Source organism: Mycolicibacter longobardus (assembly GCF_002102265.1).
Taxonomy (GTDB): domain Bacteria; phylum Actinomycetota; class Actinomycetes; order Mycobacteriales; family Mycobacteriaceae; genus Mycobacterium; species Mycobacterium longobardum.
Genome location: NZ_LQPG01000053.1, coordinates 1 through 45,342, shown reverse-complemented (window position 1 = coordinate 45,342; position 45,342 = coordinate 1). Strand labels below are relative to the sequence as shown.

Here is a 45,342-nt window from a genome sequence, read left to right as displayed (position 1 = left end):
ACCCCGTCTCGTGACCCATGCAGCACCGACCCCTTCCTGGTCAGGTGTTGCAGCGATCACTTGAGTCTGAGGCGAGTAGCACGCCTGGTGGACGCAGAATCAACGGCTGGTTATCACCCAGCGGCGGCGGTGTCTGCGCCCTCGCGGCCGCCCGGCGCTTCCTTGAGGCCCCGCCAGAACAGGTCGATCATCAGCTCACCGGCCTCGTCGACGTCGGTGTCGCCGGTGCTGACCCGGCTGGCGATCGCCTCGCCGGCGCCCACCAGTGCGACCGCCATCATGTCGAAGTCGACGCCGGGTTCGGGGTTGCGGGTGCCGGCCCGCAGCAGCCGGCCCACCAACTCGATGATCCGCTCGCGGCCCTCACGCACGGTGTGAGCGAACGCCTGCGAACTGGTGGCCTGGGTGTACATCACGATCCACGACGCCCGGTTGGCATCGATGTAGTGCAGAAAAGAACGGATCGTGTTGCGCAGCAATTCTTTCGGAGGTTGCTGGAAGTCGATGCCGGTGCGCACCGCCTCGACGAAGCGGCGCAGCTCCCGGTCCAGGCACGCCCCGAACAGCTCCTCCTTGGAGCCGTAGTACAGATAGAGCATCGGCTTGGAGATCTCCGCAGCCGCCGCGATCGAATCCATCGAGGTTTCGTGGTAGCCGTTGATCGAGAACATCTGCACGGCGGCGTCGAGCATCTGCTGTTCACGCACGGCCCGCGGTAACCGCTTGCTGCCAGCTGCCATCGCCTCGACGTCCTTCCGCGCACTCTCCGGCACGATCTTACCGAAGAGTAACTTGCGTGACCCGCCATAGCGGCGGGATCACGCGTGGCAGTGCGTACCGGGCTTCTTGACCGCGGCCACCCGCGCCAGCGAGGCGTCGATCGCGTCGGGCTTCAGCTCGCCGGCGGCCACCGCGTGCTCCAGCCGATCCAGCACCGCAGGCACCTCGTCGGTGGTGACCCACAACGCGACGTCCACGCCTGCCTGCAGGCTGCGCAGCACCGCCTCGGCGACCCCGTAGTGGTCGCTGATCGCGGCCATGGACGACAGGTCGTCGCTGAAGACCAGCCCGTCGAACGCCGGCCCGTGGTAGTCGGTGCCGGTGCGCAGCAGCTTGACCGCCGCCGGGCTCAAGCTGGCGGGATCCTCGGTCAGGCCGGGCACCTCCAGGTGGCCCATCATCACCGCCACCGGTGCCTGGGTGACCAGCGTGCGGTAGGGCACCAGATCGTTGTCCTGCAGCTGCGCCAGCGGCGGGGTGATCACCGCGCCGGCGGTGTGCGAGTCACCGGAGCCGTGGCCATGGCCGGGGAAGTGCTTGAGCACCGGCAACAGCCCGGCATCCCGCAGCCCCTGCGCGTACGCCCCGGCGTACTCGGTGACCTTGGCCGGATCCGAACCGAACGAGCGGTCGCCGATCACGGTGTCGTCGTCGGTGCTGGTGTCCACCACGTCGACGACGGGCGCGAAGTCGACGGTGATGCCCAGGTCGGCCATCTTGCGGCCGCGCTCGGCGGCCAGCTCGCGCACCTGGGCGGCGCTGTGCGTCTGCGCCAGCTCCTTCGCCGACGGCGACGACCCGATCAGCGAAGACAGTCGGGCCACCCGGCCGCCTTCCTCGTCGACGCTGACCGCCAGCGGCAACGGTCCGGTGGGCGCTTGGTTTTCTTTGATCTCTTTGAGGGAACCATCGGTAAGCATGGAGAGCTCCGTCCAGCTGCCGATGAAGATTCCGCCCACATGGTGGTCGGTCACCACCGCGCGCGCGTCGGCGGCGTCACGGACCCCGACCATCACCAACTGCGCCAGTTTGTCGCGGATCGCCCACGCCGCCAACTGCTCGCAGACAGGGTCGACCGGTGGCGCGGTGACCGGCGGCGCCGAAGATGAGGCCTCCGGCGACGGGGCGGGTGTCTCGGTGCGGTGCGAGCACGCCGTGACCAGTGCCGGCAGCATCGCGGCCGCCAAGAGCAGACCGGGCAGTTGTCGAGTCAGCGATCGAGGCATCGCACCATGCTGTCACGGCCGGAGCAGACGGGTTCATGCGGCGGTCCCAGCTTCGCCTCTCCTTCGTCGAGCCTCGCTGAACCGCCGGGTACGCCAGCCCCGCATGCTACGTTGGCGGTCGGGGGTCAGCGGGGACGAGAGTGCCCCGAGAACACATCGCGGGATTGCGGAAGGAGCCTGACCATGCCTCGGTTCGTGGTGCCGGCAGCCATCAGCATCGTCGTCGGGGTGTTGCTCGGTGCGGCGGCTGTTTTCGGCGTCACGCTGATGGTGCAGCAAGACACCAAGCCGCAGATCGCCGGAGGCGATCCGCAGTCCTCCGTGCTGAACAGGGTGGAGTACGGCAACCGCGGCTGACCTGCGGACGCCGGCAACGTCCGACCCGCCGCCGGCTGCATCGCAGGCTGTCACACCGTTGTCGCGGCGCTGGCTGTGGTTGGTCGGCACAGTCGCGTTGGCCTGCAGCCTGCTGCAGTCTCCCGGCCGGATCTCCCCGGACACCAAACTCGATCTGACCGCTGATCCGCTGCGGTTCCTGGCCCGGGCGGCCAACCTGTGGAGCAGTGAGCTGCCGTTCGGGCAGGTGCAGAACCAGGCCTACGGCTACCTTTTCCCGCACGGCGCGTTCTTCCTGGCCGGCGACCTGCTCGGGCTGCCCGGCTGGATCATTCAGCGGCTGTGGTGGGCGCTGCTGCTCACGGTGGGGTTCTGGGGCCTGCTGCGGGTGGCCGAGACGCTGCGGATCGCGACGCCGACGGCACGGCTGATCGCTGCTGCGGCATTCGCCCTGTCGCCGCGGGTACTGACCACGCTGGGTTCGATCTCTTCGGAGACGCTGCCGATGATGCTGGCCCCCTGGGTGCTGCTGCCGGTGATCCGGGCGTTGGGCGCGCCCGGAGTCCAGGTCCCGGAACGCTCGGTGCGAATGCTGGCCGGTCAGGCCGGAGTCGCGGTCGCGCTGATGGGCGCTGTCAACGCCGTCGCGACGCTGGCGGGTTGCCTTCCGGCGATGATCTGGTGGCTGTGTCACTGCCCGAACCGGCGCTGGTGGCGGTTCACCGGCTGGTGGCTGCTGGCACTGGCACTGGCGGTGGCGTGGTGGCTGGTGGCGCTGGTGCTGTTGGGCCGGGTCAGTCCACCGTTCCTGGACTTCATCGAATCGGCCGGGGTGACCACCCGGTGGACGTCGCTGACCGAGATGCTGCGCGGCACTCACAGTTGGACGCCGTTCGTAGCGCCGAACGCCACCGCCGGGGCGCCGCTGGTCACCAGCCCGGTGATGATCCTGGGCACCTGCCTGGTGGCCGCCGCCGGGCTGGCCGGCCTGACCGGCATGCTGCGCCGGCGGGTGCCCGGGGCCGGCCGGCTGGTCACGATGCTGTTGATCGGGGTGACCCTGCTGGCGCTGGGCTATGCGGGCGGACTCGGCTCGCCGCTGGCCCACCAGGTGCAGTCCTTCCTGGACGGAGCCGGTGCGCCGCTGCGCAACGTGCACAAACTCGAGTCGGTGATCCGGATCCCGGTGGTGTTGGGGCTCGCCCACCTGCTGGGTCGCATCCCGCTGCCGGGCAGCGTGCCCAGACCGGTGTGGCGGCGCGCCTTCGTCCACCCCGAACACCACAAGCCGGCCGCGGTCGGCCTGGTGGTCCTGACCGCGTTGCTCGTCGCCACGTCGCTGGCCTGGACCGGCCGGCTCACCCCGCCCGGCACATTCAGCGCGCTGCCGCAGTATTGGCGCGACGCCGCCGCCTGGCTCGGCGAACACAACGGCGGCGGTCCCACCCCGGGACGGGTGCTGGTGGCGCCGGGTGCGCCGTTCGCCACTCAGACCTGGGGCACCAGCCACGACGAACCCCTGCAGGTTCTCGACGTCGGCCCCTGGGGGGTGCGCGACTCGATTCCGCTCACCCCGCCGCAGACCATCCGGGCACTCGACTCGGTGCAGCGCCTGTTCGCCGCCGGCCGGCCTTCCGCCGGTCTGGCCGACACCCTGGCCCGCCAAGGTATCTCCTATCTGGTCGTGCGCAATGATCTGGACCCCGACACCTCGCGGTCGGCCCGGCCGCTGCTGGTGCACCGCGCTGTCAACGGCTCGCCGGGGCTGCACCTAGTGGCACAGTTCGGCGAACCGGTCGGGTCGGGCACGGTCCCGGGGTTCGTCGCCGACAGCGGACTGCGGCCGGCCTATCCGGCGATCGAGATCTACCGGGTCGGCGACCCGGCGGCCGGCGGAAACGGAAATCCGGGGGCGCCGTATCTGGCCGACCTCAAAGCGATGCCGAGGGTCGACGGGGGCCCGGAGGTGCTGCTCCGGCTCGACGAGCACCGTCGGTTGCGCGGAGAACCGGTGCTGGGCCCGGTGCTGATGACCGCCGACGCCCGGCGCGCCGACCTCGACCCGCCCCGAAACGTCGGCATCACCGTCACCGACACGCCACTGGCCCGCGAGACGGACTACGGCCGGGTCGACAACCACTCATCGACGGTCCGGGCGGCCGGCGATGCCCGGCACACCCTCAGCCGGGTGCCGGACTATCCGACGCCCGGTGCCGCCACCGTCTTCGGCGGCTGGATCGGTGGCCGGCTCACCGTGTCGAGCTCATCCTCCGATGCCACCACGCTGCCCGATGTCGCGCCGTCGACCTCGCCGGCCGCCGCCATCGACGGTGACTCGGGTACCGCCTGGGTGTCCAATGCGCTGCAGTCGGCCGTGGGCCAATGGCTGCAGGTGGACTTCGACCACCCGCTGACCAATGGCACCATCACCGTGACGCCCAGCGCGACTGCCGTCGGCGCGCAGGTGCGGCGGATCCAGATCTCCACGGTCAACGGCACCACCACGCTGCGGTTCGACCGCGCCGGCGAGCCACTCACCGCCGCGTTGCCCTACGGCGAGACGCCCTGGGTGCGGATCACCGCGTCGGGCACCGACGACGGCTCGCCGGGCGTGCAGTTCGGTATCACCGATCTGGCGGTCACCCAGTACGACGCGTCGGGGTTCGCGCATCCGGTCGACCTGCGCCACACCGCAATGGTCCCGGTCCCGCCCGCGGGTACGCAGGTGGCGCAGTGGGATCTGGGTGCCGGTCTGCCGGGCCGGACCGGCTGCGCTCCTGCCGCCGACGCGGTCCGCTGCGCGGCGTCGATGATGCTGGAACCGGAGGAGCCCGCCACCTTCAGCCGCACCCTGAATGTGCCGCGGCCGATATCGGTGACCCCGACGGTGTGGGTGCGGCCACGCCAGGGCCCCAACCTGGTCGACCTGATCGCCGAGCCGGGCAGCCTGCGAGCCCACGGTGACGCCGACGTACTCGACGTGCTGGGGTCGGCTTATGCCGCCGCGGACGGCGATCCGGGCACGGCCTGGACGGCGTCGCAGCGGATGGTCGCCCACCGATCCCCGCCGACGCTGACCATCACCTTGCCGCAGCCCGTCCAGGTGTCCGGTCTGCGGTTCACCCCCAGCCGGTCCCCGCTGCCGGCGCAGCCCACGCTGGTGGCCATCGACCTCGGCTCGGGACCACAGATCCGCGAACTGTCCGACCCCGACGATCAGGACGATCAGGCCGGTCAGCAGGTGCGGCTGCTGCCGCGGATCACCGACACCGTGAAGATCAGCCTGCTGGACTGGGAGGACGTGATCGACCGCACGGCGATCGGCTTCGACCAGCTCAAACCGCCGGGGCTGGCCGAGGTCAGTGTGCTCGGCGCCGACGGCCGTCCGGTTGCTCCCGCCGATGCCGCACGCAACCGGTCGCGCCCGGTCAGCATCGGCTGCGACCGCGGGCCGGTCATCGCGATTGCCGGACGGTTCGTGCACACCTCGATCACGACCACCGTCGGTGCGCTGCTCGACGATGTGCCGGTGCCGGCGCAGCCGTGCGATGAGCGGCCGATCGAGTTACCCCCCGGCCAACAGGAATTGTTGATCAGCCCGGGTTCGGCGTTCGTCGTCCACGGCGCGACGCTGTCCGGGCCGTCGGCGCCTGCCGCGGCTTCGGCGACGACACCCGCTGTCGTCGACACGTGGGGCGCGGCCCGCCGCGAGATGACGGTTCCCGCCGCTGCGGACTCCCGGGTGCTGGTCGTGCCGGAGAGCATCAACGGCGGCTGGGTGGCGCGCGCGCCGGACGGCGCCCGACTGACTCCGGTCGCGGTCAACGGATGGCAGCAGGGCTGGGTGCTGCCCGCAGGCACCGAGGGCACGATCTCCCTGACATTCGGGCCCAACCAGATGTACCGCCTCGGGATGGCCGGCGGCCTGGCCCTGCTGCCGCTGCTGGCATTGCTGGCCTGGTGGCCGACGCGGCGGAGCCGCAGTTCCGATCCACCCGCCCAGCCCTGGCGGCCCAGCCGTCGACTGGCGGCGTTCGGCGCGCTGGCGGTCGGCGGCCTGATCGCCGGGACCGCCGGGGCGGGGGTGTTCGGGGCTGCGTTGATCCTGCTGTTCGCGCTGCGGCATCGGCAGCGCGCGTTCGACGTGGTCCGGCTCGGGTTGAGTGCCGGTGGCCTGATTCTGGCGGGTGCGGTGCTGTGCCGGTTCCCGTGGCGCTCAGCAGACGGCTATGCCGGCCATTCCGCGGGGGTGCAGCTGGCGGCTCTGGTCTCCGTCGCGGTCCTGGCTGCGACCGCGGTGGTTAGCCGCGGTGGTCGCAAGCCCGACGAAGTCGGGAACGGCGGGCCACCGCAATAGGCACAGCCGACGGAGTCGAGCGCAGCAGGCCACCACCCATAGTCACAGCAGGCCACCGTTAATAGGCCCCTCCCGGACGCCACATCCGCCCCACACATACCGCCAGCTTGGACTGGTGTGTTGTTGGAAATGGATATCGCCAGTGGTATCACCACACGTCAGTCCAGCGCGTGATAGCGCATGCGCTATCCATTTCGAACAGAACTATGCCCTACACCCGGGGCCAGCGGGGCTACTAGGACAGTTGGCTACTCCGCGGCCTCGAGCTTCTCGATCTGAGTGTTGAACAGTGTCACCAGGTCGTCGGCGTGGGTGGGGTCATCCGATCCGTCGCTGTCCATTCGCAGCCCGATGTCGTTGCTGGTGGCCACGACCAGCACACCGCGGTAGTAGCCGGAGATCGTGGAGGCGGTAATCGCAATCGGCATCCGGATGGCGGCCTTGCCGGAGCTCGTGATCACGGTTGCCACCGCCCATGGCGGCACTCCTTCGGCGTCCAGCGGGTTCATCTGGATGTCGGTGGTCACGGATCGCCCACCCGACTCGAAGGTCTGCTTGAACGTCTGGCACTTGTCCACGATCGCCTTGAGGTTCGGGCGATCCGGCGTAAGGGCCAGGCGTACCCGCATGGAGTGCAAGCCGCCGGGCTGCAACTTCGCCAGCGTCGCGGTGGCCGTCTGGGTGGCCGACGCCGGGCTTGAGTAGAAGTCGGCGCATTCGGGCGGGTCGACCGTCAGATTGGGCATCTCCGAGGGCGCGTCACCGGCGCTGTTCACCCCGCTGATCCACTTGCCGCCGGAGGGGTCCGGGAAGGAGGCCCGCTCCACCAGCATCTCCGAGGTCAGGTTCTTGATGTCGGGTTTGCGGGACGGTTTGTCCTCCGCCGTCAGCTTGCCGCCGAAGCTCAGAATCAGTCCGACCACCACCGCCACGGCCACCGCGGCCGCGGCCAGCGACAGCCACAACACCTTGCGTGACCTGGGCTCGGGCAACGGAGCCGGCCACGGTGCACCGTAGGGCGGGTAAACCCCCGGGGCGGCGCCGTCGGTGTCGTCCAGCCACAGCGGCCAACCGGGAGGAGGCGGCGGCCACGACGGATCGGGGGCCCAGTTGGCGTCCGGCGCCCAGCCAGGTGGCGCAGGCGGCCAGTTGGGCGGGGGGTTGAAACGCATCCGGCGGCTCCCGTGTCGATGTGCTGACGCTGGTTCGACGCGAGCCTACGCGGTTCGATGATGGCAGGCTGGACACGAACCACCACACCACCGCGCCCGTAGGAGGTCCAGCGTGCCCGCAATTGCCACCACCAACCCGGCCACCGGCGAGACGGTCAAGACGTTCACCGCAGCCACCGACGCGGAAGTCGATGCCGCGATCACCCGTGCTGCGGATCGTTTCGCCGAATACCGTCGCACCGATTTCGCTCAGCGTGCCAGGTGGATGCACGCGGCGGCCGATCTGCTGGAGACCGAAGCCGACGAGGTCGCCGCCATGATGACTCTCGAGATGGGCAAGACGCTGGTCTCCGCCAAGGCCGAAGCGCTCAAGTGCGTCAAGGGCTTCCGGTACTACGCCGACCACAGTGCGGAGTTGCTGGCCGACGAGCCCGCCGACGCGGCCAAGGTCAACGCTTCCAGGGCGTTCGCCCGGTACCAGCCGCTCGGGGTGGTACTGGCGGTGATGCCGTGGAACTTCCCGCTCTGGCAGGCCGTGCGGTTCGCCGCGCCGGCCCTGATGGCCGGCAACGTCGGCCTGCTCAAGCACGCCTCCAACGTGCCGCAGACCGCGCTGTACCTCGCCGATCTGTTGACCCGTGCCGGCTTTCCCGACGGTTGTTTCCAGACCCTGCTGATCCCCTCGGGCGCCGTGGAACGGGTACTGCGCGACCCGCGGGTAGCCGCGGCAACGCTGACGGGCAGCGAACCGGCGGGGCGTTCGGTCGCGGCCATCGCCGGCGACGAGGTCAAGCACACCGTGCTGGAACTGGGCGGCAGTGACCCGTTCATTGTGATGCCCTCGGCCGACCTGGAGTCCGCGGTGCGCACCGCGGTCACCGCCCGCGTGCAGAACAACGGTCAATCATGCATCGCGGCAAAACGGTTCATCGTCCACACGGACGTCTACGACGACTTCGCCACCAAGTTCGTCGCACAGATGTCGGCGCTTCGGGTCGGCGACCCGACCGATCCGGACACCGACGTCGGACCGCTGGCCACCGAAGCGGGCCGCGACGAGGTGGCACAGCAGGTGGACGCCGCCGTCGCCGCCGGTGCGGTGGTCCGTTGCGGCGGCACGCGCCTGGAGCGCCCGGGCTGGTTCTATCCGCCCACGGTGATCACCGACATCACCCGCGACATGGCGATCTTCACCGAGGAGGTGTTCGGGCCGGTCGCATCCGTCTACCGCGTCGCCGACATCGACGAGGCGATCGCGATCGCCAACGACAGCCCGTTCGGGTTGGGATCGAATGCCTGGACCCGCGACGAGGCCGAGATCAGCCGTTTCGCCGACGAGGTCGAGGCCGGTCAGGTCTTCATCAACGGGATGACGGTGTCCTACCCGGAGCTGCCGTTCGGGGGGATCAAGCGGTCCGGGTACGGCCGGGAGCTGTCCGGCCACGGCATCCGCGAGTTCTGCAACCTCAAGACGGTGTGGGTGGCCTGACATCGGGTTTGTGCGCCGGATAGCGAGCCGTCTCACCGCCGAATGCCGCTGCCAGCACGGCGACCAGCCGGCGCACCGCCAGGGCGGGCTGCTCCGGGGTGCGTTCGTCGAGCCCGAGGACGGGGTCGATGCCGCGCAGGTAGGGCGCCAGCGCCAGATGCGGGATGATCAGCAGCAGCAGCGACAGCAGCGCACCGGTGTCGGCGTCGGCACGCAGGTCACCCCGCGCTCGCGCGTCATCCACCAGGGGCCGCAGCACCTCCAGGTAGTGGCGGTGGACGACGGTTCGCACACTGATCCGGGCGTCGGTGTCGACTTCCAGGCTGACCGCGGCATGCAGGGCCCGCTCTCGCGGGTGGTTGGCGAAGTAGGCGACCCACACGTCGAGCATGTCGGTGAGGAACTCGAAGAACGGCCGGTTGGAGTCCAGTTCGACGATCTTGCGCTCGATGTGGGAGCGCACCCGCTGACCGGCGGTGTCGGCGACGAAGGCGTACAGGTCGGCCTTGTCGACGAAGTACTGGAACAGGCTGCCCTTGGCGACCTTGGCCCGCCGTGCGATGACGTTCAGGCTCCCGTGCGAGAAGCCGCGTGCGCTGAACTCAGCCTCGGCGGCCTCCAGCACCGCGGCCCGGCGCACCGGGTCGACCCGCCCCCACGTCACCGTCGGCATCGGACCACCTCACTGAAATGATCACTGGCCAACCTAGTGTGAGGTGCATCACGTTTCAAGGTCGCGGCGCGGCCCGCCCGTCGTCACCCGGCGAGCTTGGCGGCGACGCCCACCACCCGGGTGGCCAGGTGATCGAGCGCGGCGAGGGTCGCCTCGCCCAGCTCGTTCTGGTTGTCCGGCCCGGTGATGTGCCCGACGCCGTAGGGGTTTCCGTCGGCGAACTTGATCGGGTCGGTGTAGCCCGGCGGGACCAGGATCCCGCCGAAGTGCATCAGCGAGACGTAGAGGTTCAACAGCGTGGCTTCCTGCCCCCCGTGGGCGGTCTGACTCGAGGTGAAACCGGCATAGACCTTGTCGGCGAGCTCCCCCTTGGCCCACAGCCCACCCAGCCCGTCCAGGAAGTTGCGGAATTGCGCTGAGGGAGAACCGAACCGGGTGGGTGAGCCGAAGATGATGGCGTCCGCCCAGACGATGTCCTCTCCGGTGGCGGCCGGCAGGTCCTTGGTCGCGGTGTAGTTGGCCGTCCACGCCGGATTGTGGGCGAAGGTCTCCGGATCGCGGGTCTCCTCGATGTGCCGCACGCGCACCTCGGCGCCCGCCGCCTCGCCCGCCTGGGCCAGCCGCTTGGCCATCGCGGTGCCGTGTCCGGTGGCCGAGTAGTAGATAACCGCCAGTTTCGTCATGTGTCGATCACTCCTTTTCTCAGGCGCCCGCAAGCAGGCGTTGCATCTCATCGAGTTCTGCGCTGACCGTATCGCCGCGGCGGGGCCCGCACAGTCTTAACAGCCGGGTGAAGTCGTTGGCTGCCTTGGTAATCCGCTCCGACAGACCCTGCGCACCGAAGTCGGACGTCGCTGCGTACACCCCGATGGGCGAGACGACGGCGTGCAGGTAGGAGAACATCGGGCGCAGGGCGTGATCGAGCACCAGCGAGTGGCGCTCGGTTCCGCCGGTGGCCGCGATCAGCACCGGTGTCCCGTTCAGGGACTGTTCGGGAAGAACGTCGAAGAACGACTTGAACAACCCGCTGAACGTCGCGTTGAACGTCGGCGTCACCGCGATCAGTCCGTCACAGCCGGTGACTGTGTCGAAAGCCGCCTCCAGCTCCGGCGCGGCGAACCCGGTCAACATGGCGTCGGTGATCGCGCGGGCCAGGTGGCGCAGCTCGATCACCTCGATGTCGGCTTCGATGTCGGCCAACCCGAGTTCAGCGCGTACGGCGGCGCCGAGCCGATCGGCCAGCAGCCGGGTGGACGACGGTTCGCGCAGTCCCCCGCTGATCACCACAAGCCTCATGACGCCTCCTGGATCTCGGGTTGGCGCGCGGCCTCGACCAGGTACCGGTGCGTCGGGGCACCGGGAACGTGCGCGGGCCTGCCGACGGCGAATTCCTTGCGCAGCACCGGAATAACGTGCTCGCCCAGCAGGTCGAGCTGCTCCAGGACGGTCTTCAACGGCAGACCCGCGTGGTCGACCAGGAACAGCTGGCGTTGGTAGTCGCCGACGTAGTCCCGGAAGCCCAGCGTACGGTCGATCACCTGCTGCGGCGATCCGACCGTGAGCGGGGTCTGAGCACTGAACTCCTCCAGGCTCGGGCCGTGCCCGTAAACGGGGGCGTTGTCGAAGTACGGCCGGAACTCGTTCACCGCGTCCTGGCTGTTGGGCCGCAGGAACACCTGGCCGCCGAGGCCCACGATCGCCTGGTCGGCGCTGCCGTGGCCGTAGTGCTCGAAACGCTGCCGGTACAGCTGCACCATCCGCTTGGTGTGCGACGGCGGCCAGAAGATGTGGTTGGCGAAGAAACCGTCGCCGTAATGCGCTGCCAATTCCGCGATCTCGGGACTACGGATCGAACCGTGCCAGACGAACGGGGGCACCCCGTCCAGCGGACGCGGCGCCAGCGTGAACCCGTGCAACGGGGTGCGGTACTCACCGCTGAAGTCGACGACTTCCTCCCGCCACAGCCGGCGCAGCAGTTGGTAGTTCTCCACCGTCAACGGCAGGGCGGCTCGGATGTCCTTACCGAACCAGGGATATACCGGGCCGGTGTTGCCGCGCCCCAGCATCAGGTCGACCCGGCCGTCGGCCAGGTGCTGCAGCACGCTGTAGTCCTCGGCGATCTTCACCGGGTCGTTGGTGGTGATCAGCGTGGTGGCGGTGGTCAGCTGAATCCGCTCGGTCTGCGCCGCGATGTAGCCCAGCAAGGTCGTGGGCGAGGACGGCACGAACGGCGGGTTGTGGTGCTCGCCGGTGGCGAAGACGTCCAGGCCGACCTCTTCGGCCTTCTTGGCTATCGCCACGGTCGCCTTGATCCGCTCGGCTTCGGTCGGCGCGCGGCCCGTGGTCGGGTCGGCGGTGACATCGCCGACGGTGAAGATGCCGAACTGCATACCGGTACTCGACACGGTAGGCCCTCCTTGCTTGTCGTTCGCTACTCTAGCTGATAGTTGTCAACGCAACTAGTTCTGGATGCATTCCCTGGCGGAAATGCCATATATTGGCACCTCTCACCTGGAATATCGTGATCTTGTCAACTATATTTGGGGACATGAAGACGCGATGGCTGAGCGACGAGGAGCAGCGGATGTGGCGGGGCTACCTCGACAGCACCCGGTTGCTGCTGCGCAGCCTGGACCGGCAATTGGCCGCCGACGCCGGCCTGCACCTGGCCGATTTCGAACTCCTGGCACTGTTGTCCGATGCCCCGCGGCACCGGATGCGGATGAACGAGTTGGCCGAGGGCACCGTGACCACCCGCAGCGGGGTCACCCGGGCGGTCAAACGGCTCACGGACGCCGGTTGGGTCCGCCAGGTCAAATGCGAGGAGGACAAGCGCGGGCAGTACGCCGAGCTCACCGAGTCGGGCCTGGACAAGCTTCGCCAGGCGGCGCCCGGTCACGTCGAAGCGGTGCGCGCCGGCCTTTTCGACTCGCTCAGTCCGCGAGAGGTGGAACTGTTCGCCCACTCCTACGCGCGAATCCGCGACAACCTCCTGGAGCGCCCCTAGGCATTCTCGGCGAAGGCGACCGGCGCCCGCATCAATCTCCATACGATCGAGCCATGTCGCCATGCCACACCGCACGCGGGCCCATCGACACCGCCGACCTCGGCGTGACCCTGATGCACGAACACGTGTTCATCATGACCACCGAGATCGCCCAGAACTACCCGGAAGCCTGGGGAGACGAGGACGCCCGGGTGGCCGACGCGATCACCCGACTCAACGAGTTGAAGGCCGCCGGAGTCGACACCATCGTCGACCTGACGGTGATCGGGCTGGGCCGCTACATCCCGCGTATCGCCCGGGTCGCGGCCGGCACCGAGTTGAACATCGTGGTGGCCACCGGCGTCTACACCTACAACGACGTCCCGTTCTTCTTCCACTATCTGGGGCCCGGCACCATGCTGGACGGCCCGGAGATCATGGCCGACATGTTCGTCCGCGACATCGAGACCGGCATCGCCGACACCGGGATCCGGGCCGCGATCCTCAAGTGCGCCACCGACGAGCCCGGCGTCACCCCCGGCGTCGAGCGAGTGCTGCGCGCGGTCGCTCAGGCCCACCGGCGCACCGGCGCACCGATCTCCACCCACACCCACGCGGGCACCCGCCGCGGCCTGGAGCAGCAGCGCATCTTCGAAGAAGAGGGCGTCGATCTGTCCCGCGTGGTGATCGGACACTCCGGGGACAGCACCGATCTGGGCTACCTGGAGGAGTTGATCGCGGCCGGCTCCTACCTGGGCATGGACCGCTTCGGCATCGACCTGATCCTGCCGTTCGAGGACCGGGTCAACACGGTGGCGCAGCTGTGTGAGCGCGGCCACGCCGACAAGATGGTGCTCTCCCACGACGCCAACTGCTATTTCGATGCGCTGCCCGGCGAGCTGAGCTCGGTCGCCGCACCGAACTGGCACTACCTGCACATCCACAATGACGTGATCCCCGCGCTGCGGCAGCGCGGCGTCACCGACGACCAACTGCGCACCATGCTGGTCGACAACCCGCGCATGATCTTCGAACACTCCGGCGGCTACTGAGCCCTCAGATTGACCTCACCTGACCGGTGAACCGGCACGTACGGCCAACAACCGGATCAGTGCGTGCAGCCGCTCGTGGGTGGCGGAATCGGGATCGCTCAGGCGCAACTGCAGGAGTTCGCGAGCGGCCGCCTGCAGCATGCGGGCGGTGTAGTCGGGGTCGGGCAACTCCGGGTAGATACGCAGTAATTCGCCGACCAGATAGCCACGCACCACCGCTTGTGCCCGGGCCAGACGCTCGTGCAGTTCCGGTGGCGCTCCCTGCGGCGGGAACAGGAACAGTCGCCAGGTGGCGGGATGGGCGTCGACCGCTCTGAGCACGCTGTCGAATCTGCTCACCAGAACGCCGTCCCCACCGGGCTCCGTGGCTTCCGAGATCACCTCGGCGAACTGGGCACCCGCCCGTGCGGCTTCCCGGTCGATCAACGCTACGAAAAGTCCTGCGGGATCACCGAATTGCTGATAGATCAGCGATCGGTTGATCCCGGCTTTATGGGCTATCCGGTTCGGCGTGGCGGCGTGGAACCCCTCCGCATCCACGATCGCGTGGGTGACATCAAGGATCTGGCCGCGCCGGGCCTCAGCTGTCATTCGTCGCCGTGACTGTCCCGAAGTCATGGTTGACAGCATAACTAACGACCTGTTATTAGTGTACTAACAACTTGTTAGTTATTCGGAAGGTTGGCGATGACCACGCATTACCCCGAGCTTGCCCAACGTGTTCGCAGTCAGCGCGAGCTGCAGCCCAGTCTCTACGGCGACATCGATTTCGACACCCAGCCCTACCGCACCACCACCGATCCGGCAGTCCGCACCACGCTGCCGGAGTGGGTAGCCGACCGCGCTCCCTACCTGGCTGACGACCGGGCCGTCGAACTGATCCGCACCGCGACCCTGCTCGGAGACGTGGTGGCAGACCCCTACGCCGCACTGATGGCCGAATACAGCGTCCCAGCCCTGATCGACATGCTCCGGTTGGCCTGCCGCGAGGGCATCGACGCGGTTGCGGACGCACCGCCGGAGCTGGTGGCGTTCATCGCCGATATGGAGGCCACCCCGGCGTGGCTGGACATGGACCTGGTGCGTGAGGGTGCTCGGCATGCCCGCGTCCCGGCGGCATTGGTGGCGCCGTTCGTCACCCGAGGTGCGTTCATCGCGACCTTCGTCAACACCTATGCCGCGCTGCCCATGGCGCTGACCGGTGCGCTGTCCGGCCGTCGCGCCGCGCGCCGGGTCAACGAGACCACGAGCTTCTTCGCCGTTACCACGCTGCCCGGGGCGCTGGACCGCCACGGCCCGGGCTTCGAGGCGGCCGCGATGGTGCGGCTGATGCACTCGATGGTTCGCTACAACGCGCTCAAGCGCTCCGAGAAGTGGGACGTCGGCGTCTACGGGATTCCGATTCCCCAAGTCGACCAGATGCCGGCCGGGATGATCAACCTCTACCTGCTGGCGGTGGCCGCCCGCCGGCGGGGGCGCACCGAGTTCACCGCGAGCGAGCGCGCCGTCGTCGAATTCACCCGTTACCGGGCGTTTCTGCTCGGTCTGCCCGAGGAACTCCTACCGACCACGCCCACCGGGATCATCGACCTCATCCACACTCGCGGGGCGCTGCTGCGCGAGGATTTCGACGACGCCACCTGCGGGGAAATGGTGCGCTCGACCATGGCAGCCTACCTGCGGCCCGTCGATACCCGGTGGGAACGCATCGCCGACGCGGTCGAAAAGAGCTACAGCAAAGCCGCTTTCACGAAGGCGTTCTGTAACGGCGACCGCGCCATCGCCAAGGAGAGGGGCGTGTCGATCGGCCTGGCCGACTATCTGCGGATCGGTGTGACGGCACCGTTCATCGTCGGGCGCCTACTGGTGGTGCGGCGCGCCGGCCGGATCCCGGCGCTGCGCCGGATCACCGACGACTACCTCATCCGGCTGGTCAAACGCCGACTGGAGACTTACGGCAGGCCCGAATTCACCAGCGACGCGAGCCACTACACGCCAGCCGGACATCTGGCGTAATGGGCCGCGTTGGCGCCAACCCGCGCCTCTACGACGCCGATTCCGATGTACCGGTGCTCCACGGAGTGCGGTGCTCGCGCTGTGAGCGGGTGTACTTTCCGCCGATCAGCATCGGCTGCGAGAGCTGCGGCGCCCAGGATCTGGTCCCAGCCAACCTGACCCCCTCCGGCACGGTATTCGCCGCGGCTACGGTGCACCTGCATCCCGGCGATACGCCGGTGCCGTTCACCATCGTCGAAGTGCTGCTGGACTCCGGGCCCCTGATCCGAGCCCTGGTCCATCCGGAGGCCGGTGATCCCGAGATCGGTTCGCGGGTGGTCGGGACCTGGCTGATCACCGCAACCGACGGTGAAAACCAGACCATCGAACCGGCATTCATCCCCGCACCGTCTGAAGAGGCGCGGTGAACGGGCTGCGCGATGTCTGGGTGATCGGCGTCGGACTACATCCCTACCAGAAGCCGAGCAGCGTGCCCTACACCGAGCTCGGAGTGACCGCCGTGCGCGCTGCGCTGGCTGACGCGGGGGTGCGGTGGCCGGACGTCCAGACCGCCTACACCGGTACGGCTACCACGTCAATGGCGTTGTCGCGGTTGATGTATCGCCATCTGGGCGCGACCGGCATCCCGATGATGCAGGTGGAGAACGCGTCCGCGTCCGGATCGAGTGCGTTTCGTCAGGCGTGTCTGGACGTAGCCGGCGGGGCGCACGACGTGGCGATCGCCGTCGGGGTGGACAAGCCGCTGAACCCGACCTCACCACAGCGCGCCGCGGGGCTGGAGGATCTGGTAGGCAACCGGGTGCTGCCGGTGACCCACTTCGCACTGCTCGCGTCGCGTTATCTGCACGACAGCGGGGCCGGGATCGAAGACCTCGCTGCGGTGGCGGTCAAGAACAGCCGCAACGCATCACTGAACCCATACGCTCAAAGACCCGAACCACGCACGCTCGACGAGGTATTGGCGCCACCGTTCATCAGCGGGGTGTTGACCCGCCTGCAGTGCTGCCCGATCGGCGAGGGTGCAGCGGCGGCGATCGTCGCATCCGAGCGCGCGATCGAGACGCTCGGCGTGGACCGCGACCGAGCGGTACGGGTGGCTTCATCGGCCCTGCTCTCCGAAACATGTCACGGCAACCGCAATTTCGATGCAGCGCTGACCGAGGAGGCTACCGCGGCGGCCCTGACGCAGGCGGGTATCCGGATCGGCGACGTGGACCTGGTGGAGCTACACGATGCCTTCACGGTGGAGGAGCTCGTCTACGTGGAGGCCATGGGACTGTGCGCACCCGGACAGGCCGCGGCCGCGCTGCGGGCGGGCGTCTTCGATATCGGCGGCGGAGTCGCGGTCAACGCCTCCGGCGGCCTGCTGTCGATGGGTCACCCCATCGGGCCCACCGGCGTGGGCCAGATCGCCGAATTGACAACGCAGTTACGGGGCGAGGCCGGAGCGCGGCAGCACCGCGGAGCGCGCATCGGACTGGCCCACATGGTCGGCGTCGGAGCGGTCTGCGCGGTCCACGTCTTGATCAAGGACTGAAACCCCGAACGCGGGAGACACCAAGAGGAACAGTGATGACCCAACCGTATCCGGGCACGCCGGAATTCTGGTCGCAGTCGCGCCCCGATCACCCGGCCGTCATTCAGGGCGACCGGCGACTCACCTATCGACAGTGGAACGACCTGGCCGACCGCGCCGCCGAGGGTCTGGCCGCGCTCGGCTTGGCGGCCGAAGACCGCATCGGCATGCGGTTTCGGCTCAGCCTCGAATGGTTCGTCCTGCAGCGCGCCCTGCAGAAGCTCGACGTCGCCCAGGTCGCGGTGAACCATCGCCTCACCCCCGACGAGGCGGTCTACATCCTGCGCGACAGCGACGCCAAAGGATTGTTCTGCAACGATCCCGACCCCACCGGATGGGCCCGCCACCAGGTCGGCATCCTGGTCACCGTCGGGCAGGCCGTCGACGGACCGGGCATTCGCTACGAAGACCTGATCTCCACCGAGGGCGCCACGCCACGTCACGGTGCGGCGCGCCCGTCGCTGGTGCTCTACACCTCGGGAACAACCGGAAAGCCCCGCGGTGTACCGCCGTTGGATCCCGCCAAGGTGCGCGACCCGGAGCGGCTGCTGCGCTACCTTGCCTCGGTCGGCAACGTGCCGGAGTATCCGGACGACGTCGTCACCTTGCTTACCATGCCGGTGCATCACGGTGCCGGACCCGGGATCGCCGCCGCGACCTGTGCACGTGGTGGGACCATCGTCCTGCTCGACCCCTACGACGCCGAGTCGGCCCTGCGGCTCATCGACGAACACCGGGTGCAGGCGTGGACGGCGGTGCCGACCATGCTGTTACGCATCCGGGCGTTGCCATCCGCCACCCTCGACCAGTACGACCTGTCCTCACTACGGGTGATCAACACCGGCGCCGCACCGGTGCCGCAGTCTCTGAAAGAATGGCTCACCAACAGATTCGGCGCCGAGGTGCTGTGGGAGGTCTACGGGGCCAGCGAATCGGGCATGATCAGCTACACCGCGCCGGCACACCAGCTCAGCAAGCCGGGGACGTCCGGGCTGCCCTACGACGGTGTTCAGATCGCCATCGTCGACGAACAGTGGAATCCGTTGCCTCCCGGTCAGACCGGTGAGATCGCGGTCAATACTCCGGTGATCATCGACCACTATCTCGGCCATGGACCGTTGGCTGCCGACACTGTCAAAGACGGGTTCTACCGAACCGGTGATGTCGGGCACCTCGATGACGACGGATTCCTGTTCATCACCGACCGCGTCAAGGACATGATCGTCGCCGGCGGCGTCAACATCTATCCCGCGGAGATCGAGAAGGCGCTCGTCGAACACCCCGCCGTCATCGACGCCGCCGTCATCGGGATCCCACACGAGGACTTCGGCGAACAGCCGCTGGCCTTCATCGTGACCGCCGACGCGCAGCTCACCGACGACGACCTGCTGGCATTTCTCGACGGGCGACTGGCCTCCTACAAGCGACCACGGCGCTTCGTCTACGTCGATGAACTCCCGCTCAATCCGTCCGGAAAGGTTCTCAAAACAACCCTGCGCCAACCTTATTGGGAAGGAAGACAACGAAGTGTCTGATTCACCGATCCGCGCGGAGCGCGCCGGCCAACACATCCTGGTGATCCGGATAGACCGTCCGCAGCGACGTAACGCCTTCGACGGCGCCACCGCCAAGGCGATGGAAGCCGTTGTCGATGCCTACGACGCAGATGACGAACTGCGCTGCGCGGTGGTGACCGGATCGGACGTCGTGTTCTCGGCGGGCCAGGATCTGGTCGCGGCCGCAGCCGGGGACATGGCGGTCACCGAACGGCGCGGCGGATTCGGGATCATGGCGCAGCCGCCACTCAAGCCGTTGATCGCCGCCGTCGAGGGACACGCACTGGCCGGCGGACTCGAACTCTGCCTGGCCTGCGATCTGATCGTGGCATCCCGCACCGCCGGCATGGGCCTGCCGGAGGCCGCAAGATCCCTGGTGGCGATAGGCGGGGGCTGCTTCCGGCTGCCCAAACGCATTCCGTATCACATCGCCATGGAATTGGCCCTGACCGGAAAGTCATGGCCTGCCACCCGGTTCGCCGAACTCGGTCTGGTCAACAAGATCACCGAGCCGGGACAGGCGCTGGCCGGTGCGCTGGAGTTGGCCGCCGAGGTAGCCGCCGCCGGTCCACTCGCAGTCCGGGCCAGCAAGCAGATCGTGGCGCGCAGCTACGACTGGAGTGACTCGGAATCCTGGAGCAAGCAGTCAACGTTCGTGGCGGCCGTGACGAAGTCCCGAGACCTGCAAGAAGGCCTGCGTGCCTTCGCTGAGAAACGCGACCCCGTGTGGGAGGGACGATGAACCTGCCGATCGAACCGACCCTGCGTTCGGAGATGCTGGCCGATCGGGTGGCCGTCGTCACCGGCGGTTCCCGCGGCATCGGCGGCGCGACCGCAACCATGTTGGCCGCCAACGGTGCCCGGGTGGTGATCGCCGATGTCGATGAAGTCAAAGCCGCCGACACCGCGGCAGAGCTCAACGCCGCATTCGGTGCCGGTGTCGCCGAGTTCTTCGTCGGCGATCTCGTTGCGCCGGGGGTCTGCGACGATCTTGTCTCCTACACCCTCGACACCTGCGGCGCCCTCGACATCGTCGTCAACAATGCCGGCTACGCATGGGACGGTCGGGTGCACGCCATGACCGACGACCAGTTCCAGGCGATGCTCGACATCCACCTGGTGGTCCCGTTCAGGCTCGCCCGGGCGTGTGCGCCGGTGTTCCGGTCGGCCGCGAATGCCGACGCACACACCGACCCGCCACGGCACCGCAAGACGGTGATGGTGTCATCGATGGCGGGCGAATGGGGACTCGACGGCGCCGCCAACTACGCCGCCGCCAAAGCCGGCCTACTCGGCCTGATGCGTTCCCTTGCCCTGGAATGGGGCGCGATGCGGGTCAACGTCAACGCGGTGGCATTCGGGGTGATCCAGACGCGGTTTGCGCTGCCGCAGTCCGACCGTGAGGTCATTCGCACCGGCGGCCGAGAGATCAAAGTCGGCATGCCCGCCAAGCAGGCCCAGCGCCTCGGGGTGACGATCGACCCCGACAGCCCGCCCAGCGACGCCGAGATGTACTCGGCCAAACCGCTGCCGGGCATCACCCTGGGCAGAACCGGGACTATCCGGGAAGCCGCCGATGCGATCCTGTGGCTGTGCTCGCCGCTGTCGGACTACGTCACCGGCCAGACGATCGCGGTCAATGGGGGCGCACGGGGCGGCATGAGCTGATCGCCGGTTGATCACCAACCCAGTCGGGCGAGATAGGTTTCCGCGCACTTCCGAACGGCGACGGCGTCGTTGACATCGAGGACGCTTGGCACAATTACATGAATTTGTGCCATTGTGCGCTTGACATTGCAACCGGCGATCGGTTGGCTACAACTCACGGCCTGTTAGTTATCGGAGGTCCTCGATGCCCACGCACTACCCGGAGTTGCACCAGCGCGTCCGCCGCCAGGCGCAGCTGCTGCCTGCGCTCTACGGCGACCTCGACTTCGACATGCAGCCGTACCGCACGACCACCGACCCCGATGCCGTGTCTTCCCTGCGCGGCCGGCCCTCCACCCGAGCCAGGCTGCTGGCCGACGACGCCGCCGTCGAACTGATCTCGACGGCGACCTGGCTGGGCGATGTGGTGGCGGACTCCTACGCCGCGCTGATGAGCGAATACAGCGTCAGCAGCTTGATCGGCATGCTCAAGCTGGCCTGCCGGAAAGGTATCGACGCGGTGCCCGACGCGCCGCCGGAGCTGGCAGCGTTCATCTCCGACCTGGAACACATTCCGGACTGGCTGGACATGGACCTGGTTCGACAGGGCGCCGAGCGCTCCCAGATCCCGATGGCGCTGTTGGCGCCGTTCGTGGTCCGCGGCGCGTTCATCGCGACCTTCCTCAACACCTACGCCGCACTGCCGATGGCGTTGACCGGTGCCCTGTCGGGCAGCCGCTCCGCCCGGCGAGTCAACGAGACCACCAGCTTCTTCACCGTCACCACGCTGCCCGACGCCCTGGACCGATACGGGGCGGGCTTCGAGGCGGCCGCCATGGTGCGGCTGATGCATTCGATGGTCCGCTTCAACGCCCTCAAGCGCTCCCCGAAATGGGACGTCGGGATCTACGGGCTGCCGATTCCGCAGGTCGACCAGATGCCCGCCGGCATGATCAACCTCTACGTGCTGGCGATGAGCGCCCACCGGCAGAAGCGCCAGGAGTTCACGCCCAGCGAGCGCGCCGTCGTCGAGTTCACCCGCTACCGCTGCGTTCTGCTCGGTCTGCCCGAGGAGTTGCTGCCCACCACCCCGGGCGAGATCATCCGGGTGTTCAGCGCGCGTCTGGCACTGCTGCGCGACGACTTCGACGACGCCACCTGCGGGGAGATGGTCCGCTCGACCATGGCCGCCTACCTGCGGCAGGAGAACACCCTGAGCGAGCGGATCGCCGACGCGGTCGAGAAGAGCTACAGCAAGGTCTTTTTCGTCCGGATGTTCAGCGGTGGCAAACGCGACGTAGCCGCGAAGATGGGCGTCACGATCAGCGCGGGCGACTACGCGCGGATCGCGTGTACGGCTCCGTTCGTACTCGGCCGACTGCTGATCGTGGAACGCGCCAGCCGCACCCCCGGCCTGCGCCGGATCACGAACGCCTACGTGCTCCGGATGCTCCGGCGGCGGCTGGCGGCCTACGGCGCGGCCGAATTCACCAGTGACGTCGCCGAATACACGCCGTCGGGCAAGGCCGCCTGAGGGACATCGGCGCGCTTGGCGGTATGCCGGGTCTCCCAGCCGCGTAGCTTCTCTCGGCAGGGCTGCTCCACCAGGGCGTAGCTGACCGCGGCGATCGCGATGGTGAACACCATCGTCAACGCCAGCACCACCGCCATGTCCCCGGTGAACGCGAATCGGCCGATCACCGGGAACACCATGTCCAGGGCGGCCAGGTGCCAGATGAAGATCCCGTAGGACCAGCGGCCCAGCGTCACCATCGGGGCACTGGCCAAGAACCGGTGCGGTGTGTCGGGGCGGTCCAGCACCAGCGGCGCCAGCAGCGCCCACGCCAGCACACCGCCCATCGCGGTGCGCACCATGAACTGGCCGACGGTGGCCGAGGTCAGCCCCTCCGGTCCGGCCAGCGGTGAGGCGGCCACCAGGAACGCGACCAGGGTCAGCAGCGCCATCGGCAGCCGCCGACGGGCCAGCCGGTGCACCCGGGTGACCGGACTGTAGGCCCACTCGGCCAGCAGCATTCCGGCCCCGAACCAGCAACCGTAGGCCGGCATCCAGTTCAGCGGATTGATCCCGTAGGGGGTGGGGATACGCAGGAAGCCCCAGCACAGGCTGAGCAGCGACACCGCGATGATCACCGGCACCCGCGCGCGCACCGGTAGCCGCCGCGCCGACAGCGCCAACACCGGCAGGACGATATAGAAGCTGACCTCCACCGCCAGGCTCCACATCTGGGTCAGCCCCGGCGTCAACGTCAGCGGTACATAGATCTGCGTCAGCGTCAGGTTGGCCAACCACACGGTGAGGCTGGCGCCGCTGGCGTCGGGCAGCAGGGCCAGGATCACCACCACCGACACCAGGTAGGCCGGCATGATCCGCACCACACGCGACCGCAGGTAATGCCCGGTGGCAGGCGCCGGTCGCAGGCCGCGGGCGGCGGCCGCATGACCCCGCCACAGCAGGAACCCGCTCAGCGCGAAGAACACCGCCACGGCCATGTCGAAACGGCTCCACAACCGGCCGCTGATCCCCGAGGAGTGTCCGGTCTGAAACGCCACGTGCGTGATGACCACGCCGATGGCCGCGCAGGCGCGCAGACCCTCGACGGCGGGCAGGAAGCTGCGCACGCCGCCCACCTGCTGGTTCATCTGATTCGGGTCCGAGGCATCGATGGACACACAGTAGCTGTTTCAACTTCTGCTGTTAGGGTCGAACAGATTTCCGTGCGGGTTGAATAAGGAGGATACGGCGACGTGAACCGAGCAGTCATGATGCGTATCGCGGCATGCGCAGTCATGGGCCTCGGCGCCGCCCTGATGATCGCGGCACTGTTGCTGTCCACCTACACGGTGGGAAAGATCGCCAAGATCCCGCTCGACGTCGACGTCACGCTGATCGGCAACGGCAGCGGCGCCGCACTGGACCCGGAGTCGCTGGGGGGCGAGCACGCCATCGTCGACCAGGACGTGCCCCTGGTGTCGCAGGAGCAGATCGGTGTCGAGTCCCCCGCCAACGCCGACGTCGTGACCTTGCAGGCCGGCTCGTCGCTGCGGCGCGCGGACCGGCAGAAGGACACCGGCCTGCTGCTGGCCATCGTCGACACGGTGACCGTGAACCGTCGCACCGCCCAGGCGATTTCGGATGACACCCACCCGGGTGGTTCGGTGCAGCGGCCACGCAACTTCGATGACGACAGCCCGCCCACCAACATCGCCCTGCCGCATGAGGGACTGTCCTACCGGTTCCCCTTCGACACCCAGAAGCAGTCCTACCAGTACTTCGACCCGATCGCGCAGAAGGCCTACGAGGCCAACTATGAGGGCGAGGACGACGTCAACGGGTTGACCACCTACCGGTTCCTCCAGAATGTCGGCTACGACGCCGACGGCACCCTGGACGAGCCGGTGCGCTACCCGTCGCTGTACGGCCACGACGAGGACGGTGAGATCACCGCGCCCGCCCGGATGTGGAACATCGAGGGCACCGACCCCGACGAGGACATCACGATGACGCGGTACTACGCCGCGCAACGGACGATGTGGGTGGACCCGGTCTCGGGCACCATCGTCAAGTCGAAGGTGCACGCCAACCACTACTACGCACGCGACCCGCTCAAGCCGGAGGTGGCACTGGCCGACTACACGGTCACCAGCTCCGAAGAGACCATCGAGGAGCAGGTCAACGCGGCCCGCAACGAGCGGGACCGGGTTGCCCTGTGGTCTCGGATTCTGCCGATCACCTTCACCGCCGCGGGGCTGATCTGCCTGATCGGCGGCGTCCTGGTCGGCTGGTTCAGCCTTCCCGCCGAGGCCGCGCTGGGACGGCCCGGCCGCGGCGACGGCGGCTTCTTCGGCGGATTCGCGCCGAAGGCGCCGACGGCCGAACGCCCCTCGGGCGCCGAGGCCGAGACGGAGAAGCTGCCCACCCAGCGTCCCCAGCTGGACCGTCCGGCGGCGCCACCGGAGTCGAGCCCGCCGGAACGCGGAACGCCGGATTCGGCTTCCGACAAGCCTCCCAACCAGCCTTAGCCCCGCGGTGGTGCGAGCCAGGCGCTGGATCGCGCCGTGCTATGCACTCGGACTGACGCTGCTCATCCTCGCGCCGCTGCTGCGCCCGGGCTATCTGCTGCTGCGTGACGCGGTGTCGACGCCGCGGTCGTATCTGAGCGGGCCTGCCCTCGGGCTGGGTGAGGCGGCGCCGCGGGCGGTGCCGCAGGATTTCGCGGTGGCGGTGGCCTCGCACCTGCTCGACGGCGGCATCGTGGTCAAGACCCTGCTGATCGCCGGTTTGTGGCTGGCCGGGTTGGGAGCGGCGCGACTGGTCGCCACTGCGCTGCCCGACACCGGGCTGCCCGGGCAATTGGTGGCGATCACCGTGGCGATCTGGAACCCCTATGTGGCCGAAAGGTTGTTGCAGGGGCATTGGAGCCTGCTGGTCGGATACGGCTGTCTGCCGTGGGTGGCGATGGCCATGCTGGGGTTGCGCGCCGGCACCGCCGGGCTGTTCGGGTTGGTGTTCTTTCTGGCGTTGGCCGGCTTGACCCCCACCGGGCTGCTGCTGGCCGCGGTGGTGGCGCTGGTGTGCGTCGCGGCACCCGGGTCGGGGCCGCCACGCTGGTGGTGCTCGGTGAGCGCGGTGGCGATCGCGGCGACCGCCGCGCTGCCCTGGCTGATGGCCGTGGTGGTGGGCTCAGGGTCCGCACGCGGCGAGTCCGCCGGGGTGACGGCGTTCGCGGCCCGCGCCGAGCCCGGCCTGGGCACCCTGGGCAGCCTGGCCGGGCTCGGCGGGATCTGGAACGCCGACGCGGTACCGGGTTCGCGCACAACGCTCTTCGCACTGCTGGCCACGGCGGCGCTCGTGGGCGTGGTGGGCTTGGGATGGTCGACGGTGCGGGAACTGTCCGCCGCGCGGCCATTGCTGATACTGGCCGGCACGACGGTGTTGGTGCTCACCGTGTTGGCCACCGGGCCGGGGTTGGCGATCCTGCGCTGGATGACGGACCTGGTTCCCGGGGTGGGGATGTTGCGCGACGGCCAGAAGTGGGTGGCGCTGGCGATGCCCGGCTACGCGCTGGCCGGGGCCGGCGCGGTGGCGGCCCTGCGGGACCGGCTTCCGCCGGCGCGGGCGGCGCTGGCGTGCTGTGTCGCGCTGATCGTCGTGCTGCCCGACCTGGCCTGGGGTGTGGCCGGGCGGGTCACACCGGTGCACTACCCGCCGGGCTGGGCGGCGGTGGCGGCCAAGATCAACGCCGATCCGCGCCCGGTGGCGGTGCTGCCGGCCGACACCATGCGCCACTTCTCCTGGGCCGGGCCCGCGCCGGTGCTCGATCCGCTGCCCCGGTGGGTACGAGCGGAGGTGCTCACCACCGGCGACCTCATTGTCGGCGGACAGACGGTGCCCGGCGAGGGCACCCGCGCCCGGGCGGTGCAGCAGGCTTTGCTGTCCGGCGCCGAACCGGCCGCGCTCGGCGTGAACGGGGTGGGCTGGGTGGTCAAGGAGTCCGACGCCGGCGGTGAGATGGGTTCTGCCGCAAAAACTCTGATACGACTGCCGATCGCCTACCGGGATTCCGACTTCACCGTGTATCGAGTAGGCGGCCGGGCGCCCAAGGTGTCGGCCGGGGCGCGGCGGACGGCGATAGCCGCCCACCTGGTCTGGCTGGCGATGCTGGTGGTGGGCGCGGGTGGTCTGGCCGTGCCGTCGGTTCGACGTTGGAACGCAGCGCGTTAGGCGTCCAAGAAACGGGTACGCACGTCGGCGGCCGGCACCGGACAGGTGTCGTATGGCCTGACCAGCCGGTAGCGGACGGCGGCGAAGCGGTCGTAGAGCCGGTCGCGCAGTCCGGCAGGAAGGACACGGGCCGCGAGCAACAACCGGAACGGCCCGCCCAGATAGCGCAGCACCTGCAGGACGGCCGCGGATCGAATGCTGATCCGCTCATCGGGCCGGCCGGGGTTCTCCACGAAGACCACCGAGTCGACGGCCTCCAATTCTGGATGACGCTCAATGACCGCGCGGGCGTAGTCGCTGTCCAGCGCCGCGAAACGCAGAGTGCCACGCCGGTCGTGCCGAAGGATGGTCTGGACCGATCGATTGCAGATTCCGCAGACACCGTCGTAGAGCAGCACGGGAGCTGGGTGGTCCTCGGTCACCGATGCACCTCCACGTGGCTACACAACCTCTTCGGGCCAGTATGGAGCAGTTAGGGCGCCGGCAGCCACGGTGGTGGCGGTGGTGGCGGTGGTGGCGGCGCTTGGGGAGCCGGGATCCCGGCCGGGGGGCCCGAATTCGGCGGCTGGATCGGCAGATTCGGCAATTGTGATCCCGAGCGGGGGTCGACCACGGGTGGTTCGGGGAGTTCGAAGGGTGGATGGGGATTGGCCATCAGCGGGTCGGGCATAACGTGCGGCAGCGCTGAGGGTGGTGGAGGCGGTGGGGGAAGCGCGATGGGCGGTTGAGGATGGACCATCGGCGGGTCGGGTATGACGTGCGGTGGCGCTGGCGCGGGCGATATCGCCCGAGGCAGCACCACCCTGGCAGGTCCGGTCGACGGGGAAGTCCCCGAGATGTAGAACCCTTGAATTTGCGTTCCAGGCGGCCGCCCCCGCATCAGCTCACTGTAAAGCCAGGGGGATACCGGGATCGGCCGAGTGAAAAACGGATCGGTGAAAAACCTCTCGAACCCCGGCGGGACAACCCGTCCAGCGGGCGACGGCGCGGCAACCGGTGGCGCCGGCACGTCGGGAGCCTGTGGACGATCCAACGGAGGCACCGGCGGTGAATTCACCGGCGCCGGCAGGCTCGGAATCTGCGGTCGGTTCAACGGGGGCGGCGGCAGTGGGTCCACCGGCGCCTGACTCCCTACCGGTGGCTGTCCCGAGAAGGGAACCTTGAGGTTGGGGATCGGAATGGGCAGGGCCGGAATGGGAATGGTCAGTGTCCGAACGATATCCGGCCGCAGCGCAACCAAGTTGGGGGTGACGTCCAATGTCATGGAGATCATCAGGGCCGTCGCTGCCGCGAACGCAGTGGAGGCCAGCGCCGCGCCGGTGACCAGCAGCGGGCGGCGCTCCGGTTGGGGCGCGGTGTCGAAGATCTCGGTGTCGGCATCCGCCTGTTCGTCGGGAACGGCGCTGTAGGCCAGATCGTCGGCCGCGAGACCGGAGAGGCAATCGGGGGTGTCGTAGTACCCGCCGGAGATCGGGCCGAACTCGGCTTCCTGCGTGTAGGCCAGGGCAGCGGTGGACACCACGGCGGCTTCGGCCAACCCGGTGCGGACGGTGGTGGGCGCGGATGGTCCGAGGGCCACACCGAGAACGACGTCCATCACTCCTCCAATTCAGCCGTCGGTAACCATTGCGTCACCTGTTGTTCACTAATGCAAACAACTACCGCTGATACATGGAAATATGCGCGTGTGTGCGTAAGCGCCGTCTGATGGCTTCTGAAGAATGTTCAGCTATTGGGATGTGCATCGGCCTCGGATCGGGTGCAGCCAGAGCCCCAACCGCAAGCACCACCGCCGACCTGTTAGGTCGGCTTTCCGCTCACACCACGCCGCTGACATAGCGGCGCTCACGGACCGCCTCCAGCACCTCGCGCAGCCCGTCGGCGCTTTGCCGCCAAGAGAATTCGGCGCTGCGGTCCTGCGCTTTGACACCGAGCTGCTCGCGTAGCACCGGGTCGGTCAACAGTCGATGGAGTTGGTCGATCAGGTCGTCACGGTCGTCGACCAGCAACCCGGTGACTCCGTCGACGATCGAGTCCGACAACCCGCCGGAAGCCCGGTAGCCGATGGTTGGTACCCCGTGCTGGCCGGCCTCGACGACGGCCAGACCCCATCCCTCTTTCCGGGAGGGCAATACATGTACCCAAGCCTGTTGCACCAGCTGATGTTTGGCGACCTCGTCGACATGGCCGTGGAACGTCACCGCGTCGGTGATTCCCAGCGCCGCGGCGTGCTCCACCAACCGGTCGTCCCACCAGCCCCCGCCGATGACATCGAGGTGGAGACCCGGTACCCGAGCCCTGAGCACCGCGACCGCATCCAGGGCGTCCTCGATCTGCTTGTGCGGCACCAGCCGGGACAGCACCACCACCCGCGGCGTCTCCGAACGCGCGCCGGACAGCGTCGCCGGCGGCGCCTCATCGAGGCCGTTGCGCACCACCGCGATGCGTGCGGCGTCCACCCCGAGCTCGATCAGGTCGCGCACCGACGGCAGCGACACGGTCAGGTACTGGTTGCGCCGGTTCAGCCACGGCGACAGCCGAGACTCCACCAGCCAGCCGATCCGGCTCAGCACCGGCCCGGCCACCGGCCACTGCTCGCGGTGGCAGTGGTGCACCAGCATCGCGACCCGCCGGCCGTAGATCAGCCGCGCCAGGAACGGCAGCCCGTTCTGGGTGTCGATCACCGCGTCGGGCCGCACCCCGCGCAGCGGGCCGAGGCCGACGCGCGCTGCGGCCATCACGGCCAGCGCCCACAGGTACACGGTGTAGCGGCCGCCGCGGCGGCTGATCCGCACCCCGTCGACGACTTCTTCCTTGGGTGCGCCCGGATATCGAGCGGTGCGCAGCGTGACCGCGACGCCGGCGGCAGCCAACTCGGCGCCGATGCGCTGCAGGTAGGTTTCGCTGCCGCCGCCCTGCGGATGTCCGGTGTCACGCCAGCACAGCAGCAGGACGGAGCGCACGGCGGACACGCAACCAGGGTAGTCCGCCGACTCCGCACCCCGCCGACCGTGAAGCCGCGGCGGGCCCGCACGCTGCGTTTAGGCTTGGCCCGGTGGCCGCCACCGACCTGTTTGCACGACGCGCGACGCTGGCCCGTTCGGTGCGCCTGCTGACCCAGTTCCGCTACGAGCAGACGGCTCCGGACCGGTTCTACGGCGCGCTGGCCGACGACACCACCGCCCTGGTCACCGACCTGTGGCGGGGGGTGCACGGCGACGATCCGGCGGGCCGGACGCTGCTCGACGTCGGCGGCGGACCGGGATACTTCGCCACCGCATTCAGCGCCGCCGGGCTGCGCTATATCGGCGTCGAACCCGACCCCGGCGAAATCCATGCAATGCACGCGGCAGGTCCCCGCCCCACCGACGCGATGGGCAGCTTCGTGCGGGCCTCGGGGATGGCGCTGCCGTTCGCCGACGCCAGCGTGGACATCTGCCTGTCGTCCAATGTCGCCGAGCACGTGCCGCGGCCCTGGCAGCTCGGTAACGAGATGCTGCGGGTCACCCGGCCGGGCGGACTGGCGGTGCTGTCCTACACGGTGTGGCTGGGTCCGTTCGGCGGCCACGAGATGGGCCTGACCCACTATCTGGGCGGGCGGCGCGCCGCCCGGCGCTACACCCGCCGACACGGCCATCCACCGAAGAACAACTACGGCTCGTCACTGTTCGCGGTGTCGGCGGCCGACGGGCTGGACTGGGCCCGCCACACCGGTGCGTTGGTGGCGGCATTCCCCCGTTATCACCCACGATGGGCGTGGTCGATGACCGCGGTTCCGGGCATTCGCGAGTTCGGCGTGAGCAATCTCGTGCTGGTGCTGCAGGCCGGCTGACCGATTGACTGCAACGTGTTCTAATCCGCCCGCGAGCTAGGTAGGGTGGCGCCCATGACCGACTCCAGCATCACCGAATACGACACCCTGTTCATCGGCGGCAAGTGGACCGCCCCGTCCACCGACCAGGTGATCGAGGTTCGCAGCCCCGCCACCGGCGAGTACGTCGGGAAGGTGCCGCTGGCGGCCAAGGCCGACGTCGACAGCGCAGTTGCGGCGGCCCGACAGGCGTTCGACTCCGGGCCGTGGCCGTCGACCCCGCCGGCTGAGCGGGCCGCGATCATCGCCGCCGCGGTCAAGCTGATGGAGGAGCGCAAGGAACAGTTCACCGCGCTGTTGTCCGCCGAGACCGGCCAGCCCCCGATGGGCGTCGAAACCATGCACTGGTTGAGCTCGATCGGGGCCCTGAACTTCTTCGCCGGCCCCGCGGTCGACGAGGTCAGCTGGGAAGAGGTCCGCACCGGCGCCTACGGCCAGACGATCGTGCGGCGCGAGCCGCTGGGCGTGGTCGGGGCGATCGTGGCGTGGAACGTGCCGCTGTTCCTCGCGGTCAACAAGCTGGGCCCGGCGCTGCTGGCCGGCTGCACGGTGGTGCTCAAGCCCGCCGCCGAGACGCCTTTGACCGCCAACGCGCTGGCGCAGGCGTTCGCCGACGCCGGCCTGCCCGAAGGCGTGCTGTCGGTGGTGCCGGGCGGCGCGGAGACCGGCCAGGCCCTGACCTCCAACCCGGGCGTGGACATCTTCTCCTTCACCGGCAGCTCGGCGGTCGGCAAGGAGATCGGCAAGCGCGCCGCCGAACTGCTCAAACCGTGCACCTTGGAGCTCGGCGGCAAATCCGCGGCCATCATCCTCGAGGACGTCGACCTGGCGTCGGCGATCCCGATGCTGGTGTTCTCCGGGATCATGAACACCGGGCAGGCGTGCGTGGCCCAGACCCGCATCCTGGCGCCGCGCTCGCGCTATGAGGAGATCGTGGAAGCGATCAAGAACTTCGTCACCGTGCTGCCGGTCGGCCTGCCGGATGACCCGGCCGCTCAGGTCGGCGCGCTGATCAGCGAGAAGCAGCGCGAGCGGGTCGAGGGCTACATCGCCAAGGGCATCGAGGAGGGCGCCCGGCTGGTCTGCGGCGGCGGTCGCCCCGACGGACTGGATTCCGGTTTCTTCGTACAGCCGACCGTGTTCGCCGACGTGGACAACTCCATGACCATCGCCCAGGAGGAGATCTTCGGGCCGGTGCTGTCGATCATCGCCTACGACACCGAGGACGACGCGGTCGCGATCGCCAACGACTCGGTGTACGGGCTGGCCGGCAGCGTGTGGACCTCCGATGTCCCGCACGGCATCGAGATCGCGAGCAAGATCCGCACCGGGACCTACGGGATCAACTGGTACGCCTTCGACCCGTGCTGCCCGTTCGGCGGCTACAAGAACTCCGGCATCGGCCGGGAGAACGGTAAAGAGGGCGTCGAGCACTTCACCCAGCAGAAGAGCGTCCTGATGCCGATGGGCTACACACTGAACAGCTGATCCCCGGAGCTGCGGGTCGGCCACCGGGCTTGGGTGGCGTTGCCGTTGACGCAACGGTAAGCCCCTATAAACTGCGGGCCGTGGGCGTTCTGCTGGGATTTGTCCCCTGGGCGGTGTACTGGGTGCTGGCCGGAAATGCGCCGCCGCTGGTCGCCGCGGCGGTGGCGCTGGCCGTTGCGGCCACTGTCCTGGCCACCTGCCGCGACGCACCGACACGGCTCCTGGGGGTCGGGGCCGTCGCGACGTTCACGGTGTTGGCCGTGCTGCCGCCGGTGTTCAGCTGGGCACAGCCGTGGGTGCTGCCGTTGAGTTTCGCCGGCCTGTTCGCGACGTTGCTGACCAGCATGGCGCTGGGCAGATCGGTGGTGGAGGCCGTCGCCAAGGCTGATCTGCCCGCCGCAGTAGTGCAGACCGAACTGTTCTCGCCCATCGTCAACCGGCTGACCTGGATCTGGCTGGGTGCGCTCGCGGCGATGTCCGTCTCGGCGGTGGTGCCCGCGATCGCACTGTCCGACGCCACCCTGGGTGGCGCACGCTGTCCGGCGACCTATCTCTGCCACTGGGTGATCCCGTTCGGAATCCTGGCCGGGGCGGTGATCGCATCGCACATCCTGGCCGACCGGATGACCGCCGGCTTCGACGACGCGGTACGTAAGACCAGCTTCGTCGCATTCATCGACCTGGAGATCGATCAGCTGTACTACCTGGCTCAAGAACACGCCAACCGCGAAGTCGGCCCCGGCGAGGAGGCCTATAACGTCACCGTCGGCACGAAACCGACGCCGTTGCTGGGCGACGAGACCCGGGTGTCGTGGCCGTCCACCTACAAGGTTCGGCAACGAAGCAACAGTCGCCGTCAGTAGCAATCGATGGTCACACGGTCTTTGCCGTTGATAGCATCACCGCATGTTGAAATACTCGATCGCCTTTGCGGCGGGGGCCGTTGCGCTCCTCATCTCGGCGCCGGGTGCCTTCGCCGACGATCCACCGCTCTGCTCGGATCCAACGCAATGCGCTCAGCAGCCCGACCAGAATCCAAGTGGCGGAGCCGCCAACGGCGTGCAGCGCGGTGTGGATATCGCGCAGAAGGTATACAGCCATGGCGACACCTCGTCACCGGGCTGGCAGAACCTTCTGGACGGTATCCCGTACTGCATGCATCCGGGAGCCCAGATCAGGGCCGGCGTTGTTATCACGAATCCAGATCCCAGGGGCTTTGCCATACCCTGCTGATGGCCCGGGGAGGGCAGAGCGGTAGCCCCAGCCGTCCCCGTCAGAACGCGCCCTCGGCCAGGTCCATCACTGCCAGGTCTTCGCTTTCGACGACGTACCGATCGGAACTGAGCCTGGGCAGCACGGTGACAGCGAAAAATGTTGCCGCACCGACTTTTCCGCGGTAGAACTCCTCATCTCCGCCGGGCTCTCCCTGATCCAGCGCGACCAGCGCGATCTCGGCCTGCTTCAGCAGCAACCAGCCGATCACCAGATCACCCACGGCCATCAGGAATCGCACCGATGCCAAACCCACCCGGTAGAGCTGGCGGGGTTCCTGCTGCGAACCGAGCAGGTATCCGGTCATCACGGTGGCCATCGCCCGGACGTCGTCAAGCGCGGCGGACAGCAGCTTGCGGGAATCCGCCAACTCCGGGCGGGCCTCACCGCTGTCGAGGAACCCCTCGATCTGGGCGACCAGGTGCCCCAATGCCACACCGCGGTCGCGGGCGATCTTGCGGAAGAAGAAGTCCTGCGCCTGAATGGCTGTGGTGCCCTCGTAGAGACTGTCGATCTTGGCGTCACGGATGTACTGCTCGATCGGATAGTCCTGCAGGAAGCCGGATCCGCCGAACGTCTGCAGCGAATCCGTCAGGCACTGATATGCCCGCTCCGAGCCCACCCCCTTGACGATCGGCAGCAGCAGGTCGTTGACTCGCTCCGCCATCTCGGCGTCGGCACCCGACACCAGCATCGCCACGTGCGGATTCTGGTGGGCCGCGGTGTAGAGGTACAGCGCCCGCATCCCCTCGGCATAGGACTTCTGCATCATCAGGGCGCGCCGCACGTCCGGATGGTGGAGGATGGTGACCCGCGGCGCGGTCTTGTCGGTCATCTGGGTCAGATCGGCGCCCTGGATCCGGGTCTTGGCGTATTCCAGCGCATTGAGGTAGCCGGTGGACAGTGTGGCGATCGCCTTGGTGCCCACCATCATTCGCGCGTACTCGATGACGTGGAACATCTGAGCGATACCGTTGCGGGTGTCCCCGACCAGCCAGCCCTTCGCCGGAACACCGTGCTGGCCGAAGGTGAGTTCGCAGGTGGTCGAAACCTTCAGTCCCATCTTGTGTTCCAGCCCGGTGACAAACACCCCGTTGCGCTCACCCGGCTCCCCGGTCTCGGGATCCGGAAGATACTTGGGCACCAGAAACAGGCTGAGCCCCTTGGTCCCCGGCCCGGCGCCCTCGGGACGGGCCAGGGTCATGTGCATGATGTTCTCGAACAGGTCGTCGCTGTCACCGTTGGTGATGAACCGCTTGACGCCGTCGATGTGCCAGCTGCCGTCGGACTGCTCCACGGCCTTGGTCCGTCCCGCCCCCACGTCGGAGCCGGCATCCGGCTCCGTTAACACCATGGTGGCGCCCCAGTTCCGGTCGATCGCCATGGCGGCCCAGTGCCGCTGCTGTTCGTTGCCCAGGTCGTAGAGGATGTTGGCGAAGATCGGGCCGGCCATGAACATGAACACCGCGGGGTTGGCGCCCAGCACCAGTTCGTTGATCGCCCAGGACACCATCGCCGGCGCCGGCACGCCCCCGACGTCCTCGGTCAGGCCGATCCGGAACCACTCGCCCTCCTGCCAGGCCCGCAGCGACGCCTTGAAGGGCTCCGGCAGTGTCACGTTGTGGGTGGCCGGGTCGAACTCCGGCGGGTGGCGGTCGCTGGCGGCGAAGGATTCCGCCACCGGGCCCTCGGCAAGCCGGGCGGCTTCGGCCAGCATCTGGCGCACCGTGTCGCCGTCCAGATCGCCGAACGCCCCGTCTGCCAGACACTCGTCGAGCCCCAGCAGCTCGAACAGATTGAACTCCAGGTCGCGAACATTGCTCTTGTAGTGACCCATGAATCCAGCATGCACCCTGAAGACAGGTAGGTTCGCCGGAATCGCACACGTTCTAACGCACCCCCCTAATGCACCAGGCGCAGGCCCCACTGCCGCAGGATCGGGTCCACCAAGACGAAGTCGGTGTTGGAGTCGTCGTCCTCGGGTCCGCCCGTGAGAATGCCGACCGCGCTGGCGCTGCCGTCCGGGTTGACCACGAACCCCGGACTGCCGCTGTCACCGACGGTGCTGAACACTTGGGTCTCAACGACGTTGCCGATGACGGCGGTGACGGGACCGCAGGTCTCGCCGGTCTGGGCGCCCACCTTGCAGATCGTCATGCCGACGTGAATCTGGTCGGCGGTCAGCGCATTGGCCACCGGGTAGCGGCCGGCGATTCTGCCGTTGGGCCGGCCTGCCTCGGGGTCGAGCCGGATGATCGCGGCATCCCGGCCCTCGCCGTCGTACTCGCTGGCGGTGATTCTGCCCAGCGGCGTCTCGAAGAGGTCGGTCCACTGCGATCCGTCGTGTGAGTCGCAGTGCCCGCTGGTCAGCAGGTAGTAGCCGCCGTCATCGCCCTGGGCGACGAAACCCGCTGTGCAACTGCTGTTGTCGTCCAGCAGCTCGATGCCCGGCATCGGCGCGGCAGACGCAGTACCGGCGAACGACAGCACCGCGGCTGCGATCAGGCTTACCAACCTTGTTCGCATCATCAGTTGTCCAACACCGACGCCACCTTGGCCTCCACATCACCCAAGCCGGTCAGATCGATGCCGAATCGATCGACCAGTGCCGCGCACACCTGCGCGGCGTCGTCGAACCGTACCCGTTCGGTGCCGCCCCGTGCGTGGATGGCGAGGTTGCGCCCCCGCAGGTTCCAGCGAGCATCATCGGTCACCAGAGCCGCACTCAAGCCGACCACGAAGTTCGACTCGGGGTAGGTCGACACGTACCAACTGCCCACCTGCATGTCGATCAGCGGGCGCGGCTGCATACCGACGATGTAGAGCGGGCGCCAGCGCTGCCCGATCTGAGTTTCCAACACGTACCCATCTGCGTGCTGGCACAGCCGGAACGGCTCGTGGGAGGTCTGCTCGACTTCATCGGCGACCAAGGGGATGGGTGCCGTCGGTGTCTGGCCGCCGAATCCGACGTCGACGAGGTACCGCTCGCCCGAACCCGGGATCTGTACCGCCAGCGCCTGATGGGTCTGCGGGGGCGGCGGGCCGTCCAGCCCGTCGGGGCTCATCCACACCACCCGCGCGGACAGCCGCTGGGCGTCGAATCCGAGTTCGCACAGGACATCGCGCATCAGGTTGTTGTGCTCATAGCAGTAGCCGCCGCGGCGGCGCGCCACCAGCTTGGCGGTCAGCGACGCCGTACCCAGGTCGATCACCGGCACACCCATCAGGGGGTCGAGATTCTCGAACGGGATGCGGCGCACATGTGCGGCTATCAGCCCGGCCAGCGTCGCGTGCGTCGGTTCGGTGCTGCCGCGGTAGTCGACACGCTCGAAGTACGCCTGCAGATCGATGCGGAACTCCTCCGGCTGCCGGTCCATTGCGCTGATTATCCACGACCGGCTTGAGCGGGTAACATAGGCAAAACTAGAACACGTTCCAATCCGAGGGGGCTGCGGTGGACACGCCAGACAATGACTGGTCGGACGACCTGCCCCGGCCCATCACGAAGTGGGACCCGGGCCTGACCGAACGGGTGATGGGTCTGCTGCGTCCGCTGATCAAGGGGTACCACCGGTCTGAGGTGCGGGGCCTGGACTCGTTCCCGAACGGCGGCGCCCTGGTGGTGTCGAACCACTCCGGCGGCCTGTTCGCGATGGACGTACCGGTGTTCGCCACCGGCTTCTACGACAAGTTCGGTTATGAGCGGCCGGTCTACACCCTGAGCCACGATCTGATCTTCACCGGCGTCACCGCCGACTTCTTCCGCAAGACCGGGTTCATCCCGGCCAACCACACCAACGCCGACGAGGCACTGCGCTCCGGTGGCGTGGTGGTGGTCTTCCCCGGCGGCGACTACGACGTCTACCGACCCACGCTGGAGGAGAACAAGATCGACTTCGGCGGGCGCAAGGGCTACATCCGCGCGGCGATCAACGCCGGGGTGCCGCTGGTGCCGACGGTCGGGATCGGCGGTCAGGAAAGCCAGTTCTACCTGTCCCGCGGCACCGGGCTGGCCAAGGCGCTGCGCCTGGACAAGCTGATGCGGGTCAAGATTCTGCCGATCTCGTTCGGCTTCCCGTTCGGTCTGTCGGCGGTGCTGCCGATCAACCTGCCGCTGCCCACCAAGATCGTCATGCAGGTGTGCGAGCCGATCGACATCATCGCCGAGTTCGGTGAGGACCCCGACATCGACGTCGTCGACGCGCACGTGCGCGCCGTCATGCAGGACGCCCTGGACAAGCTCGCCCGCGAGCGTCGCCTGCCGATCCTGGGCTGAGCGGATGGCTCCCGGACTGTTCGACCCGCTTGCCCGGGTCGGTTCGATGCTGGCGACCTTCACCCGAGTCGGGCTGTTGGCGCCGCTGCGCCCCGACAAGTACGTCCGGATCGCCGCCGCCGCGGCCCGCGAGGGCGGCACCACCACCACCGGGATCGCCATGGCGGCCCAGCGGTGCGGAGACCGCCCGGCGATCATCGACGAGCGCGGCAGCCTGACCTATGCGGCACTCGACCGGCGCTGCGACGCGCTGGCCGCCGCCCTGCAGCGGCTTCCCGGCCGGACACCACGGGCGATCGCCCTGATGTGCCGCAACCATCGCGGATTCATCGAGGCCCTGGCCGCCGCCAACCGGATCGGCGCCGACGTGCTGTTGCTCAACACCAGCTTCGCCGGCCCGGCGCTGGCCGAAGTCGTGGCCCGCGAAGACGTCGACCTGATCTTCTACGACGAAGAGTTCACCGCGGCAGTGGATCTGGCCGTGCCCGTCGACTCCGGGTGCACCCGAGTGGTGAGCTGGACCGACGGCGAGATCCCCGGCCTGACGGTGGACGACCTGATCGACACCCACCCCGGAGCGCGCCCGACCAAGCCAACCCGGGCCGGAAAGCTGGTCATGCTCACCTCCGGAACCACCGGCACGCCCAAGGGTGCGCGTCGCTCCGGGCGCGGCGGCGGCGGTATCGCCGACCTGCAAGCCATCTTCGACCGCATCCCCTGGCACACCGAGGAGACCGTGGTCATCGCGGCACCGATGTTTCACGCCTGGGGGTTCTCGCAGCTGGCACTGGCGTTGACCATGGCCTGCACGATCGCCACCCGGCGGAAGTTCGACCCCGAGGCCACCCTGGCGCTGGTCGAGACCAACCAGGCGGCCGGACTGTGCGTCGTGCCTGTGATGTTCGACCGGATCATGGCACTGCCCGATGAGATCCGCGCCCAATACCCCTGCAAGTCATTGCGGTTCGCGACGGCGTCGGGTTCGCGGATGCGCCCGGATGTGGTGACGGCCTTCATGAACGCGTTCGGCGACGTGGTCTACAACAACTACAACGCTACCGAGGCCGGGATGATCGCCCTGGCCACACCCGAAGACCTGCGTTACTCGCCCGACACCGCCGGGCGCCCAGCCCCGGGAACCACGATCCTGATCCTGGACGCCGATTTTGCCGAACTGCCGGCGGGGGAGACCGGGCAGATCTTCGTCCGCAACTCATCGCAGTTCGACGGCTACACTGGCGGCGACTCGAAGCTGTTCCACGACGGGTTCATGGCGTCCGGGGATCTGGGCTACTTCGACGACACCGGAAGGCTTTTCGTGGTCGGCCGTGACGACGAGATGATCGTCTCCGGCGGCGAGAACGTCTACCCGATCGAGACGGAGAAAGCCCTGACCGCCCATCCCGCCGTCGCCGAGGCCGCCGTGATCGGTGTCGACGACGCCGACTACGGCCAGCGACTGGTGGCCTTCGTGGTGTTGGAGCCCGACGCGTCGGCCACGCCTGACGAGCTGAAGCGGCATGTCCGGGACAACCTGGCGGGCTACAAGGCGCCCCGCGACATCACCGTCCTGGACGCGTTGCCGCGCAACAACACCGGCAAGGTACTGCGGCGAGAATTGCAGGCGCTGGCGACGACCGGCTAGCCCTACGCCGGCGCCATCGCCGTCTCGACGGGCGTCAGCTTTTCGGAAAGGCCGGCGGCGCGGCGTATCTCGATGAACTCCTCCACCATGGCGGTGGTGACCTCATGCGGATCATCGAGGGTGGCGCCATCGGTCAACACCGAGATGTTGAGCTGGTCCACGTAGCTCCACACGGTGATGTTCAATCCGCTGCCGGCGGTCAACGGCCCCACCGAGTAGATCTCGGTGACCAGGGCGCCGCCGACCCGGCCGCGCTCCCGCGGGCCCGGGACGTTGGAGATGTTGAGGTTGAGCACCTTGTTCTGCCCGTCGCGGCTGGACAACCACCGGAACAATGACTCGGCCGGTGCCGGCGGGAAGTACGCCGACCATCGGCTGACCAGCTCCGGCCCGACCAGATGATGGGCTTCCTTGGCCAGATTGGCTGCTTCCCGGGCCTTTTCGACCCGATCCAGCACGTCGGGGACATCTACCGGCAGCGCCACCAGCACCCCGGAGAACCGGTTCCCGGAGATCCGGTCCGGGGAGAAGTCGAAGCTCATCGGCACCGAAGCCAGCAGTGGATGATCCGCCTTGCCGTCGTAACGCAGCAACAGCGTGCGCAACGCCCCCGCCGAGACCGACAGCACCAGGTCGTTGATCGTGACGCCCAACTGCTTGCTGGTCGCCTTGATGTCGGCCAATGCCAGGGTCGCGGTGGCGAACCGGCGTTCGGGGGTGAGCATGTGGTTGATGAAACTCGGTGGTGGGGTGAACGGCCGGGTCAGTTCGGCGGACAGCTTGCGGGTGCTGCGCCGGACCCGACCGATGCCGGCCGCGGTGTAGCCGATGGTGCCCGGAATCCTGCCTATGTGGCGGAGATGGTCGCGGAACGCCGCACTCACCAGCTGCCCACGGGTCGGGGCGGGATCGGTTTCGTAGGAGTCCTTTTCGATCTGCGGGCCGGCCACCAGATCCATGCCGCGGGCCATCAGATTCGCCGAGGCGATCCCGTCGGCGAGGGCGTGGTGGACCTTGCCGACCACCGCGATCCGGTTGTTCGCCAGGCCCTCGATGAAGTACATCTCCCACAGCGGGCGGCGGCGGTCCAGTGCCGTGCTGGCGATCTCTCCGATGGCCTCGTCGAGTTCGCGGCGGCCACCCGGAGCGGGCAGCGACCACGGCCGGATGTGATAGGTCAGGTCGACCTCGCAGTTCTCCCGCCACATCGGGTGGTGGAACTTGCCCGGGATGTCCACCAGCTGGTAGCGGAACGGATCCAGCTTGTAGAGCCGGCTGTGGATCACCCGGCGGAAGGCGTCGATGTCGAACCCCCGCCGGTCGGCGTCCAGTTCGATGATCGCAATCTTCAACGTGTGCATGTGCACGTTCGCCGTCTCGCTGTACAGCAGAACGGCATCCCACCCGGTGAGCCGCTTCACCGCGGATCCATCCCCATGCTCAGGACCCTACCGTGGCGTCGCGACCGATGGGTTCAGATGATCTGTTTGTTCCCGATCGTGGCGCGGTCGCGGTGAATCTGGTTGAGGAACAATCCGATTGCCGTGCTCGCCGCACCGGTCCGGGCACCGTCGGTCATGTCGAAGCCGTGTCCCGCTCCCGGCAGCTCCAGGTACCCGACCTTGGAGCGTGACGCCGCCCGCAACCGGTCGGCGAAGCTGCGGGCCTGCTGCACCGGAATGACGGTGTCGGCGCTGCCGTGCACGACCAGGAACGGCGGCGCCCCGGGATGCACCCGCGCGATCGGGGAGGCCTTGCGGTAGAGGTCGCCATTGCGCCGGATCGAACGTCCGACCACCACCCGTTCCAGGAAGTCGACGAAGGCGACCCGTTCCGGGGTGGATCGGTCCTCCCAGTCGTAGCGGCCGTAGATGCCGACCACGGCGTCCACCGAGGTGTCACCGCCCGCCGGCAGCCGGTCGGCGAACTCCCGGTCCTCGCCGACACTGCCGGTCAGCCCGGCCAGGGCGGCCAGATGTCCGCCGGCCGAGGCGCCCGCGACGGCGACGAAACTGCGGTCGCCGCCGAACTTGTCGACGTTGGCGCGCGCCCAGGCGATCGCGGTCTTGACGTCGACGATGTGGCTCGGCCAGCGGTTGTGCGGTGCGACCCGGTAGTCGATCGACAAACACACCCAGCCGCGCTCGGCCAGATGCGACAACAGCGCATAACCCTGCAGCGTTCGGCTGCCGTGCACCCAGGCGCCGCCGGGAACGTAGATCAACACCGGCGCCGGGCCGTCCGGCAGCTCCCGGGGCCGCCACACGTCGAGCACCTGCGCGGGGTCGCTGCCGTAGCGCACCCCGGAGCGGTAGATGTGCCGTCGGTGCTGCAGCGCCTTGGCGACCGGTGGCAGCTGCTCCGGCTCGGGCCATTGGATGTCCAGGTCGGCCGCCGAGACCACGCCGCGCAACGCGGCGTCGCTCACGGCGTGGGTCTGCTCACGCGCCTGCCTGCGGGCGTTGGCGGCCCCCGGTGCCAGCCACGTCTTGGCGGCGCTGGACAGGAACTCCGGCATGTGGCGGGTGCCCCACACGCTCATCGCGGTCATCCCGCCCAGGGGCTCCAACCGCTTCCCGACCACCGGCAGCGAAGCTGAGGCAACGCTGAAGGCCAGCAGGTAGTCGGCCGTTCGGGCCCGCTTGAACCAGCGCAGGCGCCCGGCCAGGTTGAGTCCGGTCTCCCGGGTCTGCGGTTGTCCGCTCATTGGGGCAATGTACCGCGCCGAGCCCGGAGTTCACCGCAATCCGGTGGTTCAGCAAGGCTCGACGGAGGAGAGGCGAAGCTGGGACCGCCGCATGAACCCGGTGGTTCAGCAAGGCTCGACGGAGGAGAGGCGAAGCTGGGACCGCCGCATGAAACCGGTGGGTTGGCAGAACGGAGGAATCCGGCGCCCGCAATACTGAGCCGATGGTAAGCAGCGCGTTCCATCCAGATCTGCGCAGGGCAGCCCGATTCATCCCGCGTGGCGGGATCGGGCCTCGGACGCTGCCCGTGCTGCAGGCGCTCGTCGGGCTGCAGGGCCGTCGCAGACCCCGCGGCGTCGAGGTCCTGGATCTGCCGTCGGGCGCCAATGTCCGGGTCTTTCGGCCGCAGAATCCGCCCGCCCATCCCGCTCCCGCCCTGTTGTGGATACACGGCGGCGGCTATGTGATGGGAAGCGCCGCCCAGGATGACCGGCTCTGCCGCAGGTTCAGCGACGAACTCGGGGCGACCGTCGCGTCCGTGGACTATCGGCTGGCGCCCCGAAACCCCTACCCCGCCGCGCTGGACGACTGCTGGGCAGCGCTGACGGAGCTCGCCGGGCTGCCGGGGGTGGATCCGGCCCGGGTGGCGATCGGCGGGGCCAGTGCCGGCGGTGGCCTGGCCGCCGCCCTGGCGCAGCTGGCCGCAGACCGTGACGGGGTCAAACCCGTGCTGCAGCTGCTGGTCTACCCGATGCTCGATGATCGCAGCGCGGCGCTGCCGGCCAATCCGGGCTACCGGTTATGGAATCCGCGCAGCAACCTGTTCGGCTGGACGTCGTATCTGGGCAACGCCGATCCGCAGGTCGCGGTGCCTGCTCGGCGCGCCGATCTGAGCGGGCTGGCGCCGGCCTGGATCGGGGTGGGCGCGCTGGACCTGTTCTACGACGAGGATCTGGCCTATGCGGAGCGACTGCAGCAGGCAGGCGTGCCCTGCGAGGTCGAGACCGTCCCCGGCGCATTCCACGGTTTCGACCTGCTGATGCCCAAGGCGCCGGTTTCGCAGACCTTCTTCGCCGGCCAATGCGCGAGCCTGCGCAACGCCTTCACACGGAAAGGCTGACCCGTGCCTGGATCCACCCCGGAGGAACTGCGGGCGCTGCGCGGCGCGGTCGCCGAGTTGATGGCCAAACGCTCGCCCGACTCCGATCCCGACGGCGTCTGGCGTGAGTTGGCCGAGATGGGCCTGCTCGGGCTGCTGGTGCCCGAGGAGTACGGCGGCGCCGGAGCCGGCTTGGTCGAGGTGGGGGTGGTGGCCGAGGAGCTGGGCCGGGCGCTGTTCGCCGGGCCGTACTTGTCGACGGCGGTACTCGCGGTCAATCTGCTTGCGGCCGTGGATGACCCGGCGCAGCGCGAAGCGGTGCTGCCGGAGATCGCCGCCGGACGCACCCGCGTCGCGGTGGCCTTCGCCGAAGGCGGCTCGACCCGACCGCCGGCGACACCGGCGACCTCGGCCGCCGGCAGTGGGACTGCGTTGCTGACCGGAGAGAAGCGGTTCGTGCTCGACGCCGACACGGCGGACCTGCTGTACGTGCTGGCCACCGCCGAGGACGGATCCGGGATCTTCGCCGTCGACCCCACCGGCCCGGGCGTCACGGTGGAACCCATGACGACAGTCGATCTGTCCCGCCGCCTCTGTGCCGTACGGCTCTCCGGCGCTCCGGCCACGGCCGTGGGTGCGGCCGGCGGCGGTGTCACCGCGTTGACCGATGCGCTGGACCGTTCCGCGGTCGCGCTGCTCGGCGAGCAGGCCGGTGCCGCTCGGTGCGCCATGGAGATGGCCCGCGACTACGCCAAGACCCGATACCAGTTCGGCCGGGCCATCGGTAGCTTCCAGGCGGTCAAGCACATGTGCGCGGACATGCTGCTGGAGGCCGAGTCGGCGGTGTCGGCGGCACGGCATGTTGCCGCGGCGGCCGCCGACGGATCTCAAGGTTGGCTCGCGGATCTTGCTCTGGCCCAGGCCTATTGTTCGGACGCGTTCGTCTTCGTGGGTGCCACCAATATTCAGGTGCACGGCGGTATCGGGTTCACCTGGGAACACCCCGCCCACCGGTATCTGCGCCGGGCGCGCAGCGACGCCCAGCTGTTCGGCAGCCCGTCCTGGCATCGCGAACGCTACCTGCGCGAGATCGGAGCCTGAGATGACAAACAACGCCGACGACGACGCACTGCGGGCCGAGGTCCGCGACTGGCTGGCCGCCAACTGGTCACCCGGAACCGACCGGGCAACCTTCGCCGCGGCCATCCTCGAAGCGGGCTGGACCGCCCCGAGCTGGGAACCCGAGTACTACGGTCGCGGCCTCACCGACCGCCAATCCCGCTTGGTGGCAGCTGAATTCGCCGCCGCCGGGGCGCCGGGCACCGGCCATGATCGCGCTGACCTGTTCGCCTGCACGGTGCACGACCGCGGCTCCGAAGAGCAGAAGCGCCGGCTGCTGCCCCCGGCACTGCGCGGCGAGAGCAAGTGGTGCCTGCTCTACAGCGAGCCCGGCGCGGGCTCCGACCTGGCCGGTCTGCGCACCCGCGCCGAGCGGGACGGTGACGACTGGGTGGTCAACGGGCAGAAGGTGTGGACGTCGTTCGCGACCACCGCGGACTACGGCATGCTGGTGGCCCGCACGAACCCGGACGTGCCCAAGCACGACGGGATCACCTTCTTCATGCTGCCCATGCGCCAGCCCGGCGTCGAGGTCCGCCCGATCCATCAGATCACCGGCGAATCGGAGTTCAACGAGGTGTTCCTGACCGACGCCCGGGTTCCCGACGCCAACCGGATCGGCGAGCCGGGCGAGGGGTGGTCGGTGCTACAGGTCGCGCTGGGCTACGAGCGCCGGCTGATGGGCGATGTCGCGCGCACCGCACGGCGCAACGAGAAGTCCGGTGGCCTGGTGGAACTGGCCCGCGATGCCGGATGCCTTGACGACGGCCACATCCGCCAACGGATCGCCCGCGCGCAAGAGCTGGCCGCGGTCAACCGGTGGAACACCCAGCGCGCCAAGACCAGCAAAGATCGCGCTGAGTCGGCGACCCTGCTGGCACTGGGCAAGATCGCGATGTCACGCATCCTGCACGAGACCGCCCGGGTCCAGACCGAGATCATCGGCGCCGAGGCCATGCTGAGCGGACCGGAGAATCCGGTCGGTGATGCGGTCACGTTCCGCGCGCTCAACGCCTACTTCACCTCGATCGGCGGCGGCACCGACCAGATTCAACGCAACATCATCGGCGAGCGGGTGCTCGGGCTGCCCAAGGAGCCGGACCCCTACCGGGACGCCCCATTCCGGGACCTGCCGCACTGACCGCGCCCAACCCCTTTCTCGCGAGCGTGCGTAGCTGTACGCCTACGCGCGGCGTGTCGTGTGCAAACACTCAGTGTCACTGTCGACGGTGCCGCGTTGCGGTGGTTGGGTTCTTCTCACCTGGTGCCTGGCTCT

40 protein-coding genes are annotated in these 45,342 nt (G+C 68.4%); 23 read left to right on the top strand and 17 right to left on the bottom strand.

What is annotated here, in order from left to right:
* Window positions 1-113: 113 nt before the first annotated feature.
* Both AWC16_RS21385 and AWC16_RS21380 read right to left on the bottom strand, forming a co-directional pair.
* Window positions 114-740, bottom strand: a complete 627-nt coding sequence (locus tag AWC16_RS21385) for a TetR/AcrR family transcriptional regulator (protein ID WP_085266728.1) — start codon at window positions 738-740, stop codon at window positions 114-116.
* 78 nt (window positions 741-818) lie between these two features.
* Window positions 819-2,006: a glycoside hydrolase family 3 N-terminal domain-containing protein gene (locus AWC16_RS21380; RefSeq protein ID WP_085266724.1), complete on the bottom strand. Its 1,188-nt coding sequence runs from the start codon at window positions 2,004-2,006 to the stop codon at window positions 819-821.
* 183 nt (window positions 2,007-2,189) lie between these two features.
* On the opposite strand from AWC16_RS21380, the gene AWC16_RS21375 reads away from it, so the two are divergent.
* Both AWC16_RS21375 and AWC16_RS21370 read left to right on the top strand, forming a co-directional pair.
* A complete protein-coding gene (locus AWC16_RS21375; RefSeq protein ID WP_013827163.1) occupies window positions 2,190-2,363 on the top strand; it encodes a DUF2613 domain-containing protein in 174 nt (57 codons plus the stop codon).
* 58 nt (window positions 2,364-2,421) lie between these two features.
* Window positions 2,422-6,699, top strand: coding sequence for an alpha-(1->3)-arabinofuranosyltransferase (locus tag AWC16_RS21370; protein ID WP_085266723.1), 4,278 nt, complete (start codon window positions 2,422-2,424; stop codon window positions 6,697-6,699).
* 248 nt (window positions 6,700-6,947) lie between these two features.
* Here the strand turns inward: AWC16_RS21370 and AWC16_RS21365 are convergent, their stop codons facing one another.
* Window positions 6,948-7,871 (bottom strand): hypothetical protein, encoded by a 924-nt coding sequence (locus tag AWC16_RS21365; RefSeq protein ID WP_085266722.1) that lies wholly within the window; start codon window positions 7,869-7,871, stop codon window positions 6,948-6,950.
* 112 nt (window positions 7,872-7,983) lie between these two features.
* Here AWC16_RS21365 and AWC16_RS21360 point away from each other — a divergent pair, with 112 nt between their 5' ends.
* Complete coding sequence (locus AWC16_RS21360; protein ID WP_085266721.1) at window positions 7,984-9,360, top strand: NADP-dependent succinic semialdehyde dehydrogenase; 1,377 nt, start codon at window positions 7,984-7,986, stop codon at window positions 9,358-9,360.
* Here the strand turns inward: AWC16_RS21360 and AWC16_RS21355 are convergent.
* The 4 genes from AWC16_RS21355 to AWC16_RS21340 form a co-directional block, all read right to left on the bottom strand.
* On the bottom strand, window positions 9,338-10,033 hold the full coding sequence (locus AWC16_RS21355; RefSeq protein WP_085266720.1) for a TetR/AcrR family transcriptional regulator: 696 nt from the start codon (window positions 10,031-10,033) through the stop codon (window positions 9,338-9,340). The two genes, AWC16_RS21360 and AWC16_RS21355, sit on opposite strands and share 23 nt — an antisense overlap.
* Window positions 10,034-10,116: 83 nt before the next feature.
* Window positions 10,117-10,716 (bottom strand): NAD(P)H:quinone oxidoreductase, encoded by a 600-nt coding sequence (wrbA, locus tag AWC16_RS21350; protein ID WP_085266719.1) that lies wholly within the window; start codon window positions 10,714-10,716, stop codon window positions 10,117-10,119.
* Between the two features lie 19 nt (window positions 10,717-10,735).
* A complete protein-coding gene (locus AWC16_RS21345; protein ID WP_085266718.1) occupies window positions 10,736-11,329 on the bottom strand; it encodes an FMN reductase in 594 nt (197 codons plus the stop codon).
* Entirely contained in the window at window positions 11,326-12,423 is a 1,098-nt protein-coding gene (locus AWC16_RS21340; RefSeq protein ID WP_085266717.1) for an LLM class flavin-dependent oxidoreductase, read from the bottom strand. Before AWC16_RS21340 ends, AWC16_RS21345 begins: the two co-directional genes overlap by 4 nt.
* A 158-nt stretch (window positions 12,424-12,581) precedes the next feature.
* Here AWC16_RS21340 and AWC16_RS21335 point away from each other — a divergent pair, with 158 nt between their 5' ends.
* A complete protein-coding gene (locus AWC16_RS21335) occupies window positions 12,582-13,040 on the top strand; it encodes a MarR family winged helix-turn-helix transcriptional regulator (protein WP_085266716.1) in 459 nt (152 codons plus the stop codon).
* Between the two features lie 53 nt (window positions 13,041-13,093).
* The gene (locus AWC16_RS21330; RefSeq protein ID WP_085266715.1) at window positions 13,094-14,071 is read left to right on the top strand and encodes a phosphotriesterase family protein; all 978 of its coding nucleotides are present in this window, start codon (window positions 13,094-13,096) and stop codon (window positions 14,069-14,071) included.
* Window positions 14,072-14,086: 15 nt separating this feature from the next.
* Here the strand turns inward: AWC16_RS21330 and AWC16_RS21325 are convergent, their stop codons facing one another.
* Window positions 14,087-14,662 carry a TetR/AcrR family transcriptional regulator gene (locus AWC16_RS21325; protein WP_085266714.1) on the bottom strand — a complete coding sequence of 192 codons (576 nt, stop codon included), beginning with the start codon at window positions 14,660-14,662 and terminating at the stop codon, window positions 14,087-14,089.
* Between the two features lie 96 nt (window positions 14,663-14,758).
* Between AWC16_RS21325 and AWC16_RS21320 the strand changes: the two genes are divergently transcribed.
* The 7 genes from AWC16_RS21320 (at window position 14,759) to AWC16_RS21290 (ending at window position 22,400) form a co-directional block, all read left to right on the top strand.
* The gene (locus AWC16_RS21320) at window positions 14,759-16,087 is read left to right on the top strand and encodes an oxygenase MpaB family protein (protein WP_085266713.1); all 1,329 of its coding nucleotides are present in this window, start codon (window positions 14,759-14,761) and stop codon (window positions 16,085-16,087) included.
* A complete protein-coding gene (locus AWC16_RS21315) occupies window positions 16,087-16,494 on the top strand; it encodes a Zn-ribbon domain-containing OB-fold protein (RefSeq protein ID WP_085266712.1) in 408 nt (135 codons plus the stop codon). Before AWC16_RS21320 ends, AWC16_RS21315 begins: the two co-directional genes overlap by 1 nt.
* Window positions 16,491-17,624 (top strand): thiolase family protein, encoded by a 1,134-nt coding sequence (locus tag AWC16_RS21310; RefSeq protein ID WP_085266711.1) that lies wholly within the window; start codon window positions 16,491-16,493, stop codon window positions 17,622-17,624. Before AWC16_RS21315 ends, AWC16_RS21310 begins: the two co-directional genes overlap by 4 nt.
* 35 nt (window positions 17,625-17,659) lie before the next feature.
* The gene (locus tag AWC16_RS21305; protein ID WP_085266710.1) at window positions 17,660-19,198 is read left to right on the top strand and encodes a class I adenylate-forming enzyme family protein; all 1,539 of its coding nucleotides are present in this window, start codon (window positions 17,660-17,662) and stop codon (window positions 19,196-19,198) included.
* Complete coding sequence (locus tag AWC16_RS21300; protein ID WP_234812375.1) at window positions 19,191-19,961, top strand: crotonase/enoyl-CoA hydratase family protein; 771 nt, start codon at window positions 19,191-19,193, stop codon at window positions 19,959-19,961. Before AWC16_RS21305 ends, AWC16_RS21300 begins: the two co-directional genes overlap by 8 nt.
* Window positions 19,958-20,887, top strand: a complete 930-nt coding sequence (locus AWC16_RS21295; protein ID WP_085266708.1) for an SDR family NAD(P)-dependent oxidoreductase — start codon at window positions 19,958-19,960, stop codon at window positions 20,885-20,887. Before AWC16_RS21300 ends, AWC16_RS21295 begins: the two co-directional genes overlap by 4 nt.
* A 184-nt stretch (window positions 20,888-21,071) precedes the next feature.
* Complete coding sequence (locus tag AWC16_RS21290) at window positions 21,072-22,400, top strand: oxygenase MpaB family protein (RefSeq protein WP_085266707.1); 1,329 nt, start codon at window positions 21,072-21,074, stop codon at window positions 22,398-22,400.
* Here AWC16_RS21290 and AWC16_RS21285 read toward each other — a convergent pair.
* On the bottom strand, window positions 22,337-23,527 hold the full coding sequence (locus AWC16_RS21285; RefSeq protein ID WP_085266727.1) for an acyltransferase family protein: 1,191 nt from the start codon (window positions 23,525-23,527) through the stop codon (window positions 22,337-22,339). The two genes, AWC16_RS21290 and AWC16_RS21285, sit on opposite strands and share 64 nt — an antisense overlap.
* A gap of 105 nt (window positions 23,528-23,632) precedes the next feature.
* Between AWC16_RS21285 and pgfA the strand changes: the two genes are divergently transcribed.
* Together pgfA and AWC16_RS21275 are read left to right on the top strand one after the other, a co-directional pair.
* Window positions 23,633-24,907: a cell envelope lipid trafficking protein PgfA gene (pgfA, locus tag AWC16_RS21280; RefSeq protein WP_165759287.1), complete on the top strand. Its 1,275-nt coding sequence runs from the start codon at window positions 23,633-23,635 to the stop codon at window positions 24,905-24,907.
* A 7-nt stretch (window positions 24,908-24,914) separates the two neighbouring features.
* Window positions 24,915-26,609, top strand: a complete 1,695-nt coding sequence (locus AWC16_RS21275; RefSeq protein ID WP_085266705.1) for an MmpA family trehalose lipid delivery protein — start codon at window positions 24,915-24,917, stop codon at window positions 26,607-26,609.
* Here AWC16_RS21275 and AWC16_RS21270 read toward each other — a convergent pair.
* The 3 genes from AWC16_RS21270 to AWC16_RS21260 all read right to left on the bottom strand — a co-directional run bounded on the left by AWC16_RS21270 (window position 26,606) and on the right by AWC16_RS21260 (window position 29,581).
* The gene (locus AWC16_RS21270) at window positions 26,606-27,031 is read right to left on the bottom strand and encodes a thiol-disulfide oxidoreductase DCC family protein (RefSeq protein ID WP_085266704.1); all 426 of its coding nucleotides are present in this window, start codon (window positions 27,029-27,031) and stop codon (window positions 26,606-26,608) included. The genes AWC16_RS21275 and AWC16_RS21270 overlap by 4 nt on opposite strands.
* A 50-nt stretch (window positions 27,032-27,081) precedes the next feature.
* The gene (locus AWC16_RS21265) at window positions 27,082-28,206 is read right to left on the bottom strand and encodes a hypothetical protein (protein ID WP_085266703.1); all 1,125 of its coding nucleotides are present in this window, start codon (window positions 28,204-28,206) and stop codon (window positions 27,082-27,084) included.
* Window positions 28,207-28,426: 220 nt separating this feature from the next.
* The gene (locus AWC16_RS21260) at window positions 28,427-29,581 is read right to left on the bottom strand and encodes a glycosyltransferase family 4 protein (RefSeq protein ID WP_085266702.1); all 1,155 of its coding nucleotides are present in this window, start codon (window positions 29,579-29,581) and stop codon (window positions 28,427-28,429) included.
* 83 nt (window positions 29,582-29,664) lie between these two features.
* Here AWC16_RS21260 and AWC16_RS21255 point away from each other — a divergent pair, with 83 nt between their 5' ends.
* From AWC16_RS21255 to AWC16_RS21240, 4 genes are all read left to right on the top strand, one after another.
* On the top strand, window positions 29,665-30,441 hold the full coding sequence (locus tag AWC16_RS21255; protein WP_085266701.1) for a class I SAM-dependent methyltransferase: 777 nt from the start codon (window positions 29,665-29,667) through the stop codon (window positions 30,439-30,441).
* Window positions 30,442-30,495: 54 nt separating this feature from the next.
* On the top strand, window positions 30,496-31,968 hold the full coding sequence (locus tag AWC16_RS21250) for an aldehyde dehydrogenase (RefSeq protein ID WP_085266700.1): 1,473 nt from the start codon (window positions 30,496-30,498) through the stop codon (window positions 31,966-31,968).
* An 80-nt stretch (window positions 31,969-32,048) separates the two neighbouring features.
* Window positions 32,049-32,831, top strand: coding sequence for a hypothetical protein (locus AWC16_RS21245; protein ID WP_085266699.1), 783 nt, complete (start codon window positions 32,049-32,051; stop codon window positions 32,829-32,831).
* Between the two features lie 43 nt (window positions 32,832-32,874).
* Window positions 32,875-33,201 (top strand): hypothetical protein, encoded by a 327-nt coding sequence (locus tag AWC16_RS21240; protein ID WP_085266698.1) that lies wholly within the window; start codon window positions 32,875-32,877, stop codon window positions 33,199-33,201.
* A gap of 40 nt (window positions 33,202-33,241) precedes the next feature.
* On the opposite strand, the gene AWC16_RS21235 is transcribed toward AWC16_RS21240, so the two are convergent.
* From AWC16_RS21235 to AWC16_RS21225, 3 genes are all read right to left on the bottom strand, one after another.
* Window positions 33,242-35,077: an acyl-CoA dehydrogenase gene (locus tag AWC16_RS21235; protein WP_085266697.1), complete on the bottom strand. Its 1,836-nt coding sequence runs from the start codon at window positions 35,075-35,077 to the stop codon at window positions 33,242-33,244.
* A 65-nt stretch (window positions 35,078-35,142) separates the two neighbouring features.
* Complete coding sequence (locus tag AWC16_RS21230) at window positions 35,143-35,769, bottom strand: S1 family peptidase (RefSeq protein ID WP_085266696.1); 627 nt, start codon at window positions 35,767-35,769, stop codon at window positions 35,143-35,145.
* On the bottom strand, window positions 35,769-36,617 hold the full coding sequence (locus AWC16_RS21225; RefSeq protein WP_085266695.1) for an arylamine N-acetyltransferase family protein: 849 nt from the start codon (window positions 36,615-36,617) through the stop codon (window positions 35,769-35,771). The genes AWC16_RS21230 and AWC16_RS21225 overlap by 1 nt, the downstream gene beginning before the upstream one ends.
* A 158-nt stretch (window positions 36,618-36,775) precedes the next feature.
* Here AWC16_RS21225 and AWC16_RS21220 point away from each other — a divergent pair, with 158 nt between their 5' ends.
* Window positions 36,776-37,516: a 1-acyl-sn-glycerol-3-phosphate acyltransferase gene (locus tag AWC16_RS21220; RefSeq protein ID WP_234812376.1), complete on the top strand. Its 741-nt coding sequence runs from the start codon at window positions 36,776-36,778 to the stop codon at window positions 37,514-37,516.
* A gap of 4 nt (window positions 37,517-37,520) precedes the next feature.
* A complete protein-coding gene (gene fadD12 / locus AWC16_RS21215) occupies window positions 37,521-39,161 on the top strand; it encodes an acyl-CoA ligase FadD12 (RefSeq protein ID WP_085266694.1) in 1,641 nt (546 codons plus the stop codon).
* 2 nt (window positions 39,162-39,163) lie between these two features.
* Here the strand turns inward: fadD12 and AWC16_RS21210 are convergent, their stop codons facing one another.
* Both AWC16_RS21210 and AWC16_RS21205 read right to left on the bottom strand, forming a co-directional pair.
* Complete coding sequence (locus AWC16_RS21210; protein WP_085266693.1) at window positions 39,164-40,582, bottom strand: WS/DGAT/MGAT family O-acyltransferase; 1,419 nt, start codon at window positions 40,580-40,582, stop codon at window positions 39,164-39,166.
* 53 nt (window positions 40,583-40,635) lie between these two features.
* Window positions 40,636-41,868, bottom strand: a complete 1,233-nt coding sequence (locus tag AWC16_RS21205; RefSeq protein WP_085266692.1) for an alpha/beta hydrolase — start codon at window positions 41,866-41,868, stop codon at window positions 40,636-40,638.
* Between the two features lie 203 nt (window positions 41,869-42,071).
* On the opposite strand from AWC16_RS21205, the gene AWC16_RS21195 reads away from it, so the two are divergent.
* From AWC16_RS21195 to AWC16_RS21185, 3 genes are read left to right on the top strand one after another with little or no spacing between them, the layout of a single operon-like run.
* On the top strand, window positions 42,072-42,968 hold the full coding sequence (locus AWC16_RS21195) for an alpha/beta hydrolase (protein ID WP_085266690.1): 897 nt from the start codon (window positions 42,072-42,074) through the stop codon (window positions 42,966-42,968).
* 3 nt (window positions 42,969-42,971) lie between these two features.
* Complete coding sequence (locus AWC16_RS21190; protein ID WP_234812374.1) at window positions 42,972-44,048, top strand: acyl-CoA dehydrogenase family protein; 1,077 nt, start codon at window positions 42,972-42,974, stop codon at window positions 44,046-44,048.
* 1 nt (window position 44,049) lies between these two features.
* Entirely contained in the window at window positions 44,050-45,207 is a 1,158-nt protein-coding gene (locus AWC16_RS21185) for an acyl-CoA dehydrogenase family protein (RefSeq protein WP_085266689.1), read from the top strand.
* Window positions 45,208-45,342: the final 135 nt, after the last annotated feature.

What these genes read in the sequence shown, in the direction of transcription:
- AWC16_RS21340 (WP_085266717.1), bottom strand. Translation starts at nt 12,423, where the DNA reads ATGCAGTTCGGCATCTTCACCGTCGGCGATGTCACCGCCGACCCGACC.
- AWC16_RS21365 (WP_085266722.1), bottom strand. Translation starts at nt 7,871, where the DNA reads ATGCGTTTCAACCCCCCGCCCAACTGGCCGCCTGCGCCACCTGGCTGG.
- AWC16_RS21330 (WP_085266715.1), top strand. Translation starts at nt 13,094, where the DNA reads ATGTCGCCATGCCACACCGCACGCGGGCCCATCGACACCGCCGACCTC.
- AWC16_RS21230 (WP_085266696.1), bottom strand. Translation starts at nt 35,769, where the DNA reads ATGATGCGAACAAGGTTGGTAAGCCTGATCGCAGCCGCGGTGCTGTCG.
- AWC16_RS21185 (WP_085266689.1), top strand. Translation starts at nt 44,050, where the DNA reads ATGACAAACAACGCCGACGACGACGCACTGCGGGCCGAGGTCCGCGAC.
- AWC16_RS21290 (WP_085266707.1), top strand. Translation starts at nt 21,072, where the DNA reads ATGCCCACGCACTACCCGGAGTTGCACCAGCGCGTCCGCCGCCAGGCG.
- AWC16_RS21345 (WP_085266718.1), bottom strand. Translation starts at nt 11,329, where the DNA reads ATGAGGCTTGTGGTGATCAGCGGGGGACTGCGCGAACCGTCGTCCACC.
- AWC16_RS21385 (WP_085266728.1), bottom strand. Translation starts at nt 740, where the DNA reads ATGGCAGCTGGCAGCAAGCGGTTACCGCGGGCCGTGCGTGAACAGCAG.
- AWC16_RS21195 (WP_085266690.1), top strand. Translation starts at nt 42,072, where the DNA reads ATGGTAAGCAGCGCGTTCCATCCAGATCTGCGCAGGGCAGCCCGATTC.
- AWC16_RS21295 (WP_085266708.1), top strand. Translation starts at nt 19,958, where the DNA reads ATGAACCTGCCGATCGAACCGACCCTGCGTTCGGAGATGCTGGCCGAT.
- wrbA (WP_085266719.1), bottom strand. Translation starts at nt 10,716, where the DNA reads ATGACGAAACTGGCGGTTATCTACTACTCGGCCACCGGACACGGCACC.
- AWC16_RS21325 (WP_085266714.1), bottom strand. Translation starts at nt 14,662, where the DNA reads ATGACAGCTGAGGCCCGGCGCGGCCAGATCCTTGATGTCACCCACGCG.
- AWC16_RS21355 (WP_085266720.1), bottom strand. Translation starts at nt 10,033, where the DNA reads ATGCCGACGGTGACGTGGGGGCGGGTCGACCCGGTGCGCCGGGCCGCG.
- AWC16_RS21265 (WP_085266703.1), bottom strand. Translation starts at nt 28,206, where the DNA reads ATGGACGTCGTTCTCGGTGTGGCCCTCGGACCATCCGCGCCCACCACC.
- AWC16_RS21375 (WP_013827163.1), top strand. Translation starts at nt 2,190, where the DNA reads ATGCCTCGGTTCGTGGTGCCGGCAGCCATCAGCATCGTCGTCGGGGTG.
- AWC16_RS21305 (WP_085266710.1), top strand. Translation starts at nt 17,660, where the DNA reads ATGACCCAACCGTATCCGGGCACGCCGGAATTCTGGTCGCAGTCGCGC.
- AWC16_RS21220 (WP_234812376.1), top strand. Translation starts at nt 36,776, where the DNA reads ATGGGTCTGCTGCGTCCGCTGATCAAGGGGTACCACCGGTCTGAGGTG.
- AWC16_RS21320 (WP_085266713.1), top strand. Translation starts at nt 14,759, where the DNA reads ATGACCACGCATTACCCCGAGCTTGCCCAACGTGTTCGCAGTCAGCGC.
- AWC16_RS21205 (WP_085266692.1), bottom strand. Translation starts at nt 41,868, where the DNA reads ATGAGCGGACAACCGCAGACCCGGGAGACCGGACTCAACCTGGCCGGG.
- AWC16_RS21315 (WP_085266712.1), top strand. Translation starts at nt 16,087, where the DNA reads ATGGGCCGCGTTGGCGCCAACCCGCGCCTCTACGACGCCGATTCCGAT.
- AWC16_RS21235 (WP_085266697.1), bottom strand. Translation starts at nt 35,077, where the DNA reads ATGGGTCACTACAAGAGCAATGTTCGCGACCTGGAGTTCAATCTGTTC.
- AWC16_RS21240 (WP_085266698.1), top strand. Translation starts at nt 32,875, where the DNA reads ATGTTGAAATACTCGATCGCCTTTGCGGCGGGGGCCGTTGCGCTCCTC.
- AWC16_RS21250 (WP_085266700.1), top strand. Translation starts at nt 30,496, where the DNA reads ATGACCGACTCCAGCATCACCGAATACGACACCCTGTTCATCGGCGGC.
- AWC16_RS21335 (WP_085266716.1), top strand. Translation starts at nt 12,582, where the DNA reads ATGAAGACGCGATGGCTGAGCGACGAGGAGCAGCGGATGTGGCGGGGC.
- AWC16_RS21285 (WP_085266727.1), bottom strand. Translation starts at nt 23,527, where the DNA reads ATGAACCAGCAGGTGGGCGGCGTGCGCAGCTTCCTGCCCGCCGTCGAG.
- AWC16_RS21225 (WP_085266695.1), bottom strand. Translation starts at nt 36,617, where the DNA reads ATGGACCGGCAGCCGGAGGAGTTCCGCATCGATCTGCAGGCGTACTTC.
- AWC16_RS21380 (WP_085266724.1), bottom strand. Translation starts at nt 2,006, where the DNA reads ATGCCTCGATCGCTGACTCGACAACTGCCCGGTCTGCTCTTGGCGGCC.
- fadD12 (WP_085266694.1), top strand. Translation starts at nt 37,521, where the DNA reads ATGGCTCCCGGACTGTTCGACCCGCTTGCCCGGGTCGGTTCGATGCTG.